This window comes from Pseudomonas sp. EpS/L25 (assembly GCF_001512295.1).
Lineage (GTDB): Bacteria > Pseudomonadota > Gammaproteobacteria > Pseudomonadales > Pseudomonadaceae > Chryseomonas.
In genome coordinates this window covers 1-56,590 of record NZ_LNUP01000002.1, presented here as the reverse complement: position 1 = coordinate 56,590, position 56,590 = coordinate 1, and the positions used below count along the sequence as shown (strand labels likewise).

Annotated in this window: 50 protein-coding genes and 4 pseudogenes (1 of these 54 cut by a window edge); 29 read left to right on the top strand and 25 right to left on the bottom strand. The window is 64.1% G+C overall.

Annotated elements, in window-relative coordinates; translation table 11 throughout:
• From AR540_RS25145 to AR540_RS01495, 12 genes are all read left to right on the top strand, one after another.
• Positions 1-607 carry the 3' portion of a hypothetical protein gene (locus AR540_RS25145; protein WP_153014147.1) on the top strand. It extends 293 nt beyond the left edge of the window, so only the last 607 of its 900 coding nucleotides appear in the window; the start codon falls outside the window, past its left edge; the stop codon is at positions 605-607.
• Positions 608-704: 97 nt separating this feature from the next.
• Positions 705-917 carry a helix-turn-helix domain-containing protein gene (locus tag AR540_RS24525; protein ID WP_082706876.1) on the top strand — a complete coding sequence of 71 codons (213 nt, stop codon included), beginning with the start codon at positions 705-707 and terminating at the stop codon, positions 915-917.
• Positions 918-1,051: 134 nt separating this feature from the next.
• On the top strand, positions 1,052-1,372 hold the full coding sequence (locus AR540_RS24520; protein ID WP_082706942.1) for an ogr/Delta-like zinc finger family protein: 321 nt from the start codon (positions 1,052-1,054) through the stop codon (positions 1,370-1,372).
• On the top strand, positions 1,369-1,623 hold the full coding sequence (locus tag AR540_RS01535; RefSeq protein WP_236711991.1) for a helix-turn-helix transcriptional regulator: 255 nt from the start codon (positions 1,369-1,371) through the stop codon (positions 1,621-1,623). The genes AR540_RS24520 and AR540_RS01535 overlap by 4 nt, the downstream gene beginning before the upstream one ends.
• Complete coding sequence (locus tag AR540_RS01530; RefSeq protein WP_059226104.1) at positions 1,620-1,871, top strand: helix-turn-helix transcriptional regulator; 252 nt, start codon at positions 1,620-1,622, stop codon at positions 1,869-1,871. The genes AR540_RS01535 and AR540_RS01530 overlap by 4 nt, the downstream gene beginning before the upstream one ends.
• A gap of 32 nt (positions 1,872-1,903) precedes the next feature.
• Positions 1,904-2,176 carry a hypothetical protein gene (locus tag AR540_RS01525; RefSeq protein ID WP_059226103.1) on the top strand — a complete coding sequence of 91 codons (273 nt, stop codon included), beginning with the start codon at positions 1,904-1,906 and terminating at the stop codon, positions 2,174-2,176.
• 518 nt (positions 2,177-2,694) lie between these two features.
• Entirely contained in the window at positions 2,695-2,961 is a 267-nt protein-coding gene (locus AR540_RS01520) for a hypothetical protein (protein WP_059226102.1), read from the top strand.
• Positions 2,954-3,211: a hypothetical protein gene (locus AR540_RS01515; RefSeq protein WP_059226101.1), complete on the top strand. Its 258-nt coding sequence runs from the start codon at positions 2,954-2,956 to the stop codon at positions 3,209-3,211. Before AR540_RS01520 ends, AR540_RS01515 begins: the two co-directional genes overlap by 8 nt.
• Positions 3,204-3,482 (top strand): hypothetical protein, encoded by a 279-nt coding sequence (locus AR540_RS01510; protein ID WP_059226100.1) that lies wholly within the window; start codon positions 3,204-3,206, stop codon positions 3,480-3,482. The genes AR540_RS01515 and AR540_RS01510 overlap by 8 nt, the downstream gene beginning before the upstream one ends.
• Positions 3,475-4,482: a toprim domain-containing protein gene (locus tag AR540_RS01505; protein ID WP_059226099.1), complete on the top strand. Its 1,008-nt coding sequence runs from the start codon at positions 3,475-3,477 to the stop codon at positions 4,480-4,482. The genes AR540_RS01510 and AR540_RS01505 overlap by 8 nt, the downstream gene beginning before the upstream one ends.
• The gene (locus tag AR540_RS01500) at positions 4,479-6,269 is read left to right on the top strand and encodes a DUF927 domain-containing protein (protein WP_059226098.1); all 1,791 of its coding nucleotides are present in this window, start codon (positions 4,479-4,481) and stop codon (positions 6,267-6,269) included. The genes AR540_RS01505 and AR540_RS01500 overlap by 4 nt, the downstream gene beginning before the upstream one ends.
• A gap of 399 nt (positions 6,270-6,668) precedes the next feature.
• Positions 6,669-7,433: a hypothetical protein gene (locus AR540_RS01495; RefSeq protein ID WP_059226097.1), complete on the top strand. Its 765-nt coding sequence runs from the start codon at positions 6,669-6,671 to the stop codon at positions 7,431-7,433.
• Between the two features lie 59 nt (positions 7,434-7,492).
• On the opposite strand, the gene AR540_RS01490 is transcribed toward AR540_RS01495, so the two are convergent.
• Positions 7,493-7,984 (bottom strand): hypothetical protein, encoded by a 492-nt coding sequence (locus tag AR540_RS01490; RefSeq protein WP_059226096.1) that lies wholly within the window; start codon positions 7,982-7,984, stop codon positions 7,493-7,495.
• 345 nt (positions 7,985-8,329) lie between these two features.
• Here AR540_RS01490 and AR540_RS24515 point away from each other — a divergent pair, with 345 nt between their 5' ends.
• From AR540_RS24515 to AR540_RS24510, 3 genes are read left to right on the top strand one after another with little or no spacing between them, the layout of a single operon-like run.
• Positions 8,330-9,430, top strand: coding sequence for a DUF262 domain-containing protein (locus AR540_RS24515; RefSeq protein ID WP_160328324.1), 1,101 nt, complete (start codon positions 8,330-8,332; stop codon positions 9,428-9,430).
• A complete protein-coding gene (locus tag AR540_RS25140; RefSeq protein ID WP_153014146.1) occupies positions 9,430-10,113 on the top strand; it encodes an MAE_28990/MAE_18760 family HEPN-like nuclease in 684 nt (227 codons plus the stop codon). The genes AR540_RS24515 and AR540_RS25140 overlap by 1 nt, the downstream gene beginning before the upstream one ends.
• 6 nt (positions 10,114-10,119) lie before the next feature.
• Complete coding sequence (locus AR540_RS24510) at positions 10,120-11,412, top strand: DNA methyltransferase (protein WP_082706874.1); 1,293 nt, start codon at positions 10,120-10,122, stop codon at positions 11,410-11,412.
• A gap of 309 nt (positions 11,413-11,721) precedes the next feature.
• Here the strand turns inward: AR540_RS24510 and AR540_RS01480 are convergent, their stop codons facing one another.
• The 3 genes from AR540_RS01480 to AR540_RS01470 form a co-directional block, all read right to left on the bottom strand.
• Complete coding sequence (locus AR540_RS01480; RefSeq protein ID WP_059226094.1) at positions 11,722-12,342, bottom strand: LysE family translocator; 621 nt, start codon at positions 12,340-12,342, stop codon at positions 11,722-11,724.
• 110 nt (positions 12,343-12,452) lie between these two features.
• Complete coding sequence (locus tag AR540_RS01475; protein WP_059226093.1) at positions 12,453-12,941, bottom strand: hypothetical protein; 489 nt, start codon at positions 12,939-12,941, stop codon at positions 12,453-12,455.
• Between the two features lie 220 nt (positions 12,942-13,161).
• Positions 13,162-13,548, bottom strand: a complete 387-nt coding sequence (locus AR540_RS01470) for a response regulator (protein WP_082706873.1) — start codon at positions 13,546-13,548, stop codon at positions 13,162-13,164.
• 240 nt (positions 13,549-13,788) lie between these two features.
• On the opposite strand from AR540_RS01470, the gene AR540_RS01465 reads away from it, so the two are divergent.
• The 4 genes from AR540_RS01465 (at position 13,789) to AR540_RS01450 (ending at position 19,758) form a co-directional block, all read left to right on the top strand.
• Entirely contained in the window at positions 13,789-15,393 is a 1,605-nt protein-coding gene (locus AR540_RS01465) for a hybrid sensor histidine kinase/response regulator (RefSeq protein ID WP_059227878.1), read from the top strand.
• A 250-nt stretch (positions 15,394-15,643) separates the two neighbouring features.
• A complete protein-coding gene (locus AR540_RS01460; protein ID WP_059226091.1) occupies positions 15,644-17,137 on the top strand; it encodes an ATPase domain-containing protein in 1,494 nt (497 codons plus the stop codon).
• Between the two features lie 2 nt (positions 17,138-17,139).
• Positions 17,140-19,236: a hybrid sensor histidine kinase/response regulator gene (locus tag AR540_RS01455; protein WP_059226090.1), complete on the top strand. Its 2,097-nt coding sequence runs from the start codon at positions 17,140-17,142 to the stop codon at positions 19,234-19,236.
• 36 nt (positions 19,237-19,272) lie between these two features.
• Entirely contained in the window at positions 19,273-19,758 is a 486-nt protein-coding gene (locus tag AR540_RS01450) for a GNAT family N-acetyltransferase (RefSeq protein ID WP_059226089.1), read from the top strand.
• A 183-nt stretch (positions 19,759-19,941) separates the two neighbouring features.
• Here AR540_RS01450 and dhbA read toward each other — a convergent pair whose 3' ends face one another.
• Genes dhbA through AR540_RS01430 form a run of 4 tightly spaced genes read right to left on the bottom strand, consistent with a single transcriptional unit; the run spans position 19,942 to position 24,387 of the window.
• Positions 19,942-20,697 carry a 2,3-dihydro-2,3-dihydroxybenzoate dehydrogenase gene (gene dhbA, locus AR540_RS01445; protein WP_059226088.1) on the bottom strand — a complete coding sequence of 252 codons (756 nt, stop codon included), beginning with the start codon at positions 20,695-20,697 and terminating at the stop codon, positions 19,942-19,944.
• Between the two features lie 11 nt (positions 20,698-20,708).
• Positions 20,709-21,569, bottom strand: coding sequence for an isochorismatase family protein (locus tag AR540_RS01440; protein ID WP_059226087.1), 861 nt, complete (start codon positions 21,567-21,569; stop codon positions 20,709-20,711).
• Positions 21,570-21,577: 8 nt separating this feature from the next.
• On the bottom strand, positions 21,578-23,203 hold the full coding sequence (locus AR540_RS01435) for a (2,3-dihydroxybenzoyl)adenylate synthase (protein WP_059226086.1): 1,626 nt from the start codon (positions 23,201-23,203) through the stop codon (positions 21,578-21,580).
• The gene (locus AR540_RS01430; protein WP_236711990.1) at positions 23,200-24,387 is read right to left on the bottom strand and encodes an isochorismate synthase; all 1,188 of its coding nucleotides are present in this window, start codon (positions 24,385-24,387) and stop codon (positions 23,200-23,202) included. The genes AR540_RS01435 and AR540_RS01430 overlap by 4 nt, the downstream gene beginning before the upstream one ends.
• Positions 24,388-24,671: 284 nt before the next feature.
• Here AR540_RS01430 and fepB point away from each other — a divergent pair, with 284 nt between their 5' ends.
• Positions 24,672-25,640, top strand: a complete 969-nt coding sequence (gene fepB, locus AR540_RS01425) for a Fe2+-enterobactin ABC transporter substrate-binding protein (RefSeq protein WP_059226084.1) — start codon at positions 24,672-24,674, stop codon at positions 25,638-25,640.
• A gap of 409 nt (positions 25,641-26,049) precedes the next feature.
• On the opposite strand, the gene entS is transcribed toward fepB, so the two are convergent.
• Positions 26,050-27,279 (bottom strand): enterobactin transporter EntS, encoded by a 1,230-nt coding sequence (gene entS, locus AR540_RS01420; RefSeq protein WP_059226083.1) that lies wholly within the window; start codon positions 27,277-27,279, stop codon positions 26,050-26,052.
• A 132-nt stretch (positions 27,280-27,411) separates the two neighbouring features.
• Between entS and fepD the strand changes: the two genes are divergently transcribed.
• Genes fepD through AR540_RS01405 form a run of 3 tightly spaced genes read left to right on the top strand, consistent with a single transcriptional unit; the run spans position 27,412 to position 30,190 of the window.
• The gene (gene fepD / locus AR540_RS01415) at positions 27,412-28,401 is read left to right on the top strand and encodes a Fe(3+)-siderophore ABC transporter permease (RefSeq protein WP_442963754.1); all 990 of its coding nucleotides are present in this window, start codon (positions 27,412-27,414) and stop codon (positions 28,399-28,401) included.
• The gene (gene fepG, locus AR540_RS01410; protein WP_059226082.1) at positions 28,398-29,396 is read left to right on the top strand and encodes an iron-enterobactin ABC transporter permease; all 999 of its coding nucleotides are present in this window, start codon (positions 28,398-28,400) and stop codon (positions 29,394-29,396) included. The genes fepD and fepG overlap by 4 nt, the downstream gene beginning before the upstream one ends.
• Positions 29,393-30,190 (top strand): ATP-binding cassette domain-containing protein, encoded by a 798-nt coding sequence (locus AR540_RS01405; RefSeq protein ID WP_059226081.1) that lies wholly within the window; start codon positions 29,393-29,395, stop codon positions 30,188-30,190. Before fepG ends, AR540_RS01405 begins: the two co-directional genes overlap by 4 nt.
• Here AR540_RS01405 and AR540_RS01400 read toward each other — a convergent pair.
• The 14 genes from AR540_RS01400 to AR540_RS01335 form a co-directional block, all read right to left on the bottom strand.
• Positions 30,187-31,317, bottom strand: a complete 1,131-nt coding sequence (locus AR540_RS01400) for a M20 family metallopeptidase (RefSeq protein WP_059226080.1) — start codon at positions 31,315-31,317, stop codon at positions 30,187-30,189. The genes AR540_RS01405 and AR540_RS01400 overlap by 4 nt on opposite strands.
• A gap of 27 nt (positions 31,318-31,344) precedes the next feature.
• Positions 31,345-32,100 (bottom strand): glutamine amidotransferase, encoded by a 756-nt coding sequence (locus tag AR540_RS01395; protein WP_059226079.1) that lies wholly within the window; start codon positions 32,098-32,100, stop codon positions 31,345-31,347.
• 20 nt (positions 32,101-32,120) lie between these two features.
• Entirely contained in the window at positions 32,121-33,206 is a 1,086-nt protein-coding gene (locus tag AR540_RS01390) for a phosphotriesterase family protein (RefSeq protein WP_059226078.1), read from the bottom strand.
• Positions 33,203-34,222, bottom strand: coding sequence for an ABC transporter permease (locus tag AR540_RS01385; protein WP_059226077.1), 1,020 nt, complete (start codon positions 34,220-34,222; stop codon positions 33,203-33,205). The genes AR540_RS01390 and AR540_RS01385 overlap by 4 nt, the downstream gene beginning before the upstream one ends.
• Positions 34,223-34,235: 13 nt before the next feature.
• On the bottom strand, positions 34,236-35,012 hold the full coding sequence (locus AR540_RS01380) for an ATP-binding cassette domain-containing protein (RefSeq protein ID WP_059226076.1): 777 nt from the start codon (positions 35,010-35,012) through the stop codon (positions 34,236-34,238).
• 12 nt (positions 35,013-35,024) lie between these two features.
• On the bottom strand, positions 35,025-35,966 hold the full coding sequence (locus AR540_RS01375) for a substrate-binding domain-containing protein (RefSeq protein ID WP_059226075.1): 942 nt from the start codon (positions 35,964-35,966) through the stop codon (positions 35,025-35,027).
• Positions 35,967-36,209: 243 nt separating this feature from the next.
• Complete coding sequence (locus tag AR540_RS01370; RefSeq protein ID WP_059226074.1) at positions 36,210-37,226, bottom strand: LacI family DNA-binding transcriptional regulator; 1,017 nt, start codon at positions 37,224-37,226, stop codon at positions 36,210-36,212.
• Between the two features lie 112 nt (positions 37,227-37,338).
• On the bottom strand, positions 37,339-41,274 hold the full coding sequence (locus AR540_RS01365) for an enterobactin synthase subunit F (protein ID WP_059226073.1): 3,936 nt from the start codon (positions 41,272-41,274) through the stop codon (positions 37,339-37,341).
• Between the two features lie 11 nt (positions 41,275-41,285).
• Complete coding sequence (locus tag AR540_RS01360; RefSeq protein WP_059226072.1) at positions 41,286-41,492, bottom strand: MbtH family protein; 207 nt, start codon at positions 41,490-41,492, stop codon at positions 41,286-41,288.
• A gap of 21 nt (positions 41,493-41,513) precedes the next feature.
• Entirely contained in the window at positions 41,514-42,755 is a 1,242-nt protein-coding gene (gene fes / locus AR540_RS01355) for an enterochelin esterase (protein ID WP_059227873.1), read from the bottom strand.
• Positions 42,756-42,866: 111 nt separating this feature from the next.
• The gene (locus tag AR540_RS01350; RefSeq protein ID WP_059226071.1) at positions 42,867-45,080 is read right to left on the bottom strand and encodes a TonB-dependent siderophore receptor; all 2,214 of its coding nucleotides are present in this window, start codon (positions 45,078-45,080) and stop codon (positions 42,867-42,869) included.
• A gap of 274 nt (positions 45,081-45,354) precedes the next feature.
• Positions 45,355-45,618, bottom strand: a complete 264-nt coding sequence (locus AR540_RS01345) for a hypothetical protein (RefSeq protein WP_059226070.1) — start codon at positions 45,616-45,618, stop codon at positions 45,355-45,357.
• A 142-nt stretch (positions 45,619-45,760) separates the two neighbouring features.
• A complete protein-coding gene (locus AR540_RS01340) occupies positions 45,761-47,284 on the bottom strand; it encodes an APC family permease (RefSeq protein WP_059226069.1) in 1,524 nt (507 codons plus the stop codon).
• A gap of 88 nt (positions 47,285-47,372) precedes the next feature.
• The gene (locus AR540_RS01335) at positions 47,373-47,654 is read right to left on the bottom strand and encodes a hypothetical protein (protein ID WP_059226068.1); all 282 of its coding nucleotides are present in this window, start codon (positions 47,652-47,654) and stop codon (positions 47,373-47,375) included.
• Between the two features lie 633 nt (positions 47,655-48,287).
• On the opposite strand from AR540_RS01335, the pseudogene AR540_RS26325 reads away from it, so the two are divergent.
• Together AR540_RS26325 and AR540_RS26320 are read left to right on the top strand one after the other, a co-directional pair.
• Positions 48,288-49,367, top strand: a pseudogene (locus tag AR540_RS26325) (methyl-accepting chemotaxis protein); the annotation flags it as partial.
• A complete protein-coding gene (locus AR540_RS26320) occupies positions 49,353-50,225 on the top strand; it encodes a methyl-accepting chemotaxis protein (RefSeq protein WP_409457007.1) in 873 nt (290 codons plus the stop codon). The pseudogene AR540_RS26325 and the gene AR540_RS26320, both read left to right, overlap by 15 nt.
• 31 nt (positions 50,226-50,256) lie before the next feature.
• Here the strand turns inward: AR540_RS26320 and AR540_RS01325 are convergent, their stop codons facing one another.
• Positions 50,257-50,655 carry a hypothetical protein gene (locus AR540_RS01325; RefSeq protein ID WP_059226066.1) on the bottom strand — a complete coding sequence of 133 codons (399 nt, stop codon included), beginning with the start codon at positions 50,653-50,655 and terminating at the stop codon, positions 50,257-50,259.
• A 612-nt stretch (positions 50,656-51,267) separates the two neighbouring features.
• Here AR540_RS01325 and AR540_RS01320 point away from each other — a divergent pair.
• From AR540_RS01320 to AR540_RS25905, 4 genes and pseudogenes are all read left to right on the top strand, one after another.
• Complete coding sequence (locus tag AR540_RS01320) at positions 51,268-53,367, top strand: diguanylate cyclase domain-containing protein (protein ID WP_059226065.1); 2,100 nt, start codon at positions 51,268-51,270, stop codon at positions 53,365-53,367.
• Between the two features lie 452 nt (positions 53,368-53,819).
• On the top strand, positions 53,820-54,935 hold the full coding sequence (locus AR540_RS01315) for an FUSC family protein (protein WP_236711988.1): 1,116 nt from the start codon (positions 53,820-53,822) through the stop codon (positions 54,933-54,935).
• 188 nt (positions 54,936-55,123) lie between these two features.
• Positions 55,124-55,771 (top strand): annotated as a pseudogene (locus tag AR540_RS26245) (TIGR03747 family integrating conjugative element membrane protein).
• Positions 55,772-56,022: 251 nt separating this feature from the next.
• Positions 56,023-56,400: pseudogene (locus tag AR540_RS25905) on the top strand (EamA family transporter); the annotation flags it as partial.
• A gap of 54 nt (positions 56,401-56,454) precedes the next feature.
• Here AR540_RS25905 and AR540_RS25610 read toward each other — a convergent pair.
• Positions 56,455-56,590: pseudogene (locus AR540_RS25610) on the bottom strand (IS5/IS1182 family transposase); the annotation flags it as partial.

Here is a 56,590-nt window from a genome sequence, read left to right as displayed (position 1 = left end):
ACAAGATTTTCTCACCTTCAAACTTGCCATAGAAAGAGACACCTCTAATCCACTCGGAATTACTGTGCTCGACGCTCAGGCTAAAAATTGGGTTTGCTATCCGCTCAAGAATGACGATATAGGTTCATTTAGTGATGAGCGCATCGTATACCTATTCCACCTAAGCGACTTGAAGGGTTTCGCAGATCAACTTCCACATCCGCAACCTATACCTACTGGACTAATAAAATACCTAGGGCTCAAACATCGCGGCAGTGATGAGATGGAGGTCGAGGCATCAAGCTATGTGGCAGGAAACGCTCCTCTTAGTTGGGATCTTCCTAACAGCGAAGCCTATGATGGCCGTGATCAGCACGCGACTAATGAACCAGCTTTGCGCGCCCTCGGTTTCGCTGCGCATCTGATAGCGGAGCTCGGTGCAAAACTGGATGCTTTGGAGACATTGCCAAGCCAGCATCTAGATTTCCGTCGTGGAGATCGCCCTAACGCTTCTCGGATCGCTGACGCCTTGGCGGACATAGCCAAGACAAAACGCCACGAGGGACACGGTGTGAGAGGCGCTGGGTTTAGGAAGCTGATAGCGCAAGCGCTGAAATCAGTAGATTGAGGTCCAAATCCGAAATCGGATTTGGGAAATTCCGCTCCAGCACAGCTATATCTAGCACCCTTCGCTCCGTCATCGAGAACGCATTACGGAGACGAAGATGCACTATCCCTCACCTACAGCGCATTGCGCTGACCTCTGGACGCCCCGCCGCGCAGCCCAGGCGCTGGGCGTCTCCCTTCGTACGCTAGCCACTTGGCGCAGCACTGGCCGCCACGACCTGCCGTTCCTCAAAGTCGGGCGCCTGGTGCGCTATCGCGAGCAGGACGTCGCCCGCTGGCTGGAAACTCGCCGCCAGGGAGGTGCCGAATGACCCTCTCCAGCCCCCAGCACAGCATGCTCTTCCCTCTGACTACTTGTGGCAGCGCTCGCTACAAATCCGCCGCATATCGTTCCTCAGCAGTCCAAGGGAAGCTTGGCACGTCCAGAATCCAAGGCATGCCAACCATGACCAACATTCCCAAATCCACCCGAAACAACACGCCGCGGCGCCGGTGCCCGGACTGCGGTGCCTCCCTGGTGAAACGTAGCTCGACGAGCAAGCACCCGCTTTTGTCGCGCACCTTCCTTATCTGCCGGAACCCGGTCTGCGGCGCGACCTTCCTGGGCATCGACGAGATCACCCATCGCCTGAGCCCATCCAGTCAGCCGAGTCCTGATGTCACCCTTCCCTATGCGCCGAGCGCCCTTCGCCGAGCAGCACTGGACGACCTCAAGCAGGATGCCGAAGCGGCTCGCCCCGGCCAGGCAGAGGGAGACGTAGCGTGAGCACGAATTCCAACAAACAACATGTCAGCCTCAGCCAGGAATCGCTGCGGTTCGTGCGTATGCCCGAGCTGCTCGCCTTGACCTGCCTTTCCCGCACCACGGCGCATCGCCTGATGAAGACAGATCCGACCTTCCCCAAGCCGGTGAAACTCAGCGATAGCACAGCCCGGAACGCCCCGGTGGGGTTCGTCCTGAGCGAGGTGCAGGCGTGGATTCAAGGCCGCATCGCTGCCAGGGAGCAACGTGCATGAGCAAGCCGGCACAGAGCGCATTCCGCCCCATCGAGCGCATCAACCTGGGCAATCGCCTGCTGCGGCGCCGCGAGGTGGAACTCAAGACCGGCAAAAGCCGGGCTGCGATCTATGCCGACATTCGTGCCGGCACCTTCCCGGAGCCGGTCCCCATCGGCCGGAGCAGCGTCGCGTGGCTGGAAGCGGAAATCGATCAGTGGATCGCCGAACGCCTCGCCGAGCGAAAGCTCATCAGCGCTGCGCCCTAGGCCTAGCAGTCCCCTACCCTCGGAGATCCACCATGAACCGCTGCACCCTGACCATCGACAACCAGTCCATCACCTTCGCCGTGGAAGACCTCGCCAGCATCGAAAGCGCCCTCTTTGACGCAGCGCGCAAGCCCGGCGAGCAGACCTTCCGCCGCCTGGGCCCGAGCCGTGTGGGTGCCAAGATCGAGCTGAACGTATCTGGCACTGCCAACGGCGGCCAGCACACCGCCAACGGCCTGCCAGGCGGTGCCCTGATCTTCAACCAGACCAGCGTCGACACCCCGGTCATCCTGACCGACTGCTGATCCACCCCCGCTTCCCTTCCTGAATCCATACGCATACGCCGCCGGGCTTGCTCGGCGGAGAGGAGTTTTGCATGTCTCAGAAAAGACAAAGCCCCGGCAAGCGCGCCAACGCTGCCAGGGCTCAGAACCAATCAATTCGCACCCGCAAGGCTACCACAGCCCTGGGCGTTTTCAGCCGTTCGGCCCGTGCGGCCAGCGCCGCCGTACTGCACGACCTGTTACAGGTACAGCACGCTCAAGCCTTGCCAAGCCTTCCGAGGACAGCCTATAGTCATGACGTCGCGGCAAAATCCGCGACCGGGTTTGGCGACCCGATCAACTCTAGGCGCACAGGCGCCCACCATCCCATTGCAGGCGCTTTTTTTGTGCTCGCAATGCCGTGTTATGGCGGTCGTGCGCGGGAGACCGAAAGGTCTGCCGGGTTCCTAGAGTCCCGGTTCGCCAACCTGCGCACGGCTGCCACCCAAAATCGTTTGGCGACGGTTCGTGGCAGCTCCCCAACTCTAGGAGCCCCACCCATGAAGCGTTCGCACGCCCTCAATCCGTCCCCCCGTTGCATCGGCGTCGCCGCACACAAGGCCATGGCCTTGGCTGCCCTGCACGCAAACTCCAGCCTTTCTACTCGTCTCGCCCGCTACAACCACCACATGCAGCGCGCTCGCGCCCTCGAGGCCAGCCTCGCGCCGGCTGCCGCTGCTACCGCCACCACCCTCTCCATTTCTTCCGCCACGCCTACCGTCGTCACCCCGGTGGCCACCGCCGTCCTGGAGGTGCGCCATGGCTGATTCCATCAATGCCCTCCACCAGCTGCTGATCGAGTTGGCCAATCCGGCCGGCCAGTCACCGTCGCGGCCCGCCCTCGAGGCGATGCTCGATGCCGTCGACGCCCTCAACCACCAACCCGGCGTCGCTGACCAGCTGCGCGCCGAGGTTCACGCCGCCGAGCAGGCTGGCCAGCTCCACATCCGCCAGGTGCCGCTCTCGCTGCTGCGCCTGCTCCTGGCCATGGTGCAGACGGGGGCCGGCCATGAGTAACCTCATTCCGCTGACCCTCAACCCGACCTATGCCTCGGTCCTGCTGGTGGATACCACGCCGGGCTTTGCTGCCCTGGTGGACTGCGCCGAGCAGCGCCTCACCGCTGCCTATGGCCTGGTCGATAGCCTGACCTGCATGAACACCAAGAACGCCGCCAGCCAGGACTTGCTCAACGTCGCCGAGGTGGTTCGCATCCTGTTGGCCGATGCCACGGATCTCTACAAGGCAGCGCGCACCGTCGGCCTGCATGGGGAGGTGGCCCATGGCTGAGAGTCGCATCCCCGACCTAATCCGCCAGGCTGCGCTGCACGCGCTGGCCAACGCCACCACCCTCCTCCCTGAGTGGTTGCCGAAAGGCGGTCGCCAGGGTCGCGAGTGGGTGGCGCCCAATGCCGCACGCGGCGACCGCCAGGCCGGCTCTTTTGGCGTCTCCCTGGACAGCGGTAAGTGGAACGACTTCGCCGACAGCGCCGCCCACGGCGGCGACCTGGTGTCGCTGCTGGCCTACCTGCGCGGCTGCCGCCAGGGCGACGCGGCGCGGGAGATCGATCAACGCCTAGGCCTGGGCCTATTCGAAGCGCTCGCCAGGGGGGATGGCCAACCCTCGGCCGACGCCCTGGCCACCCGCCAGCGCCTCGAGCAGCAACAGCGCGACGCTGAGGCGCAGCTGCACGACAAGCAGACCGCTGCGGCGCGCCAGGCGGCCTTGCTCTGGCAGCACGGCAAGCCGGTGGATCGACTGCATACCTACCTGCAGGCCAAGCAGGTAGAACCGTTCGGACTGCGCCAGATCTCGCATGGCCGGCTGGCCGTACCCCTGGTCCTGGGCGGGCGCCTGGTCAACCTGCAAATCATCGATGGCCAGGGCAACAAGCGCTTCCTGGCCGGCGGTCGTGTGCAGGGCTGCTATTGCCCGCTGGGCAAGGTCCAGAACGGCGCCCGGCTGTACATCTGCGAAGGCTGGGCCACCGGCGCCACCCTGCACCATCACACCGGCGCGCCAGTAGTCTGCGCGCTCAACGCCGGCAACCTCAAGCCGGTGGCCCTGGCCATGCGCGAGCGGTTCGGCCGCCGCGTCGAGCTGGTGATCGCCGGCGACGACGACCGCCTCACCCTGGGCAATCCCGGCCGCGCCGCGGCGAACCGGGCGGCGGCCACGGCGGAGGCCCTGGTGGTCTTCCCTGACTGGCCCTATGACGGCCCGGCCGAGCTATCCGACTTCAACGACCTGCATCTCTGGCAGAGCGGACGCTGGGAGGTGCCGGCATGAGTACGCCCGAAGCGAAAAGCGGCTTGAGCCTGGTCGGCGAACCCAAGGCGCCGGACCGTGACACCCTGGATCGGCCGTGCTTTGCCGTCTATGACCGTCCTGTATTCAAAGAGGGCAAGCAGTTCCGCGAAGGCACCTGGTATCACGGCGTCAAGCACACCGGTCCAGAGGACAAGCCGGTGCCGTTCGACTACTGGATCTGCTCGCCGCTGCACGTCGACGCCGAGACGGTAAACACCGAGGATGGCAGCATTGGTCGCCTGCTTAGCTTCCGCTATCGCGGCAAGCGCATTGAGTGGGTCATGCCCATGGAAGCCCTGGCCGGCAAGGCCGACGAGGTGCTTAAGGCGCTCATGCGCCAGGGGCTGGCCATCGAGTACCACCAGCGCCGCCACGTCGCGCCGTACCTCGCCAGCTACCACGCCCCGGCGCGGGTGATCGCCACCACCACCAAGCCCGGCTGGCACGAATCCGGCGCCTTCGTCCTGCCATCGAGAGTGATCGGCGGCGACAATGTGCGCTATCAGGACTCCGGCCGGGCGGTGAACCTCTTCACCAACAAGGGCACCCTGGCCAACTGGCAAGCGCAAATCGCGCCTTACTGCCTGGGCAATCCGGTGCTGATTCTGTCCGTGTGCTGCGCCCTAGCCGGGCCGCTGCTGGCCAAGCTGGGCATCAACGGTGGCGGCATTCACCTGGTCGGCGACTCCTCGAGCGGCAAGTCGCTGGCGCAGCTGCTCGCGGCATCGGTCTGGGGCAACCCGGGCACCTTCGCCGCGTCCTGGGACGTGTCCAAGGGCGGCGTGGAGATCGAGGCCGCCTCGCGCAATGACACGGTGCTGATCCTGGACGAGATCAAGCGGGCCGATCCCAAGCGCGTCCAGGAGATGGCCTATGCCATCGCCAACGGCATGGGCAAGAGCACCATGACCCGCGAGCGCGAAGGCCGCGCCAAGCTGACCTGGCGCGTCCTTGCACTGTCCAGCGGCGAGCGCTCGCTCTCCGAGCACGCCGCCATTGCCGGCAACGGTGCCCATGCCGGCGCGGAGCTGCGCATGGTGGACGTGAACGCCGGCACTCGCCCCTTTCGGGCGTTTGACGACGTGCATGGCCTCACCGGTCAGGAATTCCACCGGCTGCTGACCGATGCCGTGGGCCAGGACTATGGCCACCTGGGGCCAGCGTTCGTGGAAAGCCTGCTCAAGACCCCTGAAGACTTGCTCGATCGCTTCCGCCAGGTGCGCGCCACCTTTCGCACGGAAAGCTCCCAGGCCGGCCGGGTGGCAGATCGGTTCGCCGTGCTCGCCCTGGCCGGCGAATTGGCGGCGGAACGCGGCCTACTGGGCTGGCCGGTCGGCGCGGCGGGTAACGCCTGCCGCCAGCTGTTCGGCGAATGGCTCGCCAGGATGGGTGATGGCAACGCCGAGGAGCGCCAGATCTTGCGCGGTATCGGCGATTTCATCGCCCTGCACGGCGACAGCCGCTTCTCCTGGATCCACGCCGAGCACGCCGCGTCGACCGTGCGCGATCGGGCGGGCTTCTATGAGCTGATCGACGATCGCCGGCTCTACCTGTTCAACGCGCCCGCGCTGCTCGAAGCGGCGGCCGGCTACGGCAAGGAGCGGATCCTGCGCGCCCTGGTGGAAGCTAATGCGCTCGCCAAGGTGGATGAAGAGGCCCGCACCTCCCGGCGCACGAAACGCTATCGCACGCCAGGCGGAGGCAATGCTCGGTTCTACGTCATCGACCCCGAGCGCCTGGATGCCGAGGGAGAGAGTCAAGCATGAATCTCTTAGTAGATATCACCTTGCTGACTGTTTTCAGCGGGAACAGTGGGAACGTGGGAACAGGCCAGCAACGACGCGGGTTGCAGCGTTCCCATTTGAATTACGAGAGTGGGAATGTGGGAACACAACTCTGTTCAAGTAATAGCCTCCCTCCTCCCTCTGTTCCCGCTCGAAAAAGGGTGGGATCAAATTCCCACTCGAAAACCCGCATTCCAGAGCGGTTTTGTCCGCGTGCCCACGTTCCCGGTCGATTTGCGTTTTCAGACACGAACAAGGGTGTTCTGGCACGAAGTGCTTGACGCCTCTGGCTTCACTTGATCCACCAAACCAACCGCGACGGCCGGCCGTGCTCGAGCACGGTCGATCACGAGCAACCCAACCCCAAACGAGAGACACCCTATGAGCACCGAAACCCACACCACCGCCCTCCCCGAAGATGTCGCCGCCGCCCTGGCCAATCATGACCAGCGCAAAACCGAATACCTGGTCCAGCGTGAGACGCTGACCGCCCTCGGCAAGCGCCTGGAAAAGCACCGCGCTGCGGCCAGTGCCGCCCGTCACGAATCGGAGACGGCCGGCAGCGAATGGCGGGCGGCATTCCGCGCCGCCGATGGCGACCCAAGGCCGGAGATCTTGAAGGTGAAGCGCGCCGAGCTGGACAAGCGTGAGCTGGCCGAGAGCTACGAGGAGCTGGCAAGCGAGTTGGAGCCGAGCTACCAACTGGCGCAGCTGGATGCGGTGGATGCGCGCAAGCGATACGCCTACACCAGAGACCAGGCCGCAGCCCTCTACGAGGATCATCGCTTCGCCGCCGCGTCTGCTGCGATGTTCGAAAGCGATGAGGGCCGCGCCTGGCTGCAGCTGGCAGGACGTCAGCAGGCACGCCACCTCCGCGCGGTCCTAGGTGAAGGGATGATTGCTAGCAGCGATTGCGAGCAGGCGGCCCGAGGACGCTTCGAACGTTCGCTGGCAACGCTGGTGGACTCGGCTGGGACCGGACTGGAGCCAGCTGACGTAGATCCGCACGAGCAGGCGCTGCAGGTGCTTCCAGCCGTAGCCTACGAACTCACAGGCCAGGAAGCCTCGAGTCCTACAATGCTCGCCAGGAAGCGGGCCAACCTGCTCGCGCTGCTCGAGGAGAAAGGCGTGCAGCACAGCGCCTAGCTTTTCCTGGCCAGCGACAGGCCGCCTACGGGCGGCCTTTTGCTATCCGAGTGAACGAGTCAGCTGACCGCTTGCAGGGGCTCGTGCACAGGCATAGCCGATTGCAGGCTGGCCAGGTTGATCGTCTCGGCATCGAACGCGCCTGGGTGACGATTCACGATTGCCTCAAAGGTGCCTCTCGCAATGCCGTCCGCTTCGAAGTCGGTGCGGCATTGAAGAACGCCGGAGTGGCAGACGCTGCGCTGCACAGCGGCGATCAACCCACCCGAGCGCAGGCTCTTGATGATGTTGTGCGGCAACTGCCGAGAGCGCCGCAGGGCCGCAACGGCTGTGACCAGGACCTCGAGGATTTCTTCCTCTACCGCAGAGAAGGGACCATTGCCCAGCCTGGCCTTTTTCAGCAGGTATCGCCGGGCCAGGGTGTGGGCATGACGGTCCAACTCAGCCTGGACCTTTCCATTGATAAGGCCGCGAGCGGCCAGGCCGCTTTCCAGAGCGATGAGGTATTCCCAGTCGAGCGTCTGAGAGATCTGGGCGACGACACGATCCATAGCTGCTATCCCTGCAAGTGGTTCCGAGATGGCGATCTGATAGCACTTGCGATGATTCGTTCCCAACCGTCCGTCTCCGGCCGCCGGGGGCCTCTTACCCCGGCGCGCGCCGTTGTCCCCCCGCCACACCTGCGGGCTAAATGTGTCGCTTTTTCTGCACCCCTGCAGCGCACTCTGAGCCGCATGTGTATTGGCAGGGAGTGACGTTCACATGCACCAAATTTACCTGCAAAACCCTGCAGCACTCCCCATACTTGCCTGGTCGGCCTGGCTGCTAGAAAGCCTGAGCCTCTTCGCTAGATCACGCTGCGTAGCCGCCGCAGCGGCCATTACGAAAGGATTATGATGAGCACCATCACTAAACAAGTCGAAAATCAACGCCACGAGGTAATTGTTGACAGCTATACGTCTACGTGGAGCGAACTGATTAATCAATACAAAAACGAAGACATAAAAATTGACCCCGATTACCAGCGAGCATTCAGATGGACAATTGAACAGCAGACAAGATATATAGAATCCTTGCTTCTAAACATTCCTACACCACCGATTTTCTTTTCTGAAAGAGACGATGGAAGTTTCGAAGTAATAGATGGGCTACAACGCTTTAGTACCATCATAAAATTTTTTGCAGCCGAGATTTTCGGCTACAGAGAAGCTACGAGCGCCAAAGAAAGTATTAATGATATAGAAGTGCCTAGCATTATGTCAGACGCGCCAATCCTGACTGGACTCAAGGACATCAGCCGCGAAACCCTTCCAGAAACTCTATTGCGGACTCTTAGATATTCGAGAGTTCAGATAATTTTGCTCAAGAAGGAGTCAAGCGGCCTCGCAAAATTTAACGTATTCACCAGACTTAATAGAGCAGGTGCAAGCCTCTCAGATCAGGAAATCCGAAACTGCTCGGCAAGGCTCTTTTCCGCAGGATTTGCAAATTTACTTAATGATCTAGCCAAAGAACACCACATCGCTCAAAGCTTAAATCTTTCTGCTAAAGAAGCCGCCTCAATGGGTATTCAAGAATGTTTATTGCGGCTCATAGCCTTTGGACATTTCAAACCCGAAAGCACTCGCATAGACGAATTTCTCGACAAAATAATGTACGAAGCGTCATCAGGAAAGCTCGGAAGCCAAGTCAAGATCGCAAACAAAATTGTAGAAACTTTCGAGGTAATACATGACGCATTTCCAGGTGGCGAAGCTTTTCGTTTCTATAAAAAGAATAAGTTTTCAGGTCAATTCAGCACCAACCTTTTCGATATCATCGCAGTGGGAATTTACTTAAATTTACCGGCAAACAAAAAAAGAGAAAGCGCTACAATCAAGGGAATGATAATTGACCTTCACTCCCAGGAAGAAGCTATTGGCCTGACTGGTGCTGGCTCGAACTCTAGGGCCAAGATGATTGGCCGCATAAACTTTGGCAAACAGTGGTTTGCATAATGACCCGACACCTTCGTTTGATGAGCGCCAAAACAGAAGCTAAAGAGGCGCTCACAAGACATTTAGCGATAATTGCGGATTTGAGGCTTCACGTAATCACCAATAATCCTGAAAAAAATGATTTTTTGTATTTAATGTCTGTACCAATGATTTATGCTGCGTGGGAAGGATACTTTCGCATAGCAATGTCGATCTGTTTAAGACGTGCCTGCGTCAGAGGACAGAAGCACAAAAAATACAAGGAAAAGTATGTTACCCTATGGCTGCAGAAGCAGGGCTTTGTAAACTCATTTTTTGACAAATTATTTAACACAGTTTCATTAGGGAAAATTCCCAAGAAAATTAACTCAGGTAGATTTAACGCTTTGTCGGATCTAACATGTGAGTTCAAAAAATGGCTGGAAACCCCGATAGATCACCTTCAAAATTTTGACGAACTTGTAATGACTTATGCAAATGTAAACAAAGAGGTCGTGATTTTTAATTCAGAAATCATTGGTCTCGATATTGATCGAGTAAATCTTGGCAGACTGGACGACTTATTAGCTAGGCGGAACGATATCGCGCACGGCGGCCTGATCGACTACCCAAAAGAAAACATCATAAACGACCTACTGACTTATACAGAAAACCTACTTAACCAGTTTCACAGTTCAATTGAAGCCTGGCTCGAAAAAAACTAATTCCAGTTGAAAACCTTGAAAGATAAAAACATCAGATCCCCCAAAAGGGCACCTAATAAAGCCGGCAAGTCGGAACTATTTCCGTATTACGCCGGGTTTTCTATTGAATTCGCAACAGACGTCCTAAAAGGGTGCTCTAGCGGATCACTAGTCCTCGATCTCTGGAACGGCTCAGGCACCACTACACATGCAGCGGCCGCTCTAGGCCTATCATCAATAGGTATCGACCTGAACCCTGTCATGGTCGTCGTAGGAAAGGCCAGAAGCATAAGTGCGTCGGATACGGATATGGCGCTGCGAAAACTTGAAAGCCTTCTCGAGAAATATCAAAACGAAAAATGTATCGAGACAGAGCCACTATCGGATTGGCTAGACCAAGATTTAGCCGGACCAACAAGAGAGATAGTTTCATGGGCTCTAAGCTCAAACACAGCGTCATACATCAATGATTTGACTGCAATAGGCAGCAGGCTAAAAGGCTTATCAAGCGCGAATGCATTCATACTACTTACACTGTTCATATCTATAAAAAAACTAACTCTTTCAGAAAAGACCTCTAATCCCACCTGGATCAAAACCAAAAAACCAGCGCCTGAATCGGCAAGCAAAGAAAAGCGCTATTGGAAAGAACTGATACTACAAGAGGGACAAAGACTAAAGCTGATCTGCCTAGCTAACCACAGCAGTGCGGCAGCTTATAGTCGAGTCGATATTGAATGGGCATCAGCTGAAAAACTTTCTATCGAAAGCAGCTCTATTGATGCGATCCTGACGTCCCCCCCTTACTGCACTAGAATTGACTATGCCAGAGCGACCCTTATTGAACTTTCTGTTCTTGGATTAAATACTGAAAACTCAGACTTAACGGTTAGAAGACAGCTCATGGGCACTACAACAATAAACAACTCGATCATTTATCAGCAACAAGCGTTGCCCAACTCGATCAATGACCTTCTCGAGTCTATAAAAAACCACCCATCTCATGGCTCCAAGTCCTATTATTATAAAAATTTTAGGCAATATTTTTTAGCTCTTCAAAACTCAGTTCGTGAAATGAGCAGAGTGCTAAAGAAAGGTGGAAACGCCACCGTGGTTCTCCAAGGATCTCACTACAAAGAAATAGCAATAGATCTCCCCAAGCTCTTTACAGAGATTGCTTGCTCAGAAAATCTCCACCTGAAAGATCAGATTAGCTTCGAAAACAAAAGAACATTTGCGTCAATAAACACTAAATCAAGAAAATACAAAGACCTTATAATGCCAAACGAACAAGTTCTGTTCTTTGGCAAAAATAGCTAGATGTGACCACATCGTCGTACTAGCGTAGCTGCAGGCGTTTTCATCCCGCGCTTTCTACGTGCTTGCCCCGCTAAAGGCTTTAGAAACCGAAAAGCTGTAGCTTCAGGCTTGGTCAACCGCAGCTCGTAGAATGCCAAGCTTCGTGTATGCCTGCGTGTATGCCAGACGGCATCATTGATGAAGGAAGCCAGCTATGATGCGGATTTGCAGAAGCAGTGTCGACGTAGTCGCTGGGTCCCAACGCCCGCCTGGTACAGGCCTTGTCGTTTCTGAAAGATTCTTCTAGCGCTCCCAACGAGGCCCCCTCCCCTACCTCCTACTCACCGCCAACCGCGCCGCAAACAGCAGAAAGACCACCCCGGTCGTCCGATCTAGCCACCGGATCACCGCCGCCTTGCGTAGAACTTCGCCCAGCGAGCGGGTAGCACCGATCAGGATCAGCGACCAGAGCAGCCCCAGCACCACATGGATGGCGACCAGACCGAAGGTCCAGGCGATCAGGGGTTGGCCTGGGGGAATGAACTGCGGCAGGAAGGAGACGTAGAAGATGCCGACCTTGGGGTTGAGCACGTTGCCCAGCATGCCCTTCACGAACCAGTTGGCGGTCGCGCGGCCCTCGCCTGTCGTGGGCGCGATGGCGGTGCGAGGGCGCAGCAGCAGGTTCAGGCCGAGCCAGCCGAGGTAGGCCGCGCCGCAGTACTTGAGCAGGGTATAGGCCAGCTCCGAGGCCGCCAGCAGCGCGCCCAGGCCGAAGGCCACGGCCGCGCCCCAGAGCAGGCAGCCGACATTGATGCCCAGGGCCGCGCGCCAGGCTTGGCGGCGCCCTTCGACAGCGGCGGTGCGCAGGACCAGGGCGGTATCCAGGCCCGGCGTGAGGGTGAGCAGCGCGGCGGCCAGGGTGAAGGCGAGAAGACTGTCGGCGATGGACATGGCGGCGTTCGTTTCGGCGGGGCACGCCGAAACGGTAGCACGGGATGCCAGCAGGGTTGGACTTGGTGTCTGGCTCGGCAGGCCGCCCGCGAGCGGCCTGACGGTGTCCCTCAGCCCGCTGCGCGCAAGGCCGGCTCGTGCTCGGCCACGTAGCGGGCGGCGGCGCGGCGGGCTTCCAGTTCGAAGGCCTGGGGATGGCGGTCGACGATGCGCTCCAGGGTGCCGCGCGGGATGCCGTCGGCTTCGAAGTCGGTACGGCACAGCAAGGCGCCGGCATGGCAGACGTTACGCTCGACGGCCTCGACCAGGCCACCGGCGCGCAGGCTCTTGACGATGTTATGGGGCAGCCGGCGCGCGCGACGCAGGGCGGCGGTAGCCGTGGCCAGAACATCGAGGATCTCGTCCTCCAGCGGGCTGAAGGGGCCGTTGCCGAGCTTGCCCTTTTGCTGGAGGTAGCGGCGGGAGAGCAGATGGCCCTGGCGTTCGAGGGCGGCGCTGGCGGCCATGTCGAGCCGACCGCGGCTTTCCAGGCTGCGTTCCAGCGCGATGAGAAATTCCCAATCGGTGATCTGGGTAATCTGGGTAATGACTGCGTCCATGAAGCGCTCCTTGCCAGTCGGGAATAGATGGCACATTGATGGTATCCAGGAGCTTTGGTTCCCTGGCTGGTGCGCCAGCCGACGGACGTCATATCAATTAGCCATTGCCGACTCCGCCATGTCGCAAAGAGGCAACAGCAAGACACCTAGACCAGCCCGGCTGCCGGTCATCCGACAGCGCGAAGACGCGAGCGGGCCCAGCGACGTTCGCCGGATTGGATCAGCGACGGGGCAGCAGACTTTCGACCAGCTGGCTGAGGTCGGCCACGCTCCAGGGCTTGGGCAGGAAGGCAGCCCGCCGCGGCAATATGGCAAGGTCCTGATCGATGTAGCCGGAGATGATGATGAAGGGCACGGTGGGCCAACTGGCGGCCGCCAGTTGGGCGAAGGCGAGACCATCGAGGGTGCCGGGCACATTGACGTCGGCGATGACCAGCTTGGTATCGCTGCCCTGGTGGTCCATGTGCGCCAGGGCGTCGTCACTGGAAGCGACGGCGACCACGTTCAGCCCCTGTTCGGTGAGGATTTCGGTCAGCAACTCGCGCTGCCCCGGATCGTCTTCCAGAACAAGAATTTGTCTTTGTATATCAAGGCTTCTCGGCTTCATGGCAGCTCAGACATCGGATGAACGAGAGATTCTCCGCGGACCGCTTCAACGGTCGCCTGAAGCGTGTGAGCGGTACGCTGGCCAATGGCCGCCAAAGCCGCATCCCGCCTGGCTTTCAGCTCGGAAAGAAGCCAGCCAGACGCGCTCGAAGAGGGGAGCGATGAAGTTTTTTTGCCGCTCGGCTGTCTCAGGGGCAAGACGCCAATTTCGCTGCGCAAGGATTTCTCAGACGTGAGCCAGATGCCCCAGTCCCGCAAGGCGCGGGTCGACAATTCAGCGACGAGCGATGTTTCGCACGAGGGCAAGAACATCTTCTTCGCCGCGGTGGAAACCACCCGGATGCCGATGCTGGTCACCGACCCCAAGCAGCCCGACAACCCGATCATCTTCGCCAACAACGCCTTTACCGAGATGACCGGCTACCAGGTGGACGAGTTGCTCGGGCAGAACTGTCGCTTCCTGCAGGGGCCGGAGACCGACCGCTCGGTGGTCAGCCAGATCCGCGAGGCGGTGGAACAGGAGCGCGAGATCTCGGTGGAGATCATCAATTACCGCAAGGACGGTTCGAGCTTCTGGAACGCCCTGTTCGTGTCGCCGGTGTACAACGATGCCGGCGAGCTGACCTACTTCTTCGCCTCCCAGCTGGACGTCAGCCGGCGCCGCGACGCCGAGGATGCCCTGCGCCAGGCGCAGAAGATGGAGGCCCTGGGGCAACTCACCGGCGGCATCGCCCACGACTTCAACAACCTGCTGCAGGTGATGGTGGGCTACATCGACATCATCCAGCGCACCGCGGAAAAGCCCAGCGTCGACCAGGAGCGGGTGCTGCGCAGCGCGGCCCATGCGCGGTCGGCCGCCGAGCGCGCGAGCACCCTTACCCAGCAACTGCTGGCCTTCTCGCGCAAGCAGAAGCTGGAAGGCCGGGTGCTCAACCTGAACAACCTGATCCGCACCTCCCACGAACTGGCCGAGCGGACCCTGGGCGACGTGGAGATCCGCACCCAACTGGAAGGCGACCTGTGGAATTGCCGCATCGACCCGACCCAGGCGGAGCTGGCGCTGCTCAACATCCTGATCAACGCGCGGGATGCCCTGGCGAATCGCCCAAAGCCCAGCGTGGCCATCGAGACCCGTAACGTCGAGGTCCGCGAGCTGGCCACCATGTCCTACGATGGCCTGCTCCCCGGACGCTACGTGAGTCTGGCGATCACCGACAATGGCCACGGCATGCCGGCCAGCATCCGGGACCGGGTGATGGACCCCTTCTTCACCACCAAGGAGGAAGGCAAGGGGTCGGGCCTGGGGCTGTCGATGGTCTATGGCTTCGCCAAGCAGTCCGGCGGTACGGTACGCATCTACTCGGAAGAGGACGTCGGTACCACCATCCGCCTCTACTTCCCGGCGGACGACAGCCACATCACCCACCCGCATGCCGAGCAGCGGACGGAACGCCGCAGCGGTACCGAGCGCATCCTGGTGGTGGAAGACCGCCCGGACGTGGCCGAGCTGGCCAAGCTGGTGCTGGAGGACTACGGCTACACCGCGCAGATCGCCTTCAACGCCAGCGAGGCGCTGCGCGTCCTGCGCGAGACCGCCCGCCCCTTCGACTTGGTGTTCACCGACCTGATCATGCCCGGTGGCATGAACGGCGTGATGCTGGCCCGGGAGGTGAAGCGCCTGCATCCGGACACCAAGGTGCTGCTCACCACCGGCTATGCGGAGAATTCCTTGGAGCGCACCGACATCGGCGGCTCGGAATTCGACGTCATCTCCAAGCCTTACATGCCCAACGATCTGGCCCGCAAGGTACGCCGGGTGCTGGACGGCCCCAACGGTATCGCCTGAACATTGCGCCGCGTGACCTAGGTACCGACGGCGCGTCGACGTCGATGGCCGGAGTAGCCCCGGCTCGACGACGCGACTAGACTGACGATTAATCCGGGCGCAGATCGCGCCCTCGCCCGCTCCTCGCCACCGTCTTCCGGCGCGGCTCAATCGATTTCCCCTGCCGTCGCGCTGCGGGTCCCTTCGGGGAGGCTCTGCGCCGCGTCCTTCCCGTCTCTTTCGCTCCCGACGCCGCGAGGTCCGGTCATCCATGAGTTCTCTCAGCCCGTCAGTCATCACGACAGGCAATCCCGGCTTGGACAAAGTCCTGCGCGGCGGCTTGCCGAAGGATCGGCTCTATCTGCTCGAAGGCACCCCAGGATCGGGCAAGACCACCCTGGGCCTGCAGTTTCTCTTCGAAGGGGTTCGCCAGGGCGAATCGGTGCTGTACATCACGCTGTCGGAAACCGGCGAGGAGCTGCGCAGCGTAGCCGAGTCCCACGGCTGGAGCCTGGACGGCGTGGACCTGTTCGAGCTGTCCGCCGCCGATGCGGTGCTGGGCGGTGCGCAGGAGCAGACCATCCTGCATCCCTGGGAGTCCGAGCTGGGCGACACCATCGGCCTGATCCAGGCGCGCGTGGAGGAACTCAAACCGAACCGGCTGGTGTTCGACAGCCTGTCGGAGATGCGCCTGCTGGCGCAGGACCCGCTGCGCTATCGCCGCCAGGTGCTGGCGCTCAAGCAATTCTTCGCGGGACGCGGTCTGACCGTGCTGCTGGTGGACGACCTGACCACCAGTGGCAACGAACGGGACAATCACCTGCACAGCCTCTGCCACGGGGTGCTGACCCTGGAACGCCTGACGCTGGACTTCGGCGCCGCGCGCCGCCGCCTGCAGATCCAGAAGCTGCGCGGGGTGGACTTCATCGCCGGCTATCACGATTTCACCATTCGCCGTGGTGGGCTGGAAATCTATCCGCGGATGATTGCCTCGGGGCGCTATCAGGATTTCGCCGGCGAGCCCGTGCCCAGCGATATCGCTGACATGGATGCCCTGCTGCACGGCGGTCCCTTGCGCGGTACCAGTACGCTGATCACCGGCCCGGCCGGTACCGGCAAGACGACCCTCGCCCTGCAGTATGTGATGGCCGCCTGCTCCCGCGGCGAAAAGTGCACCGTCTATGAGTTCGACGAACGCATCGGCACCCTGCTCAAGCGGGCGCAAAGCATGGGCATGCCGCTGCCGCGCTATATCGAGGAAGGTCTGCTGGTGGTCCACCAGATCGATCCCGCGGAGCTGTCTCCCGGCGAATTCGCCTGGCGCGTGCGGCGGGACGTCGAGGAGCACGGGTGCCGGATGCTGGTGCTGGACAGCCTCAACGGTTACCTCGCCGCCATGCCCCAGGAACAGCAGTTGATCCTGCAGATGCACGAGTTGCTCTCGTACCTGAGCCAATCCGGAGTCGTGACCTTTCTCATCAATCCCCAGCACGGACTGGTCGGCACGATGACCTCCAGTCTCGACATCTCCTATATCGCCGATACGGTGGTATTGATTCGCTTCTTCGAGGCCCAGGGGCGCCTGCGCAAGGCGATTTCCATCCTCAAGCACCGCGGTGGTGGCCATGAGGACGCGATTCGGGAATTGCGCATCGACGCCCAAGGCATTCGGGTCGGTCAGCCCCTGGTGGATTTCCGCGGCGTACTGACGGGTACGCCGGAGTACTTCGGCGCCAAGCAACCCCTGATGGAAAAGCGCGATTGACGATGACCGTGGCGCCTTCCTGCGAACTCATCATCTGCGCGCCGCTGCGGGGTGACGCAGCCAGCCTGCAGCGGCTCTTCACCCAGGGCTATCACACCCGTTACCTGGCCACCCTCGACGAGGTGGCGATGGCCCTCGGCGACGAGACCGGGATCATCGTCTTCACCGAAGAGGCCTTGCGCCAGGACCTGAGGTCGCTGGCGCACGCGCTGGAGCGGCAGCCGACCTGGTCGGACATCCCGCTGGTATTGCTGGCGTCCGATTCCAAGCGCTCGGGACGCGGCAACGACCTGCTGCGCCGCCAGTTGCCCGCCGCCGCGACCAACCTGGTCATCCTGGAACGCCCCCTGAGCGGCGCCTCGCTGCTGAGCAGCGTCGCCGCAGCCTGGCGTTCGCGCCTGCGCCAGTTCGAGATGCGCGACCGCCTCGCCGAACTTGCCCAGGAACGCGAGCGCATGCAGACGCTGCTGGAGAACCTGCCGGTCGGGGTGTGCTTCATGGATACCGAGGGACGCACCCTGGTCAGCAATCCCTTCTACGAGCAGCATGTGTCGGGCCACCGCATTCCGTCCCGGCAACCTGAGGAGGCCTCGCGCTGGGTGGCCCTCGATGCGGCCGGGCAACTGCTGTCGCCCGATCAGTTCCCCGGAGCGAAAGCCTTGCGGGGAGAACGGGTGAAGGGACAGGACTTCTATCACACCAGCGCGTCGGGCGAGGAATCCTGGCTGCGGGTGAGCGCGGTGCCCTTGCACGACGAGACCCAGCGGATCATCGGCGCAACCACGGTGATCGCCGACATCAGCGACGAGAAGCGCGCGGAACTGGCCTTGCGCCGCTTCAACGAAGAGCTGGAATCCCAGGTGGCGGAGCGAACCCGCACCCTGGCGCTCACCCTGAGCGAATTGCAACGGGAGAGCGCCGAGCGCAGTCGCGCCGAAGAGCACTTGCGTCAGTCCTTGAAGATGGAGGCGGTCGGGCAACTCACCGGCGGCATCGCCCACGACTTCAACAACATGCTGACCGGCGTGTTGGGCGCGCTGGATCTGATGAAAATCAAAGGCAAGGGCCAGCTGGAAGGCCTGGAGCGCTACATGGAGGCCGCGCAGCATTCGGCGCACCGGGCGGCCGCGCTCACCCAGCGGCTGCTGGCCTTTTCCCGGCGACAATCGCTGGAATCCCGCCCCATGTCCGCCAACGACCTGATCCTGGCGCTGCAGGAACTGCTGGAACGTACGGTGAGCGAGCAGATCTCGGTGACGCTGGCCCTCGCCGATGACCTGCCCTGGGTGCTGGCCGACGCCAACCAACTGGAGAACGCCCTCCTCAACCTGGTGATCAACGCCCGCGATGCCATGCCGGACGGCGGTGTCATCACCCTTGCGACCTATCTGGTCAGCATCACCGAGCAGGGTAGCGAAGACGAGGCGCTGGCACCGGGGGACTACGTGTGCATCGAGGTCCGGGATACCGGCACCGGCATCCCGGAGCGGCTGCTGGGCAAGGTGCTCGAACCCTTCTTCACTACCAAGCCGCAGGGTCAGGGCACCGGGCTGGGCCTGTCGATGGTGTATGGCTTCGCCCGGCAGAGCAACGGGCGTCTGACCCTCGCCAGCGATGAGACCGGCACCCAGGTCTGCATCTATCTGCCGACGGCGGTGCAGCGCGGCGAGCCGCAGCAACCCGTGCCGGTGGTCTTCACCCAGGGCGACGGCGAGACCATCCTCCTGGTGGAGGACGACGACGCCGTGCGCCTGGTCAATCAGGAGGCACTGGAAGCCTTGGGCTATCGGGTCTGGAGCGCGGCCGAAGGCAAGGCCGCGCTGCGCCTGCTGGAGCAGATACCCGAGCTGAATCTGCTGGTGACCGATGTCGGCCTGCCCGGCCTGAATGGTCGCCAGCTGGCGGAGGTGATCCAGCAGCGTCGCCCACGGCTACCGGTGCTGTTTCTGACCGGCTATGCCGAGGGCGCCCTCAGCCGGACCGCCTTCCTGGGTGGTAACATGGAGCTGATGACCAAACCCTTCACCCTGGACCAGTTGGCCGCGCAGGTCGCTGCCATGCTGTCCCAGGCAGCCCAGCGGGTGACGACGACCTCCTGAGGTCGCCCTCCCGCCAGCGATCCAGCCAAGGACTCTATGATTTCCCAGATCCGCCCCGCCCGCCGCGCAGACGCCGCCCGCATCCATGCCCTGATCGTCGAACTGGCCGACTACGAGAAGGCCGTCCATGAAGTGCTGGCCAGCCCGGCGCAGATCGAGGCCACCCTGTTCGCCGCCGATACGCCCACCCGGGCCCTGGTGGCCGAGCACGAGGGTGTGGTGGTGGGCTACGCCGTGTATTTCTACAGCTATTCCACCTGGCTGGGCCGCAACGGCATCTACCTGGAAGATCTCTATGTCAGCCCCAGCGCCCGCGGCACCGGCCTGGGCAAGGGCCTGCTACGCGAACTGGCCCGCGAGGCGGTGGCCAACGACTGCGGCCGCCTGGAATGGAGCGTGCTGGACTGGAACACCCCGGCCATCGAGTTCTACGAAAGCCTCGGCGCCGCGGCGCAGAGCGAATGGGTGCGTTATCGCCTGGATGGCGCGGCCTTGAGAGATTTCGCGGAAAGCGGGCGTTAGGCTCGTCGCCTGCAGTGAAGCGCTGTGGATGGGCCCTGGCGGCGAGCTTCATCGCGGCCAGCGGCCGCTCCTACAGCAGCCGGATATCCCGTAGGAGCGGCCGCCTCGGTGGATCGCCATGGCCGCGATTCGGTTAGTGGGAGGCTGGGCTTCGCTGGCGCTCAACCCAGCTACGAAGAACCTTCACGCCGCCAGGGTCGCGCCGCCGTCCACCACGATGTCCTGCATGGTGATATGGCTCGCCAGGTCCGACGCCAGGAACAGCACGGTGTTGGCGATCTCATCGGGCTGGGCGATCTTGCGTAGCGGGATGCCCAGCTTGAAGTCCTCCGGCAGGCCGTCCACCAGGCGCTGATAGCCCTCGGGCGAACCGAGCATGCCGGCCAGCATCGGCGTCGCCGTGGAACCCGGCGAGACCACGTTGCAGCGCACGCCCGATCCGGCCAGTTCCAGGGCCACGCAATGGCTGAGGGACACCAGCGCCGCCTTGGAGGTGCAGTAGCCGGCCATCTGCAGCCGTGGCACATGGGCGGCATTGGAAGCGATATTGACGATGGCGCCCTGGCCCTGGGCCTTGAACAGCGGCACCAGTTGGCGGAACAGGTAGAAGGGTCCGGAGACGTTGACGTCCAGCAGCGCCTGCCAGTCGTCCAGGCTCAGGCTGTCGCTGGTGCCCAGGCGCAGCACGCCGGCGCCATTGACCAGCACGTCCAGGCGGCGCTCCTCGGCCAGCAGGGACTGGCAGACCTCCTCTACCTGGGCCGCATCGGCGACGTCCAGCAGTTGGGTACGAAAGGAATAGTCGCTCTCGGCGAATTGCCGGTCGAGGCCGACCACCTCGGCGCCCGCCGCCTGGAAGCGGCGCGCCACCTGCAAGCCGATGCCCTGCCCCGCGCCGGTCACCCAGACGCGCTTGCCGGTGAAATCCAGTTGCGTCATCAGAGAGTCCCTCAGGCGCGCGCGCGCAGCAGATCCAGCCAGCCCTGCAGGGTCGGCTGGGCGGCGAGATCGGCGAAGGTGACCGGCAGGCCGCGCTTCTGCCACTCGCCCACCAGGGTCATCACCTGCACCGAATCCAGGCCGAAGTCGGTGAGATTGTCGTCCAGCGCCGGTGCTTCGTCGTCGGCGTCCAGCAGCGGCTGGACCTGGGCACGCAGCCAGGCTTCGTCCAGGGTTACCGCGCCGCCGGTGACCTGGGCGGTGCTCAGGGTGCTGCCGCAGCGGGTGGCCACATAGCGCAGCGCCATGCGGTGCTCTTCCTCGCTGAAGTCGGCCACGGCGTCGCCGATCAGGAAGGCCTGGATGTCCCTCATGAAGGCGTCGGTGCAGGTGGTCAGGCAACCGATGTGGGCGTAGACGCCGCAGACGATCAGTTGGTCGCGCCGCCACTCGGTCATCAGGTCCTGCAGATTGGAACGGTGGAAGGCGCTGTAGCGCCACTTGGTCAGCACCACGTCGCCGTCCTTGGGCGCCAGCTCGTCCACCACCTGCTGCAGCGCGGGATCGGCCTGGGTCAGGCCCGGACCCCACATGTCGTTCAGCAGCGCGCGGTCGGCCGGCGGCTGATCGGTGGGCTGGGCGGTATAGACCACCGGTACCCCTTGGGCAGCGGCCCAGGCCCGCAGGGCGGCGATGTTGGCCACCACCTGGTCGATCAGCGGGCTGCTGTCGCCATAGAACTCGACGAAATAGCGCTGCATGTCATGGATCAGCAGCACGGCGCGGTCGGCCACGGGTGTCCAGGCGACCTTGTTGGCGGGAAAGCCGTCGGGCTGGGGCAAGGGATAGGAGGCAAGACGGGGAATAGCCATGGGAAACCTTAGGAACGCTCGGTGGAAGGGGTCTGCAGCTGTTCGCGCAGGCGCCGCTTGTCGATCTTGCCGACAGCGGTGAGCGGCAGCTGGTCAAGGAACTGGAAACGGTCGGGCAACTTGTACTCGGCCACGCCCTGCTCGCGCAGGTAGCGCCGCAGCGCCACCGGCTTGAGTGCCGGATCGCTCACCACCAGGCAGGCGCAGCTCTTCTCGCCCATCAACTCGTCGGCGATGGCCACCAGGGCCGCGTGGGTGATGCCGGGATGACGCAGCAGCAGGCCCTCGACCTCGGCCGCGGCGATCTTCTCGCCGCCGCGGTTGATCTGGTCCTTCACCCGCCCGACCACCTTGAGGTAGCCGGCGGCATCGCGCTGGACCACGTCGCCGGAGAAGTAGAAACCCTCGGCATCGAACACCTGGGCGTTGTGCTCGGGGCTGCGGTAGTAGCCGCGGAAGGTATAGGGACCGCGGGTGGACAGCAGGCCAGGCTCACCCTCGGGTACCGGGTTGCCGTCCTCGTCGGTGATGCGCACCTCATCGTCCGGGCTCATGGGGCGGCCCTGGGTGGTGAAGATGCGCTCGGGCTCGTCGTCCAGGCGGGTGTAGTTGACCAGGCCCTCGGCCATGCCGAACACCTGCTGCAGCTGGCAGCCCAGCTCCACGGGCACGCGGCGGGCCTGGGCCTCGGCAAAACTGGCGCCGCCTACCTGCACCATCCTTAGGCTAGCCAGTTTCGCCCGTTGAGCGGGCTCAGCAGCAGCCTGCAGCCAGAGCGCCACCGCCGGTGGTACCAGGGCCACCCAATCCACTTGATGGCGTTCGATCAGCGCGAAGCAGCGCAGCGGTTCGGGATCGCGGGCCATGACCACGCAGCCGCCGGCGATGAAGACGCCCAGGGCGCCGGGCGAGCTGAGGGTGTAGTTGTGGCCCGCCGGCAGGGCGCAGAGAAAGCGCGTCGCCGGGGTCAGGCGGCAGATCTCGACGCTACGTCTGAGGCTGTAGTAGTAGTCGTTGTGGGTGCGCGGGATCAGCTTGGGCGTGCCGGTGCTGCCACCGGAGAGCTGGAAGAAGGCCACCTCGCCACCGGCGGTGGGCGTCAGCTGGTAGCCATCCAGCGGGGTATCCAGGCGCTGCTGCAGGCTGCGCGAGTCCTCGGCGCCATCCAGCAGCACCTCGCCGAGGCCCGGCGCCACCTCGCGCAACTCGGCGAGGAAGTTGTCGTCGCGGAACAGGTTGTGCTCGCTGGAGGCGATCAGCAGCCGGGGCTGGAGCTGCCGCGCATAGGCGAGCAGCTCCAGCCTCTGGTGACTGAACAAGGCGTTGACCGGGGCGATGCCGGCCTTGAGCAGGGCGAAGAACACCACATAGAACTCGGCCACGTTGGGCAGCTGCACCAGGGCCGTGTCGTGGCGGCGCAGACCGGCGGCCTGTAGGTGGGCAGCCAGGCGACTGGAGCGCTGGTCCAGCTCGGCATAGCTCAGCTGCCGCTCGCCGCAGAGGATCGCCGGGGCGTCCGGCAGGGCCGCGCGGCTGCGGGCCAGGATCTCGGTCATCGGCAGGTCGAGCCAGTGGCCGAGGGCGCGATAGCGGGCCGCCAGGTCTTCCGGCCAGGGGGTGAATTCCAGACTCACGTAGGGTTCTCCTCGTCGAGCAAACCACAGGCGGCACGCATGGTGCCCAGTTTGGCGGTGACCTCGGCCCACTCCGCCGCCGGATCGGAGGCTGCGACGATGCCGGCACCGGCGAACAGGCGCAGCCAGTCGTCCTGCACCGTGCCGCAGCGGATGGTGACCACCCACTCGCCATTGCCCTGGGCATCGCACCAGCCGACCATACCGGTGAACAGACCGCGGTCGAAGGCCTCGATGCGCTCGATCAACTGGCGCGCCGCCGCCGTGGGGAAGCCACACACGGCCGGCGTCGGATGCAGGCGGCAGGCGAGCTGCAACGCCGAGGTGCGGCTGTCGGCCAGCTCGCCGTCGATGGCGGTGGACAGGTGCCACATGGCGTTGGTGCTGAGTAGCGACGGCGCCTCGGGTACGTCCAGCCGGCTGCACAGCGGCGCCAGCTGCTGGCGAATGTCCTCGATCACCAGGCGATGTTCGTAGTGATCCTTGCTGGAATCCAGCAGCTCGCGGGCGACGCGCTGGTCTTCCAGCGGATCGGCGCGGCGCTTGGCGGAACCGGCCAAGGGGTTGGTATGCACCCGGGCGCCCTGCTTGCGCACCAGCAACTCGGGGCTGACCCCGACCAGCTCGCCACCCTCGGCAGTGGGGATGCGGAACTGGTAGCCGGTGGGATTCTGCCGCGCCAGGTTGGCGAGAATGGCGTCCACGTCGGCGGGTTCGGCCAGGCGGATCTCCTGGACGCGTGACAGCACCGCCTTGCTCAGCTCACCGCGGCGGAAGGCGTCGATGGCCTCCTCCACCGCCAGGCAAAAACCATCTTGGCTTGGCAGGTTGCGCACTTCGCGCACCTGGGCCGGTGCCACCGGCGCCGCGGCGACCGGCGTCGGCCGCGCCGTCCAGGCATGCTCCCGGGGGACATAGAGACAGGAAGGCTGGGTGGTATCGAAGGGAATGGCACCCATGATCACCGGCTCGGCGACGCCGGCCTGGCGGGCGCGGGCGAAGGCGTCTTCCACGGCATGCAGGAACAGGCTGTCTCTATGGGCTCCGCCACTGGCCGGCGTCTCGACCCGGGCACAGATGCCCCGACCATGCAGCACGCGGTCACCCGACTGGAACAGGAAGGCGGACTGTTCCTGCTGCTCGGTGGCGATCTGCCCGACCACGTCAGCCCTTTTACTCGACATCGCTGCGGACCTCTACACAAATGATAATGCTTATCAATAAAAATAAATTAACTTTTGTATCCCCGGAAGTCAATTTGTTAGCTGCCAAACGGTTTCCATCGCGACCCTACACTCCTTAGCGCTCTCGGCACTGTCACCTCTGGGCAGGGCCTTGGAAAGCACTGCCGGACCGCTCTGGTACCTGGCTTCACGTCCGCTCGCCCGTGGCCGCCATCGGCGGTCCTTGCTGTCGCGGGGCGCATCTTTGAAAATGAGAGTGATTATCTTACAACTGGAAGGCGTCCATGTTCAGCTTGTTGTCATCGTTTCGCATTCTCACCGCCCTGACACTGGCCATCCTGGCGCTGGGTGGCACCGCCCAGGCGGCGGACTGGCCCCGGCAGATCAGCGTCGATGGCAGCCAGGTAACCCTGCCGGCCAAGCCGCAACGCATCGTCTCCACCAGCGTCACCCTCACTGGCTCCCTGCTCGCCATCGGCGCACCGGTGGTGGCCAGCGGGGCTACCTCGCCCAACAACAGATTCGCCGACGACCAGGGCTTCCTGCGCCAGTGGGGCCAGGTCGCCAAGCAGCGGGACGTGAAGCGACTGTACATCGGCGAGGCGAATGCCGAAGCCGTGGCGGCCGAGGCACCGGACCTGATCCTGGTCAGCGCCGCCGGTAACGACTCGGCGCTGCGCCTGGTCGATCAGCTCAAGGCCATCGCCCCGGTGCTGGTGGTGGGCTACGACAATCGCAGCTGGCAACAGGTGGTGGAACTGCTCGGCCAGGCCACCGGTCGCGAGGATGCCGCCACCAAGGTGGTCGCCGATTTCGACCAGCGGGTAGCCAGTCTCAAGGCACGCCTGCAACTGCCGCCGCAGCCAGTCTCGGCCTTCGTCTACAACCCGGCGACGCGCCAGGCCAATCTCTGGACCGCCGCCTCCTCCCAGGGTCAGTTGCTGGAAAGCCTGGGCTTCACGCTGGCGGAACTACCGGCAGGCCTGAAGACCGGTCACAGCCAGGGTCAGCGGCACGACATCCTCCAGCTGGCCGGCGAGAACGTCGCCACCGGCCTCAATGGCCAGACCTTCCTGCTGTTCGCCGCGGACGCCAAGGAGGCCGAGGCGGTGCGCAGCAATCCGCTGCTGGCACACCTGCCGGCGGTCAAGGACGACCGGGTGGAAGCCCTGGGCGCCGAGACCTTCCGCCTCGACCCCTACAGCGCCAACCTGCTGCTGGATCGCCTGGAAAAGCTGTACGCCAAGCCCTGAGCAAGGCAGTCGTGGCCATGGCGGTCCGCCGATGCAACTGGTCCTGAGGGGCTCCGGTATTTTGTTGATCGCGGCCATGGGCCGCTCCTACAGCAAGAGGTACGCCGGTTTGACGTGATCTTTGCCGTGGTTAATGAAACTGAACGCCTGCTCGGATAGCCCCCTCTCCCCCTCGGGAGAGGGTTGGGGTGAGGGCCTCCTCGCCACCAAGTCTCCAGTGGAAAAGGCTACGCCGTTTTCCACGCTACGTGAGGTATCCCCACAGCGATAAGACAGTTGCTCCTACAGGAGCCGGACCTCCCGTAGGAGCGGCCCATGGCCGCGATCGGTCTTGTCCACCACTCATCACCATGGCCCAGTGGAAAACGCTGCGCGGTTTTCCACGCTACGCAAGGCGCACCGGAGCGGATCAGGCACCCAGGCTTTCCGCCCGGCGCAGACCGCTGGCCAGCGCCCAGCAGAGAGCGGCCACCAGGGTGGCGACCAGACCGAAGACGCAGGCCGCCTGGGCCGGCAGCAGCAGACTGGCCAGGCCGCCGAACAGCGCCGCGCCAATGGCCTCGCCGCCGATGTTCTGCGCGGTCCACAGGGCATTGATGCGCCCCAGCAGGCGATCCGGGGTGAGCTTCTGGATCAGCGCGTACTGCACCAGGGAATTGAGTGCGCCCAGGTAGCCGAACAGCACCAGGCAACATGCCGCCAGCCAGAAGCTCGGCAGCAGGGCGAAGACCGCTACGGCGAGGAAGGTGGCCACCGCCGTCATCAACAGGGTCCGTCCGGGGCGGACCGACTGGTTCAGGCGACCACTGGTGAGGGCGCCGAGAGCCGCGCCCAGCGGCGCGGCGGCGTAGAGCCAGCCGAGGTGGCCGGTATCGAGCCCCCAGCCCTCCCCCAGCGCCGGATAGAGCACCCGAACCGCATTGGCCATGGTCACCAGGGCGCCGACCAGGGCCACGGCGCCCAGCAGGCGGTTCTCGAAGAGGAAGACGATGCCGCCGCCCAGGGCCTGCCAGGGCGTTTCGCGCGGTTGCTCCGGCGGCGGCAACGGTGGCAGGCGCAGCAGCACCAGCAGGGTGATCAGGGTGCCGCAAGCGGTCAGGCCATAGTTCCAGACCACGCTGCTCTGGGCGATCAGCAGGGTGCCCAGTGGTGGCGCGACGATGGCCGCCACTCGCACGCTGAGCATGTTGAGGGCGCCAGCCTGCACCATGGATTCGCGGCCGACCAGGATCGGCGTCACCGCCAGCAAGGCGGTCACTCCTAGGGCGCCGAAGAAGCCGTCCCACAGAGCCAAGAGGTAGATGGCGATCAGCGAGGGCGCGGGCAGGCTGGCGTTGACCGCCAGGCCGATGAAGCCCAGCCCGCAGATGGAGCGTGCCGCCAGGATCAGGCGCCGGCGCTCCAGGCGGTCGGCCAGCACCCCGCCGGTGAGCAGGCCGACGAACATGCCGATCCCGGCCATGCTCAGCGCCAGGCCCACCTTGAGCGGCGAGTCGGTCAGGGTCTGCACCTGGATGGGGATCGCCACGGCCAGCAGGCCAAGGGAGAGGACGGACACCAGGCGGGCGATGAACAGGGTACGAAAGGCGGCGTGGGACCTGAGCAGGCCGAAGTCGAGCAGGAAGGACGTCTTGGACATGAATCACCGGAAAAACACAGGGGACGCTATCGAGCCGCCGAGGCAAGGCTGTTAGCATGTAATACAGACTAGCATGTGTTAATAAGCCTTGTTCTCATCTACCCCTTCCCTCGCCTGCCGTCACGGATGACCATGCGCCGCTCTCTCGTCCTCGGCTGGGCCGTTCTGCTACTGCTCCTGGTGCTGGCTGCCAGCCTGGCACTCGGCTCGACCGCCATCCCGCTGGGCGAGGTCTGGCAGGCGCTGGGCCAGGGCTGCAGCGATCCTGCCTGTCTCATCGTGCGCGAGGCGCGACTACCACGGACCCTCGCCGGCCTGCTCGCTGGCGCGGCCCTCGGTGTGGCCGGCACCCTGATGCAGGCGCTGACGCGCAATCCCCTGGCCGACCCCGGCATCCTCGGCGTCAATGCCGGTGCCAGCTTCGCCGTGGTGCTGGGCATCGCCCTGTTCGGCGCCAGCGGTCCCGAGCAGTACCTGGGCTTCGCCTTCGGTGGCGCCCTGCTGGCCAGCCTGGTGGTACTGCTGGCTGGCATCGCCGGGGGTGGCGGCTTCAATCCGATGCGCCTGGTGCTGGTCGGGGTGGCCCTGGGCGCCATGCTCGAAGGGGTCAGCTCCGGCATCGCCCTGCTCGACCCCCAGGTCTACGATCAACTGAGATTCTGGCAATTCGGCTCGCTGGACGTGCGCCAGCTCGAGCTGCTGCGCAGCGCCAGCCTGCCGGTGCTGGGCGGGGTGATCGTCGCCCTGCTGCTGGCCCCGGCGCTCAACGCGCTGAGCCTGGGCACCGACTTGGCCGTCGCCCTCGGCACCCGGGTCCGCCAGACCCAGCTGCTCGGCCTGCTGGCCATCACCCTGCTCTGTGGCGCCGCCGCGGCGGCGGTCGGTCCCATCGCCTTCGTCGGCCTGATGGTGCCGCACCTGGGTCGCTGGGCCATCGGCGAGGATCATCGCTGGCTGCTGCCCTTCGTCCTGCTGTTCACCCCCAGCCTGCTGCTCACCGCCGACATCGTCGGGCGCCTGTTGGTGACCAACGAGCTGCGCGTCTCGGTGGTGACCGCCTTCCTCGGCGCGCCCCTGCTGATCTGGCTGGCCCGCCGCCAACGCCAGGGAGACCGGGCATGAGCCGATCCGGTCGCCTGCGTCTGCCAGGGGTACTGCTCGCCCTGCTCGGCGGCGCCCTGCTGCTGGCCCTGTTCGCCCTGGGCAGCGGCAGCCTGGCCCTGAGCCCCTCCCAGGTGCTGGCCGCCCTGCTCGGCGAGGCGCCGCGCGGCATAGAACTGGTGGTCACCCAGTGGCGGCTGCCGCGGGTAGCCCTGGCCCTGCTGATCGGCGCTGCCCTGGGCCTGAGCGGCGCACTGTTCCAGTCGCTGCTGCGCAACCCCCTCGGCAGCCCGGACATCATGGGCTTCAACACCGGCGCCTACAGCGGGGTGCTGGTCGCCCTGGTGCTGTTCCAGGCCAGCATCCTCTGGAGCACCACCGCCGCCCTCATCGGCGGCCTGCTCAGCGCGGCCCTGGTCTACGCCCTCACCTGGCGCGGCAGCGGCGTGGATACCCTGAGGCTCATCATCGTCGGCATCGGCGTGCGCGCCCTGCTGATGGCACTCAACACCTGGCTGATCGTCCACGCCTCCCTGGAAGCCGCCTTCAGCGCCGGCGTGTGGAGCGCCGGCTCGCTCAACGGCCTGACCTGGGCCAAGGCCTGGCCGGCGGTGGTCTTCATCCTGCTGGCGGGTGCGGCCAGCCTGGCGCTGAGTCGCCGGCTGTTCCTGCTGGAGATGGGCGACGACACCGCCTGTGCCCTGGGCGTGCCGGTGGAGCGCACCCGGTTGACGCTGCTGGGCCTGGGCGTGGTGCTCACCGCCGCCGGCACCGCGGTAGCCGGGCCGATCTCCTTCATCGCCCTGGCCGCGCCGCAGATCGCCCGCCGCCTGACCGGTACCCAGCGCCTGGCGCTGCCCGCCGCCGCCCTGACCGGCGCGGTGCTGCTGCTGGGCGCGGACCTGCTCGCCCAGCGCCTGTTCCTGCCCTATGTCCTGCCGGTGGGCCTGGTCACGGTGAGCCTGGGTGGGCTCTACCTGATCGGCCTGCTCATCTGGGAGTCCCGCCGCTCATGAACGACGCCCCCGCTTCGCGCCTGCACGCCGAGCGCCTGACCCTGGGCTACGGCCGCAAGCTGATCGCCGAAGACCTGTCGCTGACCATCCCCGATGGCGAGCTGACGGTCATCATCGGCCCCAACGGCTGCGGCAAGTCGACCCTCCTGCGTACCCTGAGCCGGCTGCTGGCGCCCAGCCAGGGCCAGGTCTGGCTGGACGGCCAGGCGATCCAGAGCTATCGCACCAAGGAGGTGGCCCGTCGGCTGGGCCTGCTGCCGCAGAGCTCCCAGGCCCCGAGCGACATCTCGGTACGCGACCTGGTGGCCCGCGGGCGCTATCCGCACCAGACGCTGTTCGGTGGCGTACGCGCCGACGACGAGCGCGCGGTGAACCACGCCATGCAGGCCACCGGCGTTCTCGAGCTGGCCGACCGGGCGGTGGATACCCTCTCCGGCGGTCAGCGCCAACGCGTATGGATCGCCATGGCGCTGGCCCAGGAAACCCCGCTGCTGCTGCTCGACGAGCCCACCACCTGGCTCGACATCACCCACCAGATCGACCTGCTGGAATTGCTGGAAGACCTCAATCGCCAGCAGGGTCACACCCTGGTGATGGTGCTGCACGACCTCAACCACGCCTGTCGCTACGCCACCCACCTGGTGGCCATGCGCGACGGCAAGGTACTGGCCACCGGCCGCCCGCGCGACGTGGTCACCCCCGCGCTGATCAAGGCGGTCTACGACCTGGACTGCCTGATCATCGACGACCCGGTGGCCGGGACCCCCATGGTGGTGCCCCTGGCGCGGCGCTAGCCGCCAACGAGCATCCAGTCCCGGAGCAACTGCCCGTAGAGCTCGGTGCCCTCCTCCAGCCGTTGTACCTCGCAGTATTCATCCACCTTGTGCGCCATGCTCGGCTCGCCCGGCCCCAGGATCAGGGTGGGCGGATCGTTCAGCGCGGGCAGCAGCACGGCGGCATCGGTGAAGTAAGGCACCACACTGGCGGGCAGCGCCTCGCCATGCAGGGTGGCGCAGCGCTCGAAGACCTGCTGCACCCAGGCGTCGCCCATATCGGCGCAGACACCGGGCAGATCCACCAGGACCTCCAGCTCCAGGTCGCTGCCCAGGTGCTCGGCCAGTCGCCGCTGGATGTCGGCATGGTCCAGGTTCGGTGCGGTCCGCAGATCGAGCGTGAAGGCGGCACGATCCGGTACCGAGTTGATGTTCAGTCCACCGTTGACGGTCCCCACATTGAGCGTGGGTTGCCGCATGAGTGGATGCGGCGGGCCGACGGCGAAGGTGCGCGCCTGGCCAATGGCCTCGGCCAGGCGGTAGATGGCGTTTTCCCCTTCCTCGGGCATGGCGCCGTGGGCCGTTCGGCCACGGGCCGTGCAGCGGAGCCAGAAGGCGCCCTTGTGCCCCAGCACCGGCCGGTTGGCGGTTGGCTCGCCCACCAGCAGCGCGCCCAGGTCGCCGAGCAGGTGCGGTGCGTCCCGGCACAGCGCCCGGGCGCCGTCACACCCGGTTTCCTCACCGCCGGTGAGCAGCAGCCGGACGCCAGGCCCCTGGGCGATGACGTCGCGATTACGCTGGCAGGCGACGATGAAGGCCGCGATTCCCGCCTTCATGTCGCTGGCGCCACGCCCATACAGGCGCCCTTCGGCCACCTCGCCGGCGAAGGGGCCGTGACGCCAGGTGCCATTGCCCAGGGGTACCACGTCCAGGTGTCCGGTAAAACCCAGCGGCTTGCCCGCTCCGCGCCCCGGCAGCCAGGCCACCAGGTTGCAGCGTCGCTCGCCGAAACGTTGCAACTCGCAGTGGAAGCCCGCCTCGCGGAGCGTCGTGGCGAGAAAGCGTGCACAGGCCTCCTCATCGCCGGGCGGGTTGAGCGTGGGAAACCCCAGAAGCGCTCGGGTCAGGGACAAAGGATCGGTGAGCATGGTGATCTCCAATCGAGCCGCAGGTGATCAGGCGCGCCGCGAGAGCCAATCCAGGCAGTTCAGCCAGAAGCGCCGATAGGCATCGCCGGCCAGGAAGTCGTCGGGCATCCAGTGCATCGACATGTCGCTGGTCCAGACCAGGGTACGCCCCTGGCCGACTTCACGGGTCGCCAGCAGCGGATGGCCACTGCCCTCGACACTTGCCACGAGCTGGGCGTCCGGATGCAATTCCACCTCGTTGTAACCCAGCAGATAGGACCAATCCTGGGGCAGGCCACGCAGCAACGCATGTTCGCCGTGCACCTGCGGCGTGAAGCCTTCAGGCACCTCGATACGGTCGTCATACGGCAGGCAACGCACCGGCAGCACCTCTTCCACAGCCGTGCCGCGATAACGCGCACCTCCGTTGATGCCCTGGAAGCTGTAGTAGCCACCGACCATCATGAGGGCGCCGCCTTGCAGCACGTACTCGCGCAGCGCCGTCAGGCGATTCGGCGTACGGCGGCTGCGCAACCAGGTGTCCGGATGCAGCAACAGGCTGTTGGCACCGATATCCGACAGGATGATCACCTGGTAGTCGCGCAGGGCTTCCAGCGTCGCGGGAAACTCGGTCTGCGCCTGGTCGGCGCACATCTGGGTGACGGCATAGTCACTGTCGGCCAGTGCAGCCAGCAGGCGCTGGGCGCCATTGTGGGCGGTGACGGAGGCGAACTGGTCGAAGCCTTTGATATGGGTCGCGGTGCTGACCCAGGATTCGCCAGCGAGCAGAACGGACTGATTCATAGGTTCTCCGGTAGCGGACGTTAGGCCGATCGAACGCGTTGGAAGACGCGGCGCGGGTTGTCGATCAGCAGGGTTTCCAGTTGCGTCCCCGTGACGCCGTGCCGGCGCAGACGCGGGACGAAATGCTTCAGCAGGTAGCCATAGCCGTGGCCGCCATAGCGGGTGAGCATGGTCTTGAGAAAGACGTCCTGGGACAGCAGCAGGCGTTCGCCGTAGCCGGCCTCGAGCAGACCGACGATGGCGCGGGCGTTGTCTTCGTCGGACGGCGACTGGGCGGCCTCGTCGGCGAAGTAGTAGCCCATGCCGATCATGTCGTATTCGAGGAAGGCGCCCCGCTCCGCGAGTCCGTGCTGGTAGTCGAGGTCGCGATGACTGGGATTCATGTGACAGAGCACCACATGGTGCAAATCGGCGCCCTCGGCGGCGGCGATGTCCAGCACCCGGTGGCCGAGGCGTTCCCAGCCGGGCAGATGGACCGCCAGCGGTACGCCAGTGAGGCCGCTGGCCCGGGCGGCGGCGCGCAGGGACTTTTCCTCGCTGGCGGTAAAGGCGGCCGACACCCCGATCTCGCCGATCAGGCCGGCGATGACCTCCGGCTTTTCCGCCGCCCCGCCCACGTCGTGGACGATCTGGGCGGTGAGCTCCTCCACCGAGCGCTCCCTGACATAGGCCGGGTGCGAGGGCTCCAGGTAGAAACCGGCGCCCATGATGATGTTGAGCCCCGTGAGCCGTGCGATGCGCTGCAGCGCCTGGGGATCGCGACCGATGCCGAGGTTGGTGGGATCGACCACCGTCTCGCCACCTAGGGCGCGATACTTCAGCAGCTCGGCGCAGGCCAGGTCCACGTCGAACAGCTGGCAGTTGTCTCGGCTGACCAGCGGATTCAGATGCAGCTCGCCGAGCAATTCGATGCTCACCGGCTGCTCGGCCAGGTGTCGCTCGCCGCAGCAACGGGGTGGCACCCACTTGCCGGAGGCATCGAGAAGGATGTGCTCGTGCATCAGGGTCACGCCCAACCGGTCCACCGGCAGCGGGCCAAGCACCGTCATGGCATGGCCGCTGTCGACCCCGACCGGAAGCGGCTCGGGATGGCGAAACAGACTCATCCGCCTACCCTCCCCAGCGGACGGCCGGTCTTGAGGATGCGGGTGTTGAGCCAGATGGCCAGCAGCACGATGGCCCCCGTGGCGATCTGGGTATAGAAGGGCGACACATGGGCGAGGATCAGGCCATTCTTGATCACCGCCATGGTCAGCACGCCGAGCAGGGTGCCGAGGATGGTGCCGAAGCCGCCGAACAGACTGGTGCTGCCCAGCACCACCGCTGCTATGACCTCCAGTTCGAAGCCTTCCCCCTGGTTGGAGGAGCCACTGCCCAGGCGTGCCGTCACGATCATCCCGGCCAACGCCGCCGCCATGCCGCTCAGGACATAGACCCGCAGCAACACGCCACGGGTATTCACCCCGGCTCGGCGGACGCTTTCGGCATTGGCGCCAATCCCCGTGAGATAGCGACCGAAGCGCATCTTGCCCAGCAGCAGCATGCCGCCCAGCACCGTGAAGAGCGCGAGCCATACCGCCAGCGGCAGTCCCAGCACCCAGCCGCGACCGAGCGCGAGAAAGGCGGTGAGTTCACGGGGGACCGGAATGGAGTAGCCCTGGGTGATGAGCAGCGCCAGGCCGCGAATGATGGTCAGGGTCGCCAGGGTCACGATGAAGGCCGGGATTCCCGCGTAGGCAATGAAGTACCCGTTCAGCGCGCCGATCAGCGCGCCCACCAGCAGGCCGCCGGCCAGCACCACCGGCCAGGGCAGTTGCCAGGCGTTGAGACCGAGGGCGGCCAGGGCGCCCACCAGGGCCAGGGTGGAACCGACCGACAGGTCGATGCCACCGGTGGTCACCACCAGGGTCATGGCCACGGCCACGATCAGCAGCGGTGCGTTCTGCCGAATGACGTTGAGCAGGTTGCCGCTGCTGAGGAAGTTGTCGGTCACCAGCGCGAAGAGCAGGCAGCAGAGGGCGAAGAACAGCGCGATGCTGGCCACGCCGGGATAGTCGTGCAACAGGCGGCGCAGCGGTGACTGCACCACCACGCGCTGTCGGGTCAGGTCGAGGGTATTCATGAAATCCTCCGATTCAGGCGCAGGCGGAACGGGCGGTGAACTTGTGGCCGACGATCAGCTCGACGATCTCGCCCAGACTGGTGTCGGCCACCCGGCGCTCGGCCAGGTTCTGGCCCTCGTACATCACCATGATGCGATCGCAGACCAGGAAGAGATCCTGCAGCCGGTGGGTGATGAGGATGACGCTCACGCCCTGGCGGCTGATGGTGCGGATCAACGCCAGCACGGCCTCCACCTCGGCCACCGCCAGGGCGGCGGTCGGCTCGTCCATGATCAGTACCCGTGGCTCGAAGGCCGCGGCACGGGCTATGGCCACGGCCTGGCGCTGGCCGCCGGAGAGATGGCGCACCTGGGCGCGGGTATCGGGCAGGCTGATGCCCAGCCCCTCGAGGATGCGGCGCGCATCGGCGTGCATCCTGCGCTCGTCCAGCAGCGGCAGCCCGAGCAGCCGGCGACGGGGTTCCCGCCCCATGAAGAGGTTGCCGGCCACGTCCACGGTGTCGCACAGGGAGAGATCCTGATAGACCATCTGGATCCGACAGCGCTGGGCATCCGCCGGGCCCTGGAACACCTCTTCGCGACCGTCGATGCGGATGCAGCCACTGGTGGGCAGCACCGCGCCGGATAGAATCTTGGTCAGGGTCGATTTGCCGGCGCCGTTGTCGCCGACCAGCCCCAGGACCTCGCCCGGCTGCAGGGCGAGGTCGACGCCGCGCAGGGACTGGATGGAGCCATAGCTCTTGGTGATGCCGGTCATGCTGACCCGGGGAACCGTCGTCGCAGTGTGCATGCTGGGCCTCCGCTACTTGAACTCGGCGCGATAGGAATCCAGGTTTTCCCGGGTGACCAGGGTCACCGGAATATCCTGCTGCTTGGTCACCTGCTGGCCGGCGAGCAGCGCCAGCGCCGCCTCCACCGCCGCCTTGCCCATGCCGCGGGTGTTCTGCTGCACCACCACCGCCACGGAGCCGTCATCCAGGCCCTGGACGGCCTGGGGCGACAGGTCCCAGCCGAAGATCCGGGTGCGTTCGCCACTGCCCTGGGCGACGCTGGCCGCCACGGTGCCGATCAACGCCGGCTCGCCGGTGGCATAGACGATCTGCAGATCGGGATTGGCGGTGAGCAGATTTTCCGCGGCGCTCTGAGCGGTGTCCTGCACGTTGTTGCCATCCACGGTGCCGACGATCTTCGCCTTGGGCGCACTCTGCGCCAGCCCCTCGCGGAAACCGTCCAGGCGCAGGTTCTGCACATAGGAACCCAGGGCTCCCACCACCCCGACCTTGGCCACGCCATCCAGCTCACGGGTGATGTAGCTACCGGTGTATTCCCCCAGCTGGCGAGCCGCGGCGCGGTTGTCGACGCCGATCTGCACCTGGTTGTCGCCATTGAGCACGGCGTCGATGGCCACCACCGGGATACCGGCCTGGACGGCCGCCGAGACCGCCGGCTTGATGCCGTTGACGTCGATGGCACAGACCAGGATGGCATCCACCTTGTCCTGGATATAGGCCTCGATGGCGTCGTTCTGGGCGGAGGGGTTGTCGTTGGCGTTGAACACCACCAGTTCGGCTGCCGCCGCCTTGGCGGCGGCCTGGGCACCCTGGGTGATCTGGGTGAAATAGAGCGCCTGCTGATTCACCTGGACCAGTGCCAGCCGCTTGGCCGGTGCCGCCTGGGCGACACCGACCAAGCCCAATCCGAACATCATCAGCATGGAAGCGAACGTCTTGCCGAATCGAAGCATCTCCATCCTCCTCTACCCTGCCAACGAACGTGGCAGCAGTTAGTAAACCGGTTTACTAAGCGGGCCAAAAAATAGAACCCGGAAGGTTCTGCAGGGAAAGAAACAGCACAAGGCGTGCCAGCGACGACTGGGGGACGATCTTCCGCTGCCAATTCAATCGGTTACTCAAACTCCCTGCGTAGAGCCTCTGGCAGGAGAACATCGGGTGTGCTCCACGACTGGGCAGAATGGAAACGCGCGGTGCTACCTTGGGGCAGGAGCCGGTGCGACCGAGCCGCGTTCCACCAGGGTCACCGCCACCCGCTGCTCCCCGGCGACGGGCTGCCCGGCGAGCACCGCCAGCAGGGCTTCGATTCCCTGCCGACCCAGGTCCCGCGCCGACTGGCGCACGGTACTCAGCGGCGGCGTGAGCAATTCCGCATAGGGCGCGTCGTCGAAGCCGACCAGGGACAGGGAAGCGGGAACTGTCAGGCCGCGTTCGCGAAGGGTATCGAGCACCCCTACCGCAATGAAGTCGCTGGCCGCGAAGATCGCCTGAGGCGGCTCCGGCAGATCCAATAGGGTCGCAGCCGCCTGACGCCCGAAGTCACGGCTGTATTCACCCAGCAGCAGATAGTCGGGGCGCGAGGGGATTCCGGCCGCGGCCAGGGCGAGCTCATAGCCCTCGCGCCGCTCCCTCACGCTCATCACCGCTGCCGGCCCGGAGACATGGGCGATGCGCCGATGGCCCTGGCGGATCAGATAGTCGGTGGCCAGTCGGCCGCCGGCGACATTGTCGGCGAAGACCTTGGGCATCGAGGTACCCGGGACATCCTCGTCCAGCAACACGATCTCCCGGTAGGCGGCCAGTTGCGCCGCCAGCGTCCCGTCATCCGCGCGGTTGGTGATGAACAGCAGACCGTCGACGCGGCGCGATCCCTTCCAGTGGACGTACTGGATCTCCCGCGCCGGATCGTTGCGCGTCAGGCAGAGCACCAGGTTGTAGCCATGGGCGAAGGCCGTGGCCTCGGCGGCGTCGGCCAGCTCGGCGAAAAAGGGGTTGGCGATGTCCGGCAGGACCAGCCCGATGGTTTCGCTGCCGCCCTTGCTCAGGCGTTGGGCCAGGCTGTTGCGCCGAAAGCCCAGGGCCTCGATGGCGCCCTCGATACGCTGCGCCGTGGCGGGTGGCAGGCTCAGGCTGTGATTCAGGTAGCGCGAAACGGCAGACTTGGACAAGCCTGCCTGCCGAGCGACATCCTGAATGGTCACGCTTTTCGCCATGGGTCCACCTGCAACGAGAGAATAAGCGGCTGGCCGATCATCTCTCCTGCCCCGCCCAGGTTTCACACCTTGCCTGAGCGGGGAGTCGCCGTCGAGCTGAACCCTCACGCCGTCACAACGCCTTCAACGCCCGATTGAGCACCGGGCCGATCTGCGCCAGCTGGGCCGGAGCGATGATGTCGACGTGGGCGCAGTCCACTTCGTGAGCCTGCAGGCGGGTGATCCAAGGCGCCCAGGTGGCCTTGACGTCCATTCCCGCTGGCAGGGTGCGCCGGGCGACGAACATCAGCGCCTCGCCGTCGAAGCGGGCGCTGTGCGCCGTGGCCAGCAGCCGCACCGAATCGGCGTAGTTGCCCTCGATGGTGGCGAACAGCTCCGCCCCCTCTCCTAGCGCCGGATCGGCCAGGCCCTGCTGGGCCGCCAGGAAGGCTTCGCGCTCGCGATTGACCTCGGCCAGCACCTCCGGGTCCAGCTCGCGCTGGCCTTCGCGCTCCTGCCAGTTCTGGGTTTCCGGGGGATAGGTGTCGAGCAGCCCGAGGAAGGCGACCTCCTCCCCGGCCGCCTGCAACCGCGCCGCCAGCCCCTGGGCCAGGGTGCCACCCAGGGAATAGCCGAGCAGATGATAGGGGCCGTGCGGCTGTACCTCTCGCAGGGTGCGCAGATGGCGCTGGATGACGTCTTCCAGATCGGCGCCCTGGGCCAGGGGACCGTCCGGGCGCGGCGACTGGATACCGAGCAGCGACCAGCGCGGATCGAGATGGCGTTGCAGTACGCTGAATTGCCAGGCGAAGCCCGAGGCCGGATGGAAGCAGAACAGCGTCGGCCCGTCGCCCGGGCGCAGCGGTAGCAGGGTCTCGAAACCGGCGCGGCGGTCGCTGACGTCCCGCTCCAGCTCTCGGGCCAGGCGGGCGACGCTGGAAGCCACCATGATCTGGCCGATGGACACCGGCCGCCCCAGGCGCCGCCGCAGATTGGCCGCCAGGGTCATGGCCAGCAACGAATGGCCGCCCAGGGCGAAGAAATCGTCGTCCGCGCCGACGATGGCGCAGCCGAGCACCTCGGAAAAAGCCGCCGCCAGGTCGCTTTCCAGCCCCGGCGCCGGGGCTCGGCTCGCGGCCCTGGCCACGCCCTGGGGCGCCGGCAGTGCCTTGCGATCCAGCTTGCCGGTGGCGCCCAGGGGCAGGGCCGGCAGTTCGACCAGGGCCACCGGCACCAGGTGCGGCGGCAGGCTTTCGCCCAGGCGGGCGCGCAGGCGTTCCAGGTCCAGCGCGGCACCCGGTTGGGCGATCACATAGCCCACCAGTTGGCGGGCATCGCCGCCGGTGGAATTGGTCGCCTCACCCAGCACCCGCGCATGGGTAACCGCCTGGGCCACGCCGGGCAGCGCCAGCAGGGCATGGTCGATCTCCGCCAGCTCGATGCGCTGCCCGCGAATCTTCACCTGGTCGTCGCTGCGACCCAGGTATTCGACGACGCCTTCAGGCAGCCAGCGTGCCACGTCACCGGTGCGATAGAGTCGCTCGCCCTGCCCGTTGGGCGCGGCGATGAAGCGGGCAGCGGTCAGCTCGGGGCGCCCCAGGTAGCCATCGGCGAGTTGCACCCCGCTCAGATAGAGTTCACCCGCCACACCCGGCGGTACCGGCCGCAGGCGTTCGTCGAGGATGTGCAGCCCGGTGTTCCACACCGGCTTGCCGATGGGCACGCTGCTGCCAGTGACGGCGGCCAGGGCAGCGCCGTGGGCCGGATGATAGGAGACGTCCACCGCGGCCTCGGTCGGGCCATACAGATTGTGCAGGGGCGCGCCGACCCGGCGTTCCCAGGTACGGGCCAGCTCAGTAGGCAGGGCCTCGCCGCTGCAGAACACCTGGCGCAGGCTGGCGCAACGGGTCACCGCGGCCGACCCGTCCAGGCTGGCGACGAAGGCCGCCAGCATCGAGGGCACGAAGTGTACCGTGGTCACCCGCTCCCGGGCGAAGAGTTGCTGCAGCGCCTCGGGATCACGATGGGCCTCGGGTGGCGCCAGATACAGCCGGGCGCCCACCAGCAGCGGCCAGAAGAATTCCCAGACCGAGACATCGAAGCTGCTCGGCGTCTTCTGCAATACCGTATCGCCAGCGCCGATGGGATAGCTGTCCTGCATCCACAGCAGGCGGTTGACGATGGCGGCATGTCCTACCACCACGCCCTTGGGCCGGCCGGTGGAGCCGGAGGTATAGAGCACATAGGCCGGATCGCTTGGGCGCGGCCCGTCGAAGGCCGGCGCGTGATCCAACTCCTTCAGCGGCGCATTCAGGATCAACACCTGGTCATCGCTTAGCCCTGGGAAACGGCCACGCTGGCTGGGGTCGGTCACCAGCACCCGCGGCCGGGCATCGTCGAGCATCAGTTGCAGGCGTTCATCCGGGTAGCCACTGTCCAGCGGCAGGTAGGCGGCGCCCAGCTCGACCGTGGCCAGCAGCGCCAGGGAGAGGAACACCGAGCGTGGCAGCGCCACCGCGACGATATCGCCGCGCCCTACCCCGGCCGCGCTCAGGCGCTGGGCCAGGGCCCGTACCTGCTGGCGGGTTTCGCGATAATTGAAGGCTAGCTGCTCGTCGGCCAGCGCTGGCGCTTCAGGCGTACGGGACGCTTGCTCGGCCAGCAGCCTTGTCAGCGTGGTCGCGGGCAAGACGCGTTCGGTGGCATTGATGCCTGCCAGCCAGGCACGGTCAGTTGGCCCCAGGACTTCCACCTCACCCAGAGTCAGACCAGGTTGATCAGCGAATTGCTGCGCCAGCAGGCCGAAGCGCTCCACCTGTCCTTGCAGCAAATTGGCGGCATAGCGCTCGGCGTTGCCCAGCAGCTTGATGTCCAGGGCGCCGCTGGCTTCCAGGTAAAGGGCGATCTCCAGGTCGCGCACCGGCCCCGAAGCCAGCTCGTGGGTGATGCCGGGCACCCCGGCGAAATCCAGGGCGAAATCGAACAGTTTGAGGTTGATGACCGGTCCGGTCAGGGGCTCGGCATCGCCGGGCCGGCCCAGGTCGCGGGCGATCTGTTCGGCGTCGTAGCGCTGATGGCGGCGAATCTTCTTCAGCTCGGCAGCCAGTGCCGCGGCGAGTTGCGGCAGCGTTCGGGCCGAGTCGGCGTTAATGCCCAGAGGCAGGACATTGAGCGTTGCCCCGCCGGACTTGAGCGCCACCGAGCCCATACGACGCATGAAGATGAAACCGGCGCTGAAGGACGGCTGCCCGCTGAGGCGCGCGAACCAGGTCGCGGCCAGGGCCACCGCCAGATCGGCCGGCGTCACGCCCTGGGCCTTACCCTGCTCGGCCAAGAGCGAGAACACCTCGGCGGACACGCGCGTACGGGCCTCCACCACCCGCGGCGTGGGCACCTGGCCCGCCAGGCCACCGGGTGCCAGGGAAGCCGCCGGTGGTAGCGCCGCGCCGCGCTCGCCCCAGAAGGCTTCGTCCCGCTCGCGGACGGCCGATTGCTGGTAGTCCTGGTATTCGCGTACCACCTCGGCGAAGGAGACGAAGGGCGAGGCTTCGACCGTCTCGCCGCGCACCTTGGCGCTGTAGAGCGCCGCGACGCGCTTGGCCAGGGCGGCGAAGCCATAGCCATCGATCAGCAGGTGGTGATAGCGCTGGTACCAGAACAGGTGATCGTCACCCAGTTGGTAGATGCGGTTGAGCGACAACGGACCGCCGCTGGTGGCCCGCAGGTCACCAGCGAGATCGGCTCGAATGGCCGCCCGCGCCGCGCCTTCCGGATCGGCCGTCCCGCGCAGGTCCAGCCATTCGGGTGCTGGGATGGTGGCGTCGCCATCGATCCACTGCACCAGCGCCCCTTCACGCTCGGCGAAGTTGAGCCTCAGGCTGTCCAGTTCGCCCAGGCCCTGGACGATGGCCTCAACGAGTGGCCCGGCCTGGACGGGACCTCGCAACTCCACCAGGTGCGCCACAGCGAAGGCGTTGGCGTGGGGCGATAGCTGATCAGCCATCCAGATGCCGGGTTGGGCAGCGACCAGAGGCAGCTCGATGAAGGAAGAACGGGCGGAAAAAGACACGATGACTCCTGTCAGGAAGGGGCGGAGACGACCGGGCGGATGTCCCGCCAGTGGGTCGTCAGCCAGTCGTCACAGGCCGCGCGCGGCGCCGGACCGAACACGGACGTCCAACCGGGCGGGCACTCCAGGAACTGCGGCCAGAGGCTGCACTGGCCCTGGGCGTTGCGCAGAATCAGCATGATCTGCTCGGGGTCATCGAAAGGATTGAGAGTGTCCATCGGACCTCCTGGGGCAAAGGATTAGCGTTCGGGCGCGACCAGGGGCTGCCAGAGCCACACCAGGCCATCGAGCAGGCCGCCGCGCCACCAGAGGGCGTCATGGCCACCATCGATCTCGCGATAGTCCAGCTCATGGCCCTGCTCGCGCAGACGCGGGACCAGGGCCCGCGATGCCTCGAGGATGGCCGGCTCGCGCAGACCCGCCTCGATGAACAACCGCAGCGGTCGCTCGGCACCGACGCCGGCCGCCAAGGCCTCGAACAGCCGCCCCGGCGCGCCACGTTGCGGCCACCAGAAGGACCCGGACTGGCTCAGGGCACAGCCGAAACGCCCCGGCCAATGCAGGGCGGCATAGAGCGCTGCCAAGCCGCCGAAGCTTTGCCCGGCGACCACGGTCGAAGCCGACGCCTGGGCATGGGGCTCCCAGGCCAGAACCTGCGGTAGCAATTCCTCCTGCACCGCCAACCAGAACTCCGGATTGCAGGGCAGCTCGCTGCTGCGCAGGGTGCGGTCGCTGTTGTCGATCAGCAGATAGACCGCCTCCGGCAGTAGGCCAGCATCGGTGAGCTGCTGCAGCGGCGCCGCGATCGGCATCGTCTGCGCCCAAAACTGCCCATCCAGCAGAATGGCCAGCGGCCTATCATCAGGGGTGGTATTACCGGTAGCGAACAACCAGACGGGGCGACTGTTGCCCAGCCGGGCGCTGTTCCAGCGATGCTGCTGGAGGGACGGCGAGACTGCTGAAGATGAATCGGCCCCGGTATCAAAACCCTCCCAGGCGGGTTGCGACGGCGCCTCGGGCAGGTGTACTCCCGACACCGCCAGGCCGCGCCCTCCCTGCCAGGCCCGGCGCGGGTTGAGGCGATCGGCCTGGGCCAGGGGGAAGACGCTGCGCCACCAGAGACGGATGCCCTGGAGGTCGGGCTGAGCCTCACTCTCGAACGGCGCCGACTCTCCGGTGGGGATGAGGCAATAGCTGCCCCGCCAGCGGCCGTCCAGCTCGGTCTCCCAGACCCAGACATCGGTGCCCGGCAGTCGCTGCAGGCTCTGCGGCAATCCTGGCTGGTGGTGATCGGTCACCCCGGTGATGTTGAGCCAGACCCGCTGGGTGCCGGACGCCGCCCCGGCAGGATCTCGCCAGAGAAAGGTCAGGCGATAGCGCTCGCCCTCGGTGGGTTCGATCAGCGGCGTCCCCCGCTGGGCCACGGCCTGCCACCAGGGCTCGCTGCCCAGGTCGTCACGCTGGAAAAGGGAATCGTTCATCGCGTTGCAGTACATCGTCTGGAAGGATCGTCGGCGGCGAACTCAAGGTCACCGATCCTGAAAACCCTGTCCGGACGGAACACCTGAAGCGCCACCCGGACAGGAAGATCGTCAGAAGTCGTAACGAGCCCCGACCATCACGCTGCGCGACGGCCCCTGGAAGTTGAAGGTGGACACCGAACCTACGCGCGACCAATAGTCCTTGTCGAGCAGGTTGTTCACGTCCAAGGTCGCGGTGAGTTGCTTGGTGACTGGGTAGGAGAGCTTGGCATCCACTGTCGCATAGCCAGGCGCGGAAATGGTGACGCCAGAGGTCTGGTTGGTCTGGGAGAAATCGCTCATCGCGGTCACCCCGCCGCCAATGCTCAGGCCGGTCAGCGGACCTCCCGCCAGGGTGTACTTGGTCCACAGCGAAGCCATGTGCTTGGGCATGGCCTCGAACAGAGTATTGCCATCGCCGCTGAGGTTCTGGGTGTCCATGTAGGTATAGCCGGCGAGCATTTCCCACTGCTCGGTGAGCTTGCCACTGACTTCGATCTCGGCGCCCTTCACTCGTGTCTTTCCCGACGCTTCGGAATAGCCATTGATCGCCACGCCATTGGCATCGAACGGCGTAGAGGCACGATTTTCGTCGGTCAGTTGAAAGACCGACAGGCGCGCGTTCATGTCGCCGTTGAAGTAGCTGCCCTTGATGCCGACCTCGTACTGGTCGCCCTCGCGCGGATCGAGGGCCTTGCCTTGGGCATCCAGCTCGCTTTGCGGCTTGTAGACCTTGGAGTAGCTGGCGTAGAGGGAATGGTAGTCATCGAGGTCGTAGACGGTGCCGAAGTACGGCGTGACGAAGGCGCTGTGCTTTTGGCTTTCCCCTGCCTCGGCACCGCTGGCCAGGGTGGTGGTATAGGCCTCGCCCTTGTACCAGGAGACTCGTGCTCCACCGATCAGCGCCAGGCGCTCGATGGGCCGGAAGGTGACCTTGGAATAGAGGCCGAACTCGCGGTCTTGGCTATCAAAGTCGGTTTGATAGACACGGGCCGGCTTGGCGATTGAGTTGGGGCGATAGGTATTGACGTTGACGATACCCAAGCGCGGCGCACCGTTGGCCGCACCATTGTAGTTACCGCTCTGATAATCGGTTTCGTAGCGCTTGTAGTCGGTCCCAACGACGAATTCGCTGACCTGCCCCAATGCCTCGAAGGGCTGGCTATAGCTGGCATCCAGCGAATAGGCATCCTGCTCGAAGCTACGAGTCGTACCATTGATGAAAACGGTCTGATCAGGCCGCACGGCACCACCCGTGAAGGCATACAGATAATCCGCCTCCCGATGCGACGCCCGCGCCGCCACCCGTCCATAGCCGCCGTTGTCGAATCTGTGGGTCAGCTCGAAGATGCCATCGGTGGTCTGGCCATCGAAGTAATTCCAGTCGGCGCCGAAGAAGCGCGAATGGCTGAAGTCCAGCAGTTGGCCCTGGGCATTGGTGGGGTAGCCATTGTTGGGCGTGATGTCCTTGACCTGATGGATCAGGCCGAAGGAGATCTGGGTGGCGTCGGACAGGTCGATGTCCAGGTCGCCGTAGTAGCTCTCGTTGGTGCTGGCGTTGTAGTCCACCTCGCCATTGGTGTCGGCGCGGGAGGCGACGAAGCGGCCGCGTACGTTCTTGCTCTCGGTGAGCGGACCGGCCAGGTCGATTTCCTGGTAGTTGGTGTCCCAGGAGCCGTAGCGCCCGGTGATGTGCCCCTGGAAGTCCTCGGTACCGCGCTTGCGCACCATGTTGACGATGCCGCCCAGCTCGCTGGTGCTGTTGAACAGCCCCGAGGGCCCGCGCATGATCTCGACCCGGTCGAAGGGCGAGAGGATGGGCACGGTGCCGAAGATGCTGGTCATGGGCGCCGGCAGGCCATCGATGTTGTATTCGTCGTACTCGTAGCCACGGGAGTAGATGGAGGAACGGCCGCTGTCGTTGGTCAGCACCCGCAGCCCGGCGGTGGACTTGGCCAGGTCGTCCAGGGTATTGAAGTTGCGATCCTTGATGTAGTCGTTGGTGTACGAGGTGATCGACTGGGGAATGTCACGCAAGGCGGCTGGCGTCTTGGTGCCCACGGTCGCCGAATCCACGGTGTAGCCGCCGCTCTGCTCCGAGGGCGCCATGTCGTAGAGGCGGTTGCCCTCGATGGTCAGGGTGTCCAGTTCCGTGGCGTTCTGCTCGGCCACCGTGGCGGCCAGGGCCGTCAGGGGAAAGGGTATCAGCGTACTGACCAGCAGCAGCTGACGAAGGACGCCGCGCGCTGGGCGGGCGGGCTGGCAGAGGGTTCCTTGGGCGTTCATGGTGATCCTTGTGACCGTGGCGCTGCAGCGACGCCGTACACGTAGGCTGCACTCCGCGAGACTCGCGAGGGCCAGCACTTTAAATGATAAAAACTCTCATTATCAAATGTTACGTGCAGTAAAGCGGCCTGAGGTAGCGAACAGGCGCAGGCCATGACGTCCGGCGAGCGGAGTCAGGGTGCAGGGGCAGAAAGAGCGCGGCGGGTAGCCGGAACGCGCGCAGGGCGCTAGGCAGGCGGGACCAGCGGGTTAATCGGGGACGAAACGGCAGAGCTCAGAGGCGGGAGACGGCCGGCGTCTTGCCCGCTACCTGACCGAGGACCGGGCTGGGCAGCCGGCAGACGATCTCGCCGATGGCATTCATCCGTGCCCGGCCGCCGTCGCCCTTGCAGGCGTGGTAGTCGGCCAGGTGCTCCGCGGGCGAGTTGCGCAAACCCTGGTCACAGGCGACCAGCAGCGCGATGGCGGCCAGCACCAGCGCCACGACTTCGAACGTGGGGCGGGTACGATACCAGCGGATGGGTTGCGAAGGGCTCATGGCGGCTCCGGGGCGCAGGCGCAGTGGCGGCTCCTCTCAGGGAGCGGCGGATGCCCTACTTTAATCACCCTGGCCCCAATGTAAACAGCCGTTGCTCGGCGGACGAGCAGCAGCCCCGGCGCGGAACCGCTCTGCCCCGCCGCTACCTTCGCGGCCCGGCCTGAGGGCCTTCGCCCAGGGTCGCCCCGGCGAAGAAGGCCGGCGCGCGCCAGCGGAACAGCAGCATGAGCGCCAGCCCCAGCAGGAAGATCACCAGGGCGATGACGAACACCAGGCCGACCCCACCGATATGGGAGCCACTGCCGAAGTCGGGCGAAAGACTGTCGACCGCCGTCTGCAGGAAGATGATGGCCAGCGCCAGGCCACCGACCAGCGGGCAGAGTCCGCGCAGCAATAGGTGGCGCAGGCTGCCCACCAGGCTGTGGCGGAAGAACCAGACGCAGGCGAAGGCCGTCAGCGCGTAGTAGAAACAGATCATCATGCCCAGCGCCGTGATGGTGTCGGCCAGGACGTTGTCGCTGAGCAGCCGCATGCTGACGTAGAAGGCGCCGGCCGCAAGGCCCGCGCACAGGGTGGCGAAACGCGGGATCCGGGCGGCACTGACCTGGGCGAAACGCTTGGGCAGCGCGCGATAGTGGCCCATGGCGAAGAGGGTCCGCGCAGGGGTGATGAAGGTTGATTGCAACGAGGCAGCCGTGCTGGCCAATACCGCGACCGACATCAGGATCGCCAGCGGCCCCAGCACCGGTCCGGCCAGATGGGCGAAGACGTTCTCCTGGATCGCCGGATTGCCCAGGCCGAGGCCGGACTCCTCCACGCCGGCGAAGGTCGGGGTGGCGACGGCGGTCAGCAGATAGAGCAACAGGATCAGCAGCACCGTGCAGGTAGCCGCCCGCCCTGGCACCGCATGGCTGCTGACCGCCTCTTCGGTCACCGTGAGGCAGACATCCCAGCCCCAGTAGACGAAGATCGACAGCGCCAGCCCCGCCGCGAAGGCGGAGAAGGATTCGATGGCCAACGGATTGAACCAGTGCCACTCGAAGCTCGGCACCCGCGCCTCGCGCTCCAGGGTGAAGGCCGCCACGCAGAAGCCGAGCAGCACCAGCACCTGCAGGGCGACCAGTGCATACTGCACCCCCAGGGTAGTGGCCAGCCCGCGGCAGCAGATCCACACCGCCAGGGCGATGAACAGGCAGCAGGTCAGGACATTGATCCACAGCACGCCGGTGAGCTCGGCCAGCTCCGGCCGCCCGAGGGCCTGGGCGAGAAACAGGTAGAAGAAGTCCACCGCCACCCCGGCCAGGTTCGACAGCACGATGGTGGTCGCCGCCACCATGCCCCAGCCACCGATCCAGCCGACGGTGGGACCGAAGGCCCGTGCCGACCAGGTGAAGGAGGTGCCACTGTCTGGATCGGCGGCGTTGAGTTCGCGGTAGCCCAGGGCGACCAGCAGCATGGGCAGGAATCCCACCAGGAAGACCGCGGGCAGCTGGGTACCCACCTCGCGGACCGTAGGCCCCAAGGCTCCGGTCAGGGTGTAGACCGGCGCGATGGTGGAAATCCCGAGCACCACGCAGGCCAGGAAGCCGAGACGGCCCTGGGCGAGGCCCTTGTTGCCGCCAGGTGCCGCGACCGCTGGCGCCTGTTCGGTGATCCGCTCGCTCATGGCCTGGCCTCCTGTTGTACGGTCACGTCATCAGGCTGACGCCGGCCTGTCGGCAGTCCTGGTATGACGTCAGGCGCTGGGGTCGAGCTCAGGGCGTGTTCTTGTCGGGCGCCTTGATGTATCCGGGGACCGCCGAGTCCGGCGCCGCGTGGCGTCCCTCGTCGGCCGCGGCGGCGTTGGCCTGGGCTCGATCCTCCTGCGCCTTGGCCTGCTCCTGGGTGGCGCGCTGGACCTGGCCTTCGGCAGCATGGTCCTGGGCGTTCTGCGAATGTGTCTGGGCCTCCCGGGCATGGTCTTCGGAGGTCTTGTCGCAGGCAGCGAGGGTCGTGGTGGCAGCCAGTACGAGCGCGGGCAAGAGAAGCTTCGACATCGGGCATTCCTTGAAAAAATGGACATTCCACAGACCAGCGCCACCCCGGATTGGTTTCGGCTGATCGCCCCCGGGTTTGCCACGCGAGATGTCTAAGTCGAGGTTCCCGCCGTCCTTGGCGACAGTGCCCGAGGCCAGCCGTTTCGTCCGGCAGCAGTCGGCTGCAAAATGAAGGCACGCCTCTCGGGTACGTGATTCTGCCAAGGCCAACATGGTCGCCGGCCAGCGCCGCTCTGGCCCTCGCCGGGCTACTATCCGGCAAGGTCCCTGGACGTGCCCCGGCGCCTGTCATGACCGGTGGCCAACCGCGTCTATCCCCGGGGCTCTCGAGGCACCTGCGCCTGGAACAGCGCCGCTCATCCTCGGGCCAATGCCGGCCATCTGCCCACTTATGTGATTCACATCACTTTTTGCCGTTTCGGTAGTCTCTTGCAACCGAAGCGGTGCACTGTCTTGCCCCCCGCCCTCGCTCCTGCCCTACCGGATACCTAGCCGATTTGCGCCAAGGGTCCCAGACCCGATGTTAGAGCGGTCGTCAGCTGGAGTCGTCGGGAGCCGGGGCAACACGGCACATGATAATGATTGCAATAATCAACACCGACGAGTTTCGCTGCGCGCGACACCCTGTCCTCGATGGTCTTTCTCCAGGTAGCCCCAATGTCCAGAACCGGCTCGAATCTGTTCACCAACCTCAGCGTCCGCGCCAAGCTTGCGCTCGGCTTTTCGCTGCTCATCGGCATGATCCTGCTGGTGGCCTACACCGGCTGGCGGGCGACCGACACGCTGCGCGACCGCAGCGAGCGGATCAGCGACATCGCCAGCTTCAGCACGCAGGCCAGGAACATGCGGATCGAGCGGCTGGTGTACATCATCAAGGGCGATGACGCCCAGGCCGCGAAATGGCTCGCGGCGCTGGACAAGACCGAAGCCCAGTTGCAGAGCATCACGCCCAACTTCACTTCCAAGGTCAACGAGGCGCTGATGAGCGAGGCGAGCGCCACGATCAGGCGCTATCGCGACTTCTATACCCAGGTCGTGGCCGCGACACGCGAGCGTGAGGCCATCCAGAAGCTGGCCACCGCCTCGGCCGAAACGGCCAACAATCACCTGCTGAGCCTGGCCGAGGCCGCCAACGCCGAGGGCGGTCGCTTCGAAGACCGCCAGCAACTGGCGGCGCTCTTCATCAGCCTGCAGAAGATGCGCATCAGCCTGCGCAATTACGCGGTGACACCGAGCAAGGAAGGCGAAGCCACTGCACGCAGTGGCATCGATGGCGTTCATGCCCAGGTCAAGGCACTGGCTAGCACCGGCCTGCCGAGCGATGTCCAGAAGAAGCTCGATAGTGAGATCGATGGCTATCAGCAGCGCCTGCAACAGCTGGTCGCCCAACAGGCGAAAGTGGACGAAGGCCAGGCCGGCATCTCGGCATCCATCACCTCGATCCTCGACATTTCGGACAAGCTGACCGCGATCCAGAAGGAATTCCAGGTCGAGGACGTCGCCGGTGCCCGGCAACTGCTGCTGGTGTGGCTGGCCATCGCCGTCGCCCTGGGCCTGCTCGGCGCCTGGCTGATCACCCGCTCCATCGTGGGCCCGCTGAAGGACACCGTGGCGCTCGCCGAGACCGTGGCCAACGGCGACTTCACCCATCAGCAGGAGGTGACCCGCAAGGACGAGCTGGGCGCGCTCCAGACCAGCATGCAGCGCATGACCCTCAACCTGCGCCGGCTGATCGGCGACATGAAGGATGGCGTGGTCCAGGTGGCCAGTGCGGCCGAACAGCTGTCGGCGGTGACCGAACAGACCAGCGCCGGCGTGCAGTCGCAGAAGGTCGAGACCGACCAGATCGCCACGGCCATGCAGGAGATGACCGCCACCACCCACGAGGTCTCGCGTAACGCCGGGGCAGCAGCCAAGTCCGCGCTGGAGGCCAGCCAGCAAGCCCTGCAGGGCGACCAGGCCGTCACCAAGGCGGTGACCCAGATCGAACTCCTCGCCACCGAGATGGAATCGACCAAGACCGCCATGGCAACCCTGCGTAGCCACGCGGAAAGCATCGGCGGCGTCCTGGACGTGATCAAGGCCGTGTCCGAGCAGACCAATCTGCTGGCGCTGAATGCCGCCATCGAAGCCGCGCGCGCCGGCGAAGCGGGTCGCGGCTTCGCCGTGGTCGCCGATGAGGTCCGCGGACTCGCCCAGCGCACCCGCTCCTCCACCGACGAGATCGCCCAACTCATCACCGGCCTCAACCAGAGCACCGACCGCATGGCGGCGGTCCTCGACCAGAACGTGCAACTGACGGAAAGCAGCGTCGGCCTGTCGCGCGAAGCCAGCGAGATGCTCAAGCGCATCACCCGCTCGGTGAAGGACATCGAGTCCATGAACGAGCAGATCGCCTGCGCGGCCGAACAGCAGAGCGCCGCCGGGGAAGAGATCAGCCGCAGCGTGACCAACGTCCGCGACATCTCCGACCAGACCGCCGCGGCCAGCGAAGAAACGGCCTCCTCCAGCATGGAGCTGGCCCGCATCAGCGTCAGCCTCCAAGAGATGACCCGCCGCTTCAAGGTCTAGGCCGGGTCGGGACGCCCGCGTGGAGCCTGGCCTAGAACACCGCCAGGCTGTCCATCACGGCGCTGTAGATCGCGGTGCCGTAGGTCAGGACACCCAGCGGCACCCCCACGGCCGCACCCACGATCAGGGCGCAGAGCAGTATGGCCAGCACCGGAATGCCGAACGGATGGTGTTCCAGCGCCTGGCCGCCGCTGGCCTTGGCCTGGCCCTGCGGCGTGGCGTTGGCAGCAGGCTTGCCACTCGCGGATTGCGCGCGCGAGGGCTGGCTGGGTGGCAGCCGCGAGGGATGGGTCTTCCCCTCCAGTTCGATGAGGTCGGCGATATCGGCCAGGGTACCGTTGTTACGGGTGATCTGCTGGTGGGCAGCACGAAGCGAGTCGGGCTTGGCGCTACGGCCGGCGGCGCGGGGAGGTCTGCGTGAGGCGGTCATACGGACGGGCAATTACTGATAGGGCGTTGGATGGACATAATCTGGCTAATGATTATGAACATTACCAATGCCAAGGCTACCTGTGTAGTGGCTTTTCGACACCATCAGATGCAGTTCGTCCGGACTAACCTGTTGCCGACAGCCAAGAGATGAGCGCCTGACCTTCGCTCGCCGACTTTTCGTACAGAACCTAACGAAGTAGACGCGGGAGGGCATGGAGATGCGCACCATTGCGAACCTGCGGACGACCTGGTGCTAATCCGGCACAAGGTCGTGGCGCTGCATCCATGCTGCGCGCTGAGCGCCGTCAGGTGCGCTGAGAAGTGGGATGTCACATTCATGGGTGACATGCCGGTTTTCGTGCTCGTCGGCGCTCGCGGCAACCCGCCAGATAAACGGGAATAACTGCCCACTCTGTCAGGACACAAGCTCAATGCACCCCGCGATAGCCATTTGATATGACTACCAATTCCCGCGGTTTAAGCTGAAAGTAGGCCTACTTAGCTATCGCGAAGAAAACGCTGAGTAAAAGGTAAAGCGCTGCCGATGTCGGCCGATAGACTCCACGAGAATGCCAGGGATCAGAGGCGTTAGGCCCCACTAGAGCCACCTATGATCCGTCTATTTTCTCTCCAAAGCCTGCGGGCAAAATTCGCTATTGTTGTCGTGCTCGCCGTCATGGTGCTTACCGGTATCTTCGGCACCGTCATTGGCGCATCCTCGATTTCCAGACTCAAAGAGCAGACAGGGCACCAGCTTGCCGAATACGCCGCGTCAATGGTTGATCGTCTTGATCGGGATATGTACAACCGCTCCAAGGAGCTTACCGTCCTAAGCGCCCTTGAGGCACTGCATCAACCTGAAAACGTAGGAGAGACACGTAGGCTGCTCAACCACCTCAATACCCAGTTTCCAAGCTTCTCATGGATCGGGCTTACGGATGCTGATGGACAGGTGATCGCATCAACCGGGCGGTTGCTTGAGGGTATGAGCATCGCGCAACGGCCAGTTTTTATAAACGGTCAGGACCGCACTTTTGTCGGTGACGTACACGATGCGGTCATGCTCGCAAAGCTTCTGCCTAACCCTTCAGGGGAGGCGATGAAATTTGTCGATATCAGCATGCCTGTGCGGGACAAAGCTGGAACCTTAATAGGAGTGTTGGCCACTCACCTGTCCTGGCAGTGGGCAGCTGAGGTAGGACGAACCATCTTTGAGCCAGCCAAGAACAACTTGCCTGGCCTGGACTATCTCGTCGTTAGTCGGGACGGCACAGTTTTGCTTGGCCCCAAAGACCTGATTGGCAAACCCATTGACGCCAGCGTCGACCAAAAGAGCGGAGCAGATTGGTCCGTCAGCCAATGGCAGGATGATAAAACCTACGTAGTAGGAATTGCCGAAAGCAAGGGTCTCGATGACTATCCGGGCTTGGGCTGGACGGTAGTGACTCGTCAGCCGGCGGATCTCGCCTTTGCAGAAGCTCACGAAATTCGCATTGAAATCCTGCTATGGGGAAGCATGCTCGCTATCGCCTTTGCCTTCCTGGGATGGTTCGTGGCGGGAGTTATCACCAAGCCGTTGAACCGGATCGCCGAGGCGGCTTCGCACCTTTCGGCAGGCGCCGAGGTAGAAATTCCGCTGGTTAGGGGAAGCCTGGAAGTCGAAAAGCTGAGCCTGGTCCTTCGACATTTGGTAGAGAGTCTAAAGTCACTGCATCGCGAGTTAGAGGACCGAGTTAAGGCGCGTACCCAGCAACTATCCGACACTAACCTGGTGTTACAGGATGCCATCGAGCGCCAGAAGCTTATTGAGCAGACAGTTCGTGATCGTGAAGCCGAGCTGACGCTGGTCATCGAGAACGCTAACGACGCCTATATAAATCTCGACGAGACAGGCGCGGTAACTGCTTGGAATAAGATGGCGGAAGAAACGTTTGGCTGGTCGGCAGATGAGGCGATCGGCATCCCGCTGGATCAGCTAATCATACCTGCAGGAATGCGTGAAGGGCACCGTCGCGGGATGGCGCGATATTTAACTACTCGCGAGGCAAAAGTACTTAATCAGCGACTTGAGCTACCAGCGCTGCGAAAAGATGGTACTTCGCTTGTCGTGGAGGTAAGGCTTCGAGCATTGAAAATTGGCGCACGCACCCAGTTCAGTGCCTTCTTACACGATATTACGGCTCGTAAAGCTATAGAGGCTGAGCGAGAACGAGAGGCGCGGCAAGATGCCCTTACAGGGTTACTAAATCGCCGTGCCCTCGCAGAGCTACTTCCGCTGGCACTTGCACGCGCTGACCGCAATCATACTCCATTAGCATTGGTATTCATTGATTTAGATGGCTTTAAAGCCATTAATGATACGTTTGGCCATGAAGCCGGCGATGAACTACTTCGCGTCGTTGCAAGTCGCCTCCGAGCTGCTAGCCGAGCCAGCGACATGGTTGCCCGTCTAGCTGGCGATGAATTTACCGTTGCCTTGGAAAGTGTACAAAACGGCCTTTCTGACGCAAGAATGGTTGCATCTAAAATGCTAACAAGCATCGTAAAACCAGTTGAACTCCCTTGCGGTACCGTACAAGTACAGGCATCCATGGGTATAGCGATATACACGCCTGGCTCATTTACAAGTGCCTCTGAGTTAATCCGAGAAGCTGACGTCCTTATGTACGAAGCAAAGCGGGCGGGGAAGGGTATGATTTTCCCTGAATAAAAACTGAAACAGCATACTGGTACAAAAGCTGGCCTGTGGGAACTACCAAGCGGCATGACTCACACCAAAGAGCCTCCGGAATTCTCGGGGCGGTTCACAAAGGGCATTGTGAACCCCACCAGGAAATGGGACCTTGCTGCACAGGATCTGGAAACTCACCACCCTCCAGCCGTTGATACTGGTCGAGTGTGGCATGCCCTATCCAGCACCACGCCACGTGCCCGATAGCACGCGCAATCCTGAGCTGCTGTCGCCCAGCCTTCCCCCCACCGACATTCGGCATTTTTTCCACTCACCGTGCCTAGTCACTTGAGCAGGTGATAATCGACAGACCAGAGCCGAAAGCGCTGAACCCTTACCCAGGTGAGCTAAGGCGATATTCGCTTCGATTGATGTCCCGAGTAGATCCGCACTGTAGCATCGATGGTTGTCACGGTAGTCATAGAGGGGCCATGCCACTTTCCCAAGCGTTGTTGGTGCTCAAGCAGTTGCTGCTGGATCTCGGTGGAGATCTCCGACGTTTCGGCCGTGATCACCGCAGGCTGATCGACGAACTCGAAACCCTGGCCTCTGTACTGCTGGCGATCCTGCTAGGCCACCTGGCCGGGGTCCAGCATGTCGGTTGGGCGGCTTTCAGCGGTTATATCGTCATGAGGTCGAATGTCCGCGATAGCTTCGCTCGTGGCTGTCTGCGGGTGCTGGGTACCTGCATCGGTGCCGGAGGAGCCTTGCTCGTCCTGCGTCATCTGCACCTGCAAGCGCACGAACAGGCAGTACTGCTGGGCCTCGTGGGGAGCCTCACACTTTATCTGACCCTGGTAGGGCGCCACGGCTATGCCTGGTTGCTGGGAGGCCTGACCTACGCCATGGTCATCCTGGCAGGTCTCCAGACGCCCGGCCAGATCGAGCTATTTGCCTGGTCACGCCTGTTGGAAGTCATGCTCGGCACCTCCGCTTGCGTGCTGGTAAGCGCCCTGTCTACCTATGCCATCCGCAACCGCTGGTTGCCCAAGGCGCCGGACACGCCAACATCGGAGTCGCCTGCCCTCGCCTTCTGGCAACCCTCAGCGCTGCGCCACGCCGTGCAAGGTGGCCTCGCCTTGGCGTTGTTGTCACTAATGGCAGAGTGGAAGATCGACGTAGACATCAGCCAGGCGGCCATCACCATCCTGGCCGTCATGGTCGTTCCACTCGACGGGCTGAGCGACGTCAGCAAGGCAGTGTCCAGGCGGCTGTTGCATCGGATGCTCGGCTGCCTCCTCGGCGGTGGCCTGGCCGCTATCCTGCTGCTGGTTACTCAGGAAAACCTCTGGCTGACCCTGGCGGGTGTGGCGATAGGCGTGCTGTTTGGCCGACACATCGAAAATGGGCCGCTCGGTATCGGCTATCTCGGTATGCAGTTCGCGCTGGCCTTCCTCGTGGTGATGGTGCCTGACCACTATGACCATATCGACCCCATAGCAGGCATGGAGCGGCTGGGCGGCATCCTACTGGGCTTTATCGTACTGGAGCCACTGTACTTTGCCTCGACCTGGCTGATCAGCCGGCGTTCCGCCGGCAGGCGCTAGCGACGACCTATACCAGGGCCGGCCATACGCCAGGCCTTGATCAGGCCATTCTCTGCAGCAACCCCCCTGGCCACGACTTTGAAGTCAGGAGTTACTGGAGCATTTCTAGCAGGATAGCTCGCTCTTCTAGGAAAGATTCGCTGTATCAGAAACGCAAAAACCCTCCTTGCGGAGGGTTTCTGGTGAAGATGGTGGGTCGTGTGGGATTCGAACCTACGACCAATTGGTTAAAGCCATTCTTCTGGCCAGAGGCTGACTGACACCATGCCAAGGGCATGCTTGATCATGAGCTCGGCTGGCTGTCGTAGGGCTTTCTATCCAGTGTCGTGGTCCAGAAGCCTGGGCGCACCGCGACTTGGCTGGTGGGACTGCTCTATGATTGTCTCTTTGCGAAGAATGGGGTGGTCCAGTGGCTGACCGGCATGCAGCAATTGGCCGCCGTGGGCCCTTGGGGCGAGCTGGATCTGCGATAAATGGCCGCGCAGAGCGTCACCACAATGCAGACCTACGGCCTATCGGCGCTCTTCACCATCCTGAAGTTTTACGTGCGCCTGGTGATCCTGAACCTGGCGGTACCGCTGTTCGCCATGGCCGCCCTGGTCGGCTTCATCGACGGCCTAGTGCAGCGCGACATCCGCAAGTTCGGCGCCGACCGTGAGTCGAGCTACTTCTACCACAAAGCTCGCGGCACCCTGCTGCCGCTGGCCTTTCTGCCCTGGTCGCTGTACCTCGCGCTGCCGGTCAGCGTGAGCCCGCTTCTGGTGCTGCTGCCCTGTGCGGCCCTGCTAGCCTTAGCCGTGAACCTCACCACCGCTTCGTTCAAGAAAGACCTGTAATGCCAATGTCCGTTAAGTAATAGCACCGACGCCGTCACGCCGAGGAGGCGGTAGCTCTTACTTCCACCGTCAGATCTGGCGGTCCTCGCTCCTGCGTAAGCTAAGCCCACACTGAGCTTTGAGCAGAGCCATGGTAGTGAAGCGCCAGGCCGTCATAAGCGAATCGAATGTGTAACGTGCGAATTTGTTATTTTCCATAATCGTGCCATAGAAATAGATTTGAGGCCTCCAAACCAAAACCGGAGTCCAAAATGACATCTATAGCAAAAGATACAGCAGTTACGCGCCTGACCTCACCGTTACCAATTGCATTTATTCTCCTATGGAGCTCCGGATACATCGGCGGAGCATTTGGGGTCAAATACGGCGAACCTTTCACAATGACTTTCTACCGCTTCACGGCGGCGGCATTGATATTTCTCTGCGTGGCGCTAGCAATTGGCTCAAAATGGCCAACGAAGATCAGCTCCTACCTTCATGCAGTTGTAGTCGGAATTCTACTTCAAGCACTACAATTTGGCGGACTATATACCGGAATTGATCACGGAGTACCTGCAGGCCAAGCAGCATTGATCATCGGCTTGATGCCCATTCTAGTAGTGATTGGTGCGTCTTTTGTCCTTGGAGAAAAATTAAGTTGGAAAGACGTGCCAGGTTCATTGCTAGGGGTAGGTGGTGTGGCATTAGTAGGCTCTGTACGAAAAATACTGGCGCAGACAGCGCAGCGTGCAAGCGAGCGTGACCATCGCCGCGAAACTTTTTGCCAGCTTGTCGTAGCGAGTGCCGATCCTGCGACTCTCCTTCAGCCAGCCGAACATC

Bases quoted from the DNA above. Each gene is read 5' to 3' on its own strand.
- AR540_RS24525 (WP_082706876.1), top strand. From the start codon at position 705: ATGCACTATCCCTCACCTACAGCGCATTGCGCTGACCTCTGGACGCCC.
- AR540_RS24520 (WP_082706942.1), top strand. From the start codon at position 1,052: ATGACCAACATTCCCAAATCCACCCGAAACAACACGCCGCGGCGCCGG.
- AR540_RS01530 (WP_059226104.1), top strand. From the start codon at position 1,620: ATGAGCAAGCCGGCACAGAGCGCATTCCGCCCCATCGAGCGCATCAAC.
- AR540_RS01525 (WP_059226103.1), top strand. From the start codon at position 1,904: ATGAACCGCTGCACCCTGACCATCGACAACCAGTCCATCACCTTCGCC.
- AR540_RS01520 (WP_059226102.1), top strand. From the start codon at position 2,695: ATGAAGCGTTCGCACGCCCTCAATCCGTCCCCCCGTTGCATCGGCGTC.
- AR540_RS01515 (WP_059226101.1), top strand. From the start codon at position 2,954: ATGGCTGATTCCATCAATGCCCTCCACCAGCTGCTGATCGAGTTGGCC.
- AR540_RS01510 (WP_059226100.1), top strand. From the start codon at position 3,204: ATGAGTAACCTCATTCCGCTGACCCTCAACCCGACCTATGCCTCGGTC.
- AR540_RS01505 (WP_059226099.1), top strand. From the start codon at position 3,475: ATGGCTGAGAGTCGCATCCCCGACCTAATCCGCCAGGCTGCGCTGCAC.
- AR540_RS01500 (WP_059226098.1), top strand. From the start codon at position 4,479: ATGAGTACGCCCGAAGCGAAAAGCGGCTTGAGCCTGGTCGGCGAACCC.
- AR540_RS01495 (WP_059226097.1), top strand. From the start codon at position 6,669: ATGAGCACCGAAACCCACACCACCGCCCTCCCCGAAGATGTCGCCGCC.
- AR540_RS01490 (WP_059226096.1), bottom strand. From the start codon at position 7,984: ATGGATCGTGTCGTCGCCCAGATCTCTCAGACGCTCGACTGGGAATAC.
- AR540_RS24515 (WP_160328324.1), top strand. From the start codon at position 8,330: ATGAGCACCATCACTAAACAAGTCGAAAATCAACGCCACGAGGTAATT.
- AR540_RS25140 (WP_153014146.1), top strand. From the start codon at position 9,430: ATGACCCGACACCTTCGTTTGATGAGCGCCAAAACAGAAGCTAAAGAG.
- AR540_RS01480 (WP_059226094.1), bottom strand. From the start codon at position 12,342: ATGTCCATCGCCGACAGTCTTCTCGCCTTCACCCTGGCCGCCGCGCTG.
- AR540_RS01475 (WP_059226093.1), bottom strand. From the start codon at position 12,941: ATGGACGCAGTCATTACCCAGATTACCCAGATCACCGATTGGGAATTT.
- AR540_RS01470 (WP_082706873.1), bottom strand. From the start codon at position 13,548: ATGAAGCCGAGAAGCCTTGATATACAAAGACAAATTCTTGTTCTGGAA.
- AR540_RS01465 (WP_059227878.1), top strand. From the start codon at position 13,789: ATGCCCCAGTCCCGCAAGGCGCGGGTCGACAATTCAGCGACGAGCGAT.
- AR540_RS01460 (WP_059226091.1), top strand. From the start codon at position 15,644: ATGAGTTCTCTCAGCCCGTCAGTCATCACGACAGGCAATCCCGGCTTG.
- AR540_RS01455 (WP_059226090.1), top strand. From the start codon at position 17,140: ATGACCGTGGCGCCTTCCTGCGAACTCATCATCTGCGCGCCGCTGCGG.
- AR540_RS01450 (WP_059226089.1), top strand. From the start codon at position 19,273: ATGATTTCCCAGATCCGCCCCGCCCGCCGCGCAGACGCCGCCCGCATC.
- dhbA (WP_059226088.1), bottom strand. From the start codon at position 20,697: ATGACGCAACTGGATTTCACCGGCAAGCGCGTCTGGGTGACCGGCGCG.
- AR540_RS01440 (WP_059226087.1), bottom strand. From the start codon at position 21,569: ATGGCTATTCCCCGTCTTGCCTCCTATCCCTTGCCCCAGCCCGACGGC.
- AR540_RS01430 (WP_236711990.1), bottom strand. From the start codon at position 24,387: ATGTCGAGTAAAAGGGCTGACGTGGTCGGGCAGATCGCCACCGAGCAG.
- fepB (WP_059226084.1), top strand. From the start codon at position 24,672: ATGTTCAGCTTGTTGTCATCGTTTCGCATTCTCACCGCCCTGACACTG.
- entS (WP_059226083.1), bottom strand. From the start codon at position 27,279: ATGTCCAAGACGTCCTTCCTGCTCGACTTCGGCCTGCTCAGGTCCCAC.
- fepD (WP_442963754.1), top strand. From the start codon at position 27,412: ATGCGCCGCTCTCTCGTCCTCGGCTGGGCCGTTCTGCTACTGCTCCTG.
- fepG (WP_059226082.1), top strand. From the start codon at position 28,398: ATGAGCCGATCCGGTCGCCTGCGTCTGCCAGGGGTACTGCTCGCCCTG.
- AR540_RS01405 (WP_059226081.1), top strand. From the start codon at position 29,393: ATGAACGACGCCCCCGCTTCGCGCCTGCACGCCGAGCGCCTGACCCTG.
- AR540_RS01400 (WP_059226080.1), bottom strand. From the start codon at position 31,317: ATGCTCACCGATCCTTTGTCCCTGACCCGAGCGCTTCTGGGGTTTCCC.
- AR540_RS01395 (WP_059226079.1), bottom strand. From the start codon at position 32,100: ATGAATCAGTCCGTTCTGCTCGCTGGCGAATCCTGGGTCAGCACCGCG.
- AR540_RS01390 (WP_059226078.1), bottom strand. From the start codon at position 33,206: ATGAGTCTGTTTCGCCATCCCGAGCCGCTTCCGGTCGGGGTCGACAGC.
- AR540_RS01385 (WP_059226077.1), bottom strand. From the start codon at position 34,222: ATGAATACCCTCGACCTGACCCGACAGCGCGTGGTGGTGCAGTCACCG.
- AR540_RS01380 (WP_059226076.1), bottom strand. From the start codon at position 35,012: ATGCACACTGCGACGACGGTTCCCCGGGTCAGCATGACCGGCATCACC.
- AR540_RS01375 (WP_059226075.1), bottom strand. From the start codon at position 35,966: ATGCTTCGATTCGGCAAGACGTTCGCTTCCATGCTGATGATGTTCGGA.
- AR540_RS01370 (WP_059226074.1), bottom strand. From the start codon at position 37,226: ATGGCGAAAAGCGTGACCATTCAGGATGTCGCTCGGCAGGCAGGCTTG.
- AR540_RS01360 (WP_059226072.1), bottom strand. From the start codon at position 41,492: ATGGACACTCTCAATCCTTTCGATGACCCCGAGCAGATCATGCTGATT.
- fes (WP_059227873.1), bottom strand. From the start codon at position 42,755: ATGAACGATTCCCTTTTCCAGCGTGACGACCTGGGCAGCGAGCCCTGG.
- AR540_RS01350 (WP_059226071.1), bottom strand. From the start codon at position 45,080: ATGAACGCCCAAGGAACCCTCTGCCAGCCCGCCCGCCCAGCGCGCGGC.
- AR540_RS01345 (WP_059226070.1), bottom strand. From the start codon at position 45,618: ATGAGCCCTTCGCAACCCATCCGCTGGTATCGTACCCGCCCCACGTTC.
- AR540_RS01340 (WP_059226069.1), bottom strand. From the start codon at position 47,284: ATGAGCGAGCGGATCACCGAACAGGCGCCAGCGGTCGCGGCACCTGGC.
- AR540_RS01335 (WP_059226068.1), bottom strand. From the start codon at position 47,654: ATGTCGAAGCTTCTCTTGCCCGCGCTCGTACTGGCTGCCACCACGACC.
- AR540_RS26320 (WP_409457007.1), top strand. From the start codon at position 49,353: ATGCAGCGCATGACCCTCAACCTGCGCCGGCTGATCGGCGACATGAAG.
- AR540_RS01325 (WP_059226066.1), bottom strand. From the start codon at position 50,655: ATGACCGCCTCACGCAGACCTCCCCGCGCCGCCGGCCGTAGCGCCAAG.
- AR540_RS01320 (WP_059226065.1), top strand. From the start codon at position 51,268: ATGATCCGTCTATTTTCTCTCCAAAGCCTGCGGGCAAAATTCGCTATT.
- AR540_RS01315 (WP_236711988.1), top strand. From the start codon at position 53,820: ATGCCACTTTCCCAAGCGTTGTTGGTGCTCAAGCAGTTGCTGCTGGAT.